We start from the raw sequence: 53309 nt of genomic DNA, 5'->3' as shown, positions 1-53309 counted from the left end.
CCGTCAGCCGGTCGATGGATTTCTCGTCGATCCGGCCATCGTCATGAAATGGCGTTGGCGCGATCGCGAAGGTACCTTTGGCTTCGTGGGTGAGTTTTGTCATTGTTGCCTTCTTCCTTTTTCGTCAAGTCCGCCGCGCCGATTTCTTGATCTCCTGCTCGGAGAAGAAAATCTCGCCTGCATGCGTCACGATATCCTCGGCCTTCCAGCCGGTGAACGGCGGCTTCCAGCCTTCCATTTCCATCATCCGCATCTCGCGCACGCCACGCGGGCCCGAAACGCCAAGCACCTTGCCGGTCTGGTCGCCCGAGAGGTCGCTGACCATGTATAGCACGGCCGGCGCGATGCCGTCCGGCCCCAGCGCCATGCCGGGGTTCTCTTTATAGCGTGGCAGATCCTCGGTCATGCGCGTCAACGCGCCCGGCGCCAGCGTCCAGACCCGGATGTTGTATTTGCGGCCCTCGATTGCGAGCACGTTGGAAAGCGCCCAAATCCCGCCTTTGGCGGCGCCGTAATTATATTGGCCGAAATTGCCGATCAGGCCCGAGGTCGAGGACGTATTGACGATCACGCCCCCGCCATTCTCCCGCATCCACCGAAACACCGGCTGCGTGGTGCAGAAGGTGCCTTTGAGATGCACCTTGAGCACCTTGTCGAAGGCAGCCTCGGTGGCCTTCGCAAAGGTCTGGTCGAGCAGGATGCCGGCATTGTTGACGAGAATATCGGCGCGGCCGAAATGCTTGATCGCGTCGTCGAACACCGCTTGGCCGCCGGCCATGGTCGAGATATCGGCGCCGTTGGCGACCGCCCGGCCGCCCTCGGCCTTGATCGCCGCGACCACCTTCTCGGCCATCGACAGATCGGAGCCGGAGCCGTCGCGCGGACCGCCGAGATCGTTGACCACAACGGCTGCGCCCTCGCGCGCAAACAGTTTGGCATAGGCTTCGCCCAGGCCGCCGCCCGCGCCGGTGATCAGCGCCACCTTGCCGTCGAGGTGTCCCATGGTGTTTGCTCCCTATTCTTCCTCTGTCATTCCGGGGCAGCCCGCAGGGCTGAACCCGGAATCCATCTCACCCAGGAATGTTGCGGCCCCATGGATTCCGGGTTCGCTCGCGACGCGAGCGCCCCGGAATGACCGCTCACCCCAACACCGTCTTGCCGCTGCGGATGACGACCGCCTCGCGCGCCTTCACCCGCGCCTCGAATGAAATGACATTGCCGTCCTTCCACAGATCGAGCGTCACGGTCTCGCCTGGATAGACCGGCGAGGAAAACCGCGCGGCGTGCTGCTTAAAGGCGCTCGCGTCGTAGTCGGCATAGGTTTGCAGGATGCCGCGGCAGGTGATGCCAAAGGTACACATGCCGTGCAGGATCGGCCGCGAGAAGCCGGCGCGCCGGGCAAATTCAGGATCGGAATGCAGCGGGTTGCGGTCGCCGCACAGCCGATAGATCAGCGCTTGATCGGGCCGCGTCGAAATGTCGACGGAGCTGTCGGGCGCGCGCGAAGGCACCTTGTGCGGCTCGGGTTGACCGTCGGAAGAGCCACCGAAGCCGCCGTCGCCGCGAGCAAAACGCGAGGCGATCAATGTGGCGAGCTCCTCGCCCTTCTCATTCTTGAGCACGGTCTGATGCCGGATCACCGCGCCTTTGTCCTTGCCCTTGTCGAACACGGCGAGCACGCGTGAATCGACCAACAGCTTTTCCGCGACCCGCAGCGGACGGTGAAAGGTGATGTCGCGTTCGCCATCGACCACCATCACGCGGTTGAGATTCATCTCGCCGGGGCTGGCGCCCCAGGCGGCGACGGATGCAAAGGTCGGCACGACCTTGAGCGGACGCGGGACGGCGGCGGCTTCGTTGACGAAGGCCAGTTCTTTTTCGTCCATCGGATCGGCGCCCATGCCGATGCCGTAGGCATAGAGCATCACCTCGCGGTCGCCATAGGCGTAATGCTGATCGAGATTCTTCAGCGCCATCAGCTCATCGTACTTGATCGGCATTATCGTTCTCTCTCGAACTCTTGATCCTCATGGTGAGGAGGCGCGTTTTGCGCCGTCTCGAACCATGAGACCACGACCTCTTATTTCACGTCCTCATCCTTCGAGACGCGCGCTTCCTTTGCACCATTCGCAACGGCCTCGCTACCACTCGGCCGGCTCGGGTGAAGCGCGCTCCTCAGGATGAGGGCTCAAACCGGCGTAAAAAACGGCAACGGCGCGCCATCGGTTGGCTTGAACACGACCTTCACCTTCTGGCCGATCTTCAGCTTCTCCATGTCGCAATCGACAAAGTTGGTCAGGAGCGATGGCCCCTCTTTCAGGGTCACGTAACCGATCGCGTACGGGCCGGAAGCCGACTTGCGCATCAGGCTGAAGGTGTAGATCTCGGCGTCGCCCGAACTCTCCTCCCACACGGTCTTGTCGGAGAAACAGAACGGGCAGATCGAGCGCGGAAAATAATGCGCCTCACCACACGCAGTGCAGCGCTTGATCATCAGCTTGCCCTTGGCGGTCTGTTCCCAGAAATGCGCGGTCTCGGGATTGGTCACCGGCTTCGGATATTTCACAGCATCAGCCATCACACGCGCTCCAGAATGCAGGTTGAGGCGGCATGGCGCACGCCGAGCAGGCCGCCGGTGCCGTGCGCGATGGCGAGATCGCAATTCGGCACCTGCACTTTCGGATGCGCCTCACCCCGCAACTGCCGCACCGCTTCGAGGATCTTGGTCATGCCACCACGATTGACCGGATGATTGCTGCACAGGCCGCCGCCGTCGGTATTGAACGGCAGCTTGCCGACGCCGGAGATGAGATTGCCGTCCGCGACGAACTTGCCACCCTCGCCCTTCTTGCAGAAGCCGAGGTCTTCGAGCTGCATCAACACCGTGATGGTGAAGCTGTCATAAATCGAGGCGTATTTGATATCCTTCGGCGTGACGCCAGCTTCTTCGAATGCGCGCGGCCCCGACCACACACCGGCGGAATAGGTCAAATCGAGCTTCTGGCCGCCGCGCGGACCCTTCAGCGCCTCGCCATGACCGATCATCCGCACCAATGGTTTCTTGAGGGTCTTCGCAATTGCTTCCGAGGTCACGATGAAACCGCCGCCGCCATCGGTGACGACGCAGCAATCCATCCGATGTAACGGGTCGGCAATCATCGGCGAATTGAGCACGTCCTCGACCGTCACGACGTCGGGCAGCATCGCATGCGGATTATATTGTGCGTGGTGGGAGGCCGCGACCTTGATCCAGGCCAGTTGTTCGCTGGTGGTACCAAATTCATGCATGTGGCGCAGGGCGCACATGCCGTAGATATTATGTGTGGTGGCGCCATAAGCAGCCTCGAAATCGGCCTCCGCACCGCTCGCGCGAGGCGGCATCGGCCCGGTGCGCGGCTTGCCGGCGAGCGTTACCAGCGCGATAGAGCACTTGCCGACGGCGATCGCTTCAGCGGCGTGGCCGAGATGAACCAGATAGGAACAGCCGCCGGTATCGGTGGAATCGAAATGGCGGACTTTCAGGCCGAGATAATCGACCATCGCCATAACCCCGCCCGGCGCGTCGCCGGCGCAGAAATAACCGTCGATATCAGCCTTGGTCAGGCCCGCGTCCTCGATCGCGCCCTTGGCGATTTCGGCATGAAGCTGGGCGGTGGATTTGTCGGGGGCGTGCCGGGTCGGATGTTCGTAAATACCGGCGATATAGGCCTTGCCCTTGATGCTCAAGTTGCTCTCCGCTGGCGTTTCTTTTCCCGTAATTTCTTGGCCTGCCGGGGCGGCCTTGGCAAGCGGCGAATATTCCGACGCGGTGAGGCGATATCGCATGGCGGATCAGGCTCTTTTGCTTCTGTTGTCATCGCCCGGCTTGACCGGGCGATCCAGTATTCCAGAGACGCCGGAGTTCAAGCCGAGAAGCCGCGGGTTGCTGGATGCCCCGCGTGAAGCGGGGCATGACATCGGAGAGGACAAGCGAACTCCTTCTCGCGGCATGTTCTGCCCGGGTTTGCCTCATCATGTCCCTCATCAGAAACGGAGGGCGCAGGGAATGCCGGGCACGTCAGGCGCACCCGCAGCCTCGTATGCAATAAAGAAAGCATACGAGTGTAGTCACCACAGGTTCACCGGAACGAGCCGGCATTCCCTGCGCGAATGGTTTTAACGGCTTGCTTCGTGCTCGCCCCGGAGACCGGGCTTTGTTGTCTCCGTCACCAGCGAGAATATCTCACCAGCTTGATATCAGCATCGGGACATCAGGCCCACACGACTTCGCCGTCCGCTTCCGGCGCATTCGTCTCTTGCGCCGCAAACGTCCACCGCATCCCGCACCCAACGTCCGTGACGATCGCGATACGCCCCTTATGAGGGCAGGACGGCGCTGATTCTGCCGGTGATTTGCGGGTCCGATCAACGCTTGCCCGCTGCGGCGAATTGGCACGACGGGCAAATCAGGCGGTGATTCACATTCCGAATTGCACCGCAAGCCCTTAAAAAAAGGGGTCTCCAACAAAAAAACGTCAAAAACCCCGAGAAAAACAGAGAAAAACTGTGTAGAAGCCTCTTCCCCGGCGCTAGGAACGTTATTATCACCACGGTCCGAATCAGAGGAGACACAATGGCCACCCAAATGTCGAAGTCACAACTGGTCGAGAAAATTGCGACCACCACCGAACTCTCCAAGCGTGACGTCAAGAACGTCATGGATACGCTGACTGACGTCGGCCACAAGGAACTGAAGAAAGCCGGCGTATTCCTGCTGCCGGGCTGGGCGAAGTTCGTCGTGGTCAAGAAGCCTGCGACCAAGGCTCGCAAGGGCACCAACCCGTTCACGGGCGAAGAGATGATGTTCAAGGCCAAGCCGGCCCGCAAGATCGTCCGCGCCAGGCCCGTCAAGGCCGCCAAGGACGCGGTCTAAGAAAGACACGGACCTTGAAGTTAAAGGCCCCCGCAACGGGGGCCTTTATTTTTTGGGCCAGGACTCATGAACCGTGAGCAAGAGGCCTGCATGGATGAGCCGCCCCTGATCCGCCACGGACCGGGCAAAATGGGTTGGAGAGGCCGGAATTTAAGCCATTTTTAGAATCCTAATGCGAGAGTTCGAAGCTTGGGACATTTTGACGGGTTACGGATCTCCGCCACGCTTGAACGAAGCTTTAGGGGCCTGGTGGTTTTTTCCTTCATCATCACCGGCCTTGCATTCACGTGTGCGGCCGTGTGCCTTTCCTCCCTGACGGTTCTCTCGATCACTCTCAAGGTTGGCGGCCGCCACGACGCGGAATCCCGTCTTGCAAGCGCGCAACTGCCGCCGCGGATCGACTTCCGCAAAGGCACGACCGCCGGTCTTGCGAACGTCGGCGAAAGGCAGCAGCAAGGCGTTCAATTCGTCAGTTTTGAATCCCGGTTCTCGAGCGCGCTACCGCTGTTGCTGCGCGACCTCCGGGACAGCTCGACCGCCGGTCTTGCGAGCGTCTCCAATGGGCTTCAGCAAGGCATTCAACTCATCAGGTTTGACGCGCCAACCCTGGCGTCCGATGGCATTCACGCAGTTCTGCTCGAAATACCCGAGCGACTTCAAGTCGGGGCGGCTGTTACTCGAGGGCGACCGGATCGAGTTGAACGATATGCACCGGTCAGAGCTTGAGACCATCAATCGCACGGTCAATTCATCGATCCGTCCGGAGCGAAATGAAGATGGCCTCGCTGGTGAGAAATGGTTGCTGAGCCCCCTTCGCGGCGATTGCAACGATTACGCCGTAACAAAGCGTCACCAATTGATCGCCAGAGGTTGGCCTGCCCGCACCGTTTTGTTGAGCGAGGTTGTGACCCTCTCGGGCGAGCATCACCTTGTTACTGTTGTCCGTACCAACAGCGGCGATCTGGTGCTCGACAATCTAACCGACCAAATCAAACCCTGGTCCCGCACGCGCTATCGATGGCTGCGCATCCAGACGCCCAAAAACCCGAACTACTGAGCATCGATTTCCGAACGAAACGCTTGACGAAGCACAGCACGAAGGCAGGTGTTGTCATGGTCTCGATAAGATTCTGCGATTAAGCTCGCGGCTCTGAATGACGGCCGCAGGTACCCTACTCCGCCGCGATCTGCCGCGGCGCGCTCGGCGGGTTGGCGAGATCGGCCGCCAGTTGGGCGTAGCGCGCTTTGGCGTCCTTCACCGCCTTCTCCTTGACCGGCCCGTAACCGCGAATGCGATCCGGCAGCGAGAGGATTTCGATCGCCGTCTCCAGCGTCAGCGGCGAGAGCACCGACAGGATATGCGCAACGTCCTTCTCGTAACCCGCGATCAGATCGCGCTCGAGCCTGCGGTCGGCGCTATAGCCGAACATGTCGAACGCCGTGCCACGCAGGCCTTTCATCTTGGCGAGCATCCGGAACACCGGCAACATCCAGGCACCGAAGGCGCGCTTCTTCGGCCGCCCCAGCGCGTCCTTGGCTCCGCCAAGCAAGGGCGGAGCTAGATTGAAGCTGATCTTGAAGTCGCCGTCAAACTGATCGCGAAGCTGCGCGTCGAAATGGCCGTCGGTAAAGAGCCGTGCCACTTCATACTCATCCTTGTAGGCAAGCAGCTTGGCGTAGTTGATGGCAACCGCGCGCGGCAACTCTTCACCGAAGCCGCGGTCGCGCGCCGCATCGCGAACCTTCGTCACCAATGCCTGATACCGCTCGGTGAGTTTTTCGTTCTGATAGCCGGTCAGATGTGCGCTGCGATGCGCAATGATCTCGTCCAGCGACATCGCATCAAGCGCTTTCGGCGCGCTTTCCTCATCGTGTCCCTTCATCATCGCCGACATCCGCGAGGGGTCGGCGGCCGCGAGACGTCCGAGCCGGAAGGCTTGGGTATTCATCTTGATGGCGACGCCGTTGACCTCGATCGCCTGCTCGATCGCTTCCGCCGACAGCGGTAAAAAGCCCCTCTGATAGGCGTAGCCCATCATCAACATGTTGGTGGCGATGGCATCGCCCAGCAGCGTCTCCGCCGGCTTGGTGAAATCGAGGAACGCGGAATCCTTGCGAAGCGCGGTTTCCAGCACGTGATTGACCTTGCGGGTCTGGAAATTGAAATCGCGGTTGAGGACAAAATCGGCGGTCGGAATGATGTGGCTGTTGATGATGCCGGCGGTACGGCCACTCTCGCACAGCGTCATGGTTTCCTTCGAGGCCGCCACGACTTCATCGGCCGCGATCACGAGATCGGCGGTACCGGTGACGATGCGCGAGCAGGTGACGTCGGCCGTGTGTTCCGAAAGGCGAACGTGGCTCAGCACCGCGCCACCCTTTTGTGCCAGGCCCGACATGTCGAGGATCATGCTGGCCTTGCCCTCGATATGGGCGGCCATGCCGAGCAGCGCGCCGATGGTCAGCACACCAGTGCCGCCGACGCCGCCGACCGCGACGTTATAGGGCCGTTCCAGCGTGGGCTTTGAGACAGGCTCTGGCAGTTCGCCGATATCGGCGAGGGCCGCCGGCGCACGGCGGCGCAACGCCCCGCCATCGACGGTGACGAAAGACGGGCAAAAGCCCTTCAGGCAGGAATAGTCCTTGTTGCAGGCCGATTGATTGATTGTGCGCTTGCGCCCGAACTCGGTCTCCAGCGGTTCGACCGAGATGCAGTTCGACTGCACCGAGCAATCGCCGCAGCCTTCGCAGACGGCCGGATTGATAAGCACGCGCCGCGCCGGATCTTCCATCGTTCCGCGCTTGCGGCGGCGGCGCTTTTCGGCGGCGCAGGTCTGCACGAAGACAATGGCCGAGGCGCCCTTGACCTCGCGGCACGCTCTCATCACCGCATCGAGTTCGTCGCGATGGGCGAGCTTGACGCCGGGTGCAATCTCGGAGGCAGAGTAAGCGTCGGGATTTTCCGAGACCAGGTAGATCTGGCGGATGCCTTCGGCGTGAAGCTGGAAGGTGATTTGCTGGGGCGACAGATCGCCGTCATGGCGCTGGCCGCCGGTCATGGCGACCGCATCGTTATAAAGAATCTTGTAGGTGATGTTCGCCTTCGAGGCGATCGCCTGCCGGATCGCCAGGCTGCCGGAATGGAAATAGGTGCCGTCGCCGAGATTGGCGAAGATGTGCGCCTCGCTGGTAAAGGGAGCGGTGCCGACCCACGGCACGCCCTCGCCGCCCATATGGGTGAAGGTTTCGGTCGAGCGGTCCATCCACAGCGCCATGAAGTGACAGCCGATGCCGGCCATCGCGCGGCTGCCTTCCGGCACCTTGGTCGAGGTATTGTGCGGACAGCCCGAGCAGAAATACGGCGTGCGGGTGACCGGCGAGACCGCCTGCATCTGGGTTGCCTGCCGGCCGTTGAACCAGTCGGCCTTGGCGCGCAGCATCTCGGCGATTTCCGGATTGAGATTGAGCCGCAGCAGACGCTCGGTGAGCGAACTTGCGAGCGAAGCGACGCTCAATTCCTCGGCAAAGGGCAGGAAGCGCTTGTCGTGTTCGTCCATCTTGCCGACGATGCGCGGGCGAACGTCGTCACGCCAGTTGAACAGTTCCTGCTTGACTTGATTCTCGACGATCTCGCGGCGTTCTTCGATAATGAAGATCTCTTCAAGCCCGACCGCGAATTCCCGCACGCCCTGCGGCTCCAGTGGCCAGGGCATCCCTATCTTGTAGAGTCTAAGCCCTATCTTGGCGGCGACTTCCGGCGTGATGCCGAGCTCGCGCAGGGCCTGGCGGATATCCTCGTAACTCTTGCCGGAGGCCATGATGCCGAAGCGCGCGTTCGGCGAATCCATGGTGATGCGGTTGACCTTGTTGGCGCGGGCAAAGGCGATCGCCGCAAAGCCCTTGTAGTCCTGCAAGCGGCGGTCCTGATCGAAGCGATCGTCGGGCCAGCGCAGATTAAGGCCGCCCGGCGGCATTTCGAAATCGGGCGGGATGATGAACGGCTTCATCTCGTCGGTGAGATCGATCTCGGCGGTGGTTTCCACAGTCTCCGTGATCACCTTCATGCCGACCCAGCAGCCGGAATACCGGGACATCGCGATCCCGAGCAGCCCCATCTCGATCATTTCATGGATGCTGGAGGGGTAAAGATAAGGCATCAGCGCCGAGATAAAGGCGTGGTCCGACTGATGCGGCACGGTGGAGGATTTCGCGCCGTGGTCGTCACCGGCGAGACACAAAACGCCGCCATTTTTCGCAGAGCCTGCGGCATTGCCGTGGCGGAACACGTCGCCGCAGCGGTCGACGCCGGGGCCCTTGCCATACCAGATGCCGACGACGCCGTCATAATTGGCGCCCTTGGAGAGATTGAGCTGCTGCGATCCCCAGATCGCGGTGGCGGCGAGATCTTCGTTCACGCCGGGCTGGAATTTGATGTTGTATTGCTCGAGGTGTTCTCGGGCGGCGAACAGCTGCTGATCGTAGCCGCCGAGCGGCGAGCCACGGTAGCCGCTGATGAAACCGGCTGTGTTGAGGCCGTGGGCGCGGTCGCGCCGGATCTGGGCCATCGGCAGGCGGACCAGCGCCTGAATACCTGTCAGGAAGACATGGCCCGAGCCTTGCGTGTACTTCTGATCGAGACTGATCGGACCCTGGTTTATTCCCATTCCACCCTCATCAAGCCGACGCGTCGCAGCTTCTTTTAGCTATTCATACCGTCGGCAAACGCCAGTCTATGTCGGAATTTAAGCCTGCCGCACCACAAATCTGTCTGACAAGGCGCCGATCACGCAAAACGCAATTTCGTACCCGGGTGCCATCTCGCTTTTTGCAGATGTGTCGTAGAAAAATGCTGCAACGAAACGACGTAACGCCGGCTTTTGCCGCTATACTACCAAAGACGGGAGATCGATCGATGCGCAGACAACGATGGGACGGGCCGGCGATTCTCGTCACCCTGCTTTTGTGCACCGCATCCAGCCCGGTTGCGGCCGCCGAGCCGTCGCCGGAAATGATCGCCAAGGGCAAGGCGCTGACGGAAACCGGCGATTGCGGCAGCTGTCACACCGCCGATCCGGCAAAACCGTTTGCCGGGGGAAAGCGGATCGCCACGCCCTTCGGCGGCATCTATTCCGCCAACCTGACCCCGGATCGTAATACCGGGCTTGGCCTCTGGAGCGATGAAGACTTCCGGCGCGCGATGCGCTTTGGCGTGCGGCCCGATGGGGCGAACTATTACCCGGCCTTCCCCTACCCGCATTTCAGCAAGCTGACCCGCGACGACATCTTTGCGATCCGCGCCTATCTCGCCACGCTCGCGCCGGTCGCAAATACGCCGCCTGCCTCGGAGCTGCGCTGGCCGCTGAATTATCGCGTCTTGATGCGGCTCTGGAATTTCGCCTTCTTCCGGCCGGGCATCTTTGAGCCCGACCAGAACAAGAGCGCGGAGTGGAATCGCGGCGGTTATCTGGTCGAAGGCATCGCGCATTGCGGCGCCTGCCATACGCCGAAAAACTTTCTCGGCGCCGACAAGCAAAACGCGCGATTTACCGGCAGCGTGGTCGAGGGCTGGTTTGCGCCGCGCCTCGACGGCACGGAGCGCGGCGGCTTGAAATCATGGAGCGTGGAGGATATCGCCGAATATCTCGGGAGCGGCCGCAACGGCCACAGCCATGCTGATGGGCCAATGGCGCAAGTGGTGCTCAATTCCACCTCGCACATGAGCGATGCCGATGTTCACGCCATTGCGGTTTACTTGAAGGAAATTCAGCCGGTGGCGACGGAGGCGGCCGTTACCGCGCCGTCATCAACGCAGATGGCGAGCGGCGAGAAACTTTATAAGGGAGCGTGCATCGCTTGCCACGAACTCGACGGCCGCGGCGCGCCGCGCATCTATCCACCGCTCCCCGGCAACGCCAACCTGCAATCGGAAAATCCCGCAAGCGCCATCAGAATCGTGCTCGACGGCGCCGAGACGATCACGACACCACGCGCACCGAACACCGGCTCGATGCCGCGTTACGCCGGCAAGATGTCGGATCAGGAGGTGGCCGATGTCGTCAGCTATATTCGCAACGCCTGGGGCAACGCTGCGCCCGCGGTGACCGCGGCGGAGGTCGCGAAGGCAAGGAAGTAAGCCCGCGGCGTCACTTCCGGTCCTCGTTGAACACGAATTTCGGCATTTCCCATTTGTAGCGGATCGCGAGCAGGCGAAACGTCAGGCCAAGCACGAAAGTTAACGCGGTCCAGAGTTCGTCGTTCAGCTTGAGCCCGAAGGCGGTGGCGTAGAACAATCCGGTGACGACGGAGACGCTGGCGTAAAGTTCGGAGCGAAACAAAAGCGGCACGTCGTTGCACAGCACGTCGCGCAACACGCCGCCGGCGCAGCCGGTGATCATGCCGGAAACGATGACGATCGAAAGCGGCTCGTTCATCTGCCAGGCCACATCGCATCCGGCCATGGTGAATACCACCAGCCCGATCGCATCCAGCACCAGAAAAGCAAGGTTAAGCCGGTGTACCGTGCGGGCGATCAGCACGGTCGCAAACGCCGCCACGGCCGTGAGTGCGAGATAGGACGGATTTTCCACCCACGGCAGCGGATAATGCCCGAGCACGACGTCGCGGATGGTGCCGCCGCCGAGCGCGGTGATGCAGCCGAGCAGGCAGACGCCGACCCAGTCCATGCTGCGCCGTCCCGCCGCCAGCGCGGCGGTCATCGCTTGCGCGGCCAACGCCACCAGCGACAGCAAATGCAACACCGTATCGCCGGGAGGCAGGCTCCACATCTCGCCCTCACGACTCACATCCGTTCGCAAGTTCCATTGTCGGCGATGTTGTCTCGTTCGGAAACCATGAAAGTTCCCGGAACTAGCGCCGGCGGCCGGCCGTTGTCGCCGAACACACCTGGAGGAATCCGGCCATGCCTACCGAACTCAATCCCAACGATCCCTATAACCGCGACCATCTCAGAGATCCGATCCGATCTGATATCGACGACCCGCGTTCGCCTGCCCAGTTCGACAATGATTTGCAGGTCGATCCGGAACTCGCCGAGGGTCGCGCCAGCAGTTCAAGGATTGCGCTGTTCGCGGTCGGGATCGCTGTCGTGCTCGGCTTGGTGTTTTACGGATTGAACAATTCGTCCACCAACCAGCAAAATGCCGCGACGGCGCCGGCGCCAGCCACGGCGCAGAATACGAACTCGTCGCCACCGCCCGCGCCTCCCGGCATGCGTGACGTAACTCCGCGCGCGCCCAACAGCGGGCGGGGCACGACCACGGGCGCGGCACCGGCTAATCCGCAAGCGCCGGTAAAACAATAATCAATAAGCGCCACGAGGCGGCCGCCTTATGTTGATATCGGCCGCCTCGCGTTGCTATCGCCACCGTCAGCGGAACATCTTGTTGAGCTCGACGCCGGGATAGCCCTTGGCGAGCTCGGTGAAGGTGCCCTGCTCGGCGATCTCCTTCGCGGCGCGCATGAAGCCCGCCCAGGCGGCGCGCGCCAGCGAGCCGCCGACACTGATCCGGCGCACGCCCAACTCAGCAACTTCCGCAACCGACAGGCCGGACGCTCCAATCAGGAGGTTGACGGATTTCGGCGCGACCGCCTTCACCACCGCCGCGATCTGCTCTCTGGTCTTGATGCCCGGCGCATAGAGGCATTCGGCGCCGGCGTCCGCATAGGCACAGAGCCGGTCGATCACCATCGCGAGGTCGTCCTGGCCGACCAGAAACCCCTCGCAACGGCCGGTCAGCATTACGCCACTGTTGTCGGCATCGATCGCGGCGCGCGCCGCTTTAATCCGCTCGATCGCATGATTGCGGTCATAGAGCGGCCTTGCGGCATCCCCGGTCGAATCCTCGATCGACAGGCCCGCCACGCCGGTCTTCGCGCCACGCGTGACGTTGGCCGCGACCTTCTCCGGCTCATGCGCAAAACCATTCTCGAAATCGGCATTGACGGGAACATCCACCGCCGCGCAAAGCTCCGTGAGATGCGTGCAGACCTCATCGACGGTGACGCGGTTGTCGGCCTTGCCGATGGTCCAGGCAAAGCCCGCGCTCGTCGAAGCCAGCGCCTTGAAACCCATCTGCGCCAGCGCCTTCGCCGAGCCGACGTCAAAGGGATTGGGAATCGGAAAGCAGCCGCTCCCATGCAGCTTGCGGAATGTCGCGCGTTTATCGGCCAATGAAATCGGCATCGGCGTCTCTCCTGTTTGCTTTTTGTTAGTAGCTCCAGCCTGCCGCGAGACTATCCCTCTGCGGCAGGCTGCGCCAGCGAATGCGTCATCACTCTATTTTTTGAGCATGATCTCCGCGCAAAACGCTCGCGTTTGTCGCTGGGGAAAACCGGTACCCACTTTTCCGGATCATGCTCGCTCACGCCTTCACCTGACGCAGGAACGTACGTTCCTCGGCGAGAATGAACTTGTGTTCCTCGGCAAGGCCGAAATTCTCCATGCCCTCTTTGTCGGTGCGAAGTCTCGCGCGATATTCCTCATAGGTCGCAAGGCTTGCGAAGGAAATCAAAGCGAACGCGATGTTGTTGGTGCCTTCATGCGGCATCCAGTAACCGATCAGGTCGCCGCCGCATCTCGGGATGATGGAAAGCCAGCGCCTGGAATACTGCTCGAACATTCCGCGCTTGAACGGATCAATCTGGTAACGGATGAAAACGGTGACGTTCATGGGAACCTCGGTCGCTGTCTGTCGGTTTTGACGGTTACGACACTACCCGCTTGATCAACGTCAATGCTTCGGCTAGCATCGAACAATGAAAGCAGGACCCGATATCGCCATGGTCGCCTCCCTCGTCGGCGACCCCGCCCGCTCCAACATGCTGACCGCGCTGATGAGCGGCCGCGCGCTCACGGCGACCGAATTGTCGCAGGAAGCCGGTATCACGCCGCAAACCGCCAGTTCCCATCTGTCGAAGTTAGAGGCCGGCGGACTGATCGAGCAGGAAAAGCAAGGGCGGCACCGTTACTATCGCCTCACGGACCCCGATGTCGCCGGCGTGCTGGAGGGCCTTGCCGCGCTGGCGGCGCGCGCCGGCCATTTGCGGGTGCGCACCGGTCCGAAGGACCCGGCGCTGCGCCACGCCCGGATCTGCTACGATCACCTCGCCGGCGACCTCGGCGTGCAGATGCTCGACAGCCTGCGGCAGCGAAAACTGATACGTCAGCACAAGCACGACATCGAATTGACGGCGGAGGGCGGACGCTTCCTCGAAAAAGCGCTGCAGATCGATGCGCAGTCCCTCGCCCACCCACGCCGCCCGGTCTGCAAGGCCTGCCTCGACTGGAGCGAGCGGCGCCATCATTTGGCGGGCACGCTGGGCGCGGCGTTGATGCGGCGTTTCACCGAATTGAATTGGGCCGCGCGGGATCGCGAGCCCGGCAGCCGGGTTGTCCAGTTCACCCGCCAGGGCGAGAAGCGGTTCGCGGCCCTGTTCGGCGATGCGAAGTAACTTTCGGAGAATTCCATGAAGCGTCTTGTCGTGGTGGCGGGGCTTGCCGCCCTCCTCGCTCTGTCTTTCACAGCCGTGCACGCTGCCGAGCGCGAGCCCGGCATCGCACAGCGCGAGCCGTACGGCATCGGCCTGGAAGGTTTTGCCTATCCCTACCCCGTGAGCCTGCTGCCACTCGTCAATGACGGCGAGCAACTGCGGATGGCCTATATGGACGTGGCGCCCGCGCAGGCCAACGGCCGCGTCGTGGTGTTGCTGCACGGGCGCAATTTTCCGGCGAGCTATTGGGCGCCGGAGATCAAGGTGCTGCTTGCTGCCGGTTATCGCGTGGTCGTGCCCGACCAAATCGGTTTCGGCAAATCCTCCAAACCGTCAGGCGAACTTCATTTCGACACTCTCGCGCGCAATACGATCGCCCTGCTCGATCATCTCGGGATCGCCAAGGCCGACGTCGTTGCGCACTCGCTCGGCGGCATGCTCGCGGTTCGGATCGCGCGCGCCTATCCCGACCGCGTCAATCATCTCCTGCTGGCCGCCCCGATCGGCCTTGAAGATTACCGGATGTATGTGCCGCCGACGCCGACCGAAAAGATCCTCGAAAACGAGGACAAGCTCACCGCCGACGGTTATCGCAAACAGCTTGAGACCAACTATTCACCGAAAATTCCGCCCGAGGCGATCACGCCCTTCATCGACGCCCGCTTCAACATTAAGGGCGCTGCGGACTACTCCCGCTGGCTGCGCGCCTTTGTCTCGTCCGGCCAGATGATCTACCGCGAACCGGTGGTACACGAGATTCCCCTGATCACGGTGCCGACCCTGTTCATCATGGGCGCCGACGATCACAACGCGCCGGGCAGGCCGAATGCGCCGGAGGCGCTGCGGCCGAAGATGGGACAGAACGCCGAACTGGCCAACGCGCTGGCCGCGAAGATGGCCCATGGCAGCGCGGAAGTGATCGAGAATGCCGGGCACCTGGTGTTCCTCGATGCACCCGACAAGTTCAACGCACTGATGCTGGTTTTTCTCGCGAAATGACCCTCGTCGCTCCATTCATAAAGGGTTCACACCGATGTCTGTAGGGTCCGACCGATAGGCTTGTAGCGTGTTCCAAACAGTGGCAATCCTAGCCCGTCGATTTGTTTATCGATCTCAAAAAGGTGCCGCATTGCGGCTTTAGAAAGGGAGACAACATGAAGATTCTTTTCGCAGCTGCACTACTGGTTGCAAGCACGGTCGCAGGCATCAGCAGCGCAAGCGCCGAAGGCGGTTGCGGCCCCGGTTTCCACCGCAACCCCTACGGCGAATGCCGGCCCAACCGTGGTCCAGTGGTGGTCGTCCCCGGTGCGGTTGTGGTCGAACGGCCGGTCGTGGTCGTTCCCGGCCGCGCCTGCCCGATAGGATTTGCCTGGCGCTATGGTCGCTGCCGTCCGATCTGATCGGAGCCGACTTACGGAAAACCCCGCCTGTTTGGGCGGGGTTTTTTGTTGAGCTCTCGCAACTGCTAAATTACCGAAAAAAAGGAGCGGGAAATTTCCCGCCCCTTGGTTTTTTCAGGTTACCAGTTGCGGAAGCAACGGCGGCCGAACGGTCCGGAATGCCAGCCGGGCGGGCAGTTATACATGGGACGACAACCACCGTAGGGCCCGCGGTGCCAGCCCAGTCCACAGCCACCAGCCACGGGAATGGTCGTGGCGCCGGCCGCTGCCGCCTGATCGAGCGGGGCCACCGGCATGGCCTGAGAGACCGACATCGACGCAAGGCCGAGGCCGATCGCGAACAAGGACACGGCAACGATTTTCATAGGCATTCCTTTCTATTTGGTGCGGATGAAAATGACTTAAGCCTAGACCACCCTCACCGATGATGGCGCCAGTGGTGGTGATGCCAGTGATGACGGTGCCAGCGGTGGTGACGCCAGTGGTGGTGGTGCCAGTGATGGTGATGCCAACGCACCTGCACCGGCTTCATCTGATCGACTTCGTTCTGCGAAACGACCGCCGGCTCAACGCTTGCGATAGCCAGCACGCTCGCTGCATGGCCCGAGATCGGCGGTACGGGAGCAGCCTGTGCACTCGCAGCCAGCAAGATCGTGCCTGCGACCAATCCAGCACTGAAATTCAAGAGATCCCCAAGTTTCATGACTTCAAGCCCCTTTTATGAGGTGAGAGAGAAGACATGCAGTCTCGCCGCCTCAAGATGAATGTTCGCTGAACTCAGTAACGGTTACGTCGGTCGACGCATCAAAAGGTTCAAACGTTCGCACTTCGGCAACTGCGCGATGAAAACCTTTTAAAAATTGGAGCAAGCGAAGTGGATTTGATATTCGCAACGCCATGCGAAATCCGGGAGTCGAACTTTCTAAACCCAGCCGCCGCGCGCCATAATCGCAGCGCACAACAGAATGATGACAACCGCAGCCAGCTCGGCATGAATAATCATCGCGACGCGCTTGCGGCGCGAACCCTCCCAGACCGGCACCTGCCCTGCCCGGATGGCGCCGCCCCAGGATAAAAATTCCCTGGTCGGAATGATCGACAGCAGACCGACAATGACGAACAGGCTGAACTTGGTCAGGAACGCATGGTTGTGCCAGTAATACGCCGCGCCCTTCTCAAAGAAGAACACCCGCAATAGTCCGATCACGACCAGCGCGCCGGCGGCGATCCCGAGCACTAGATCGGTGACCTGCAACCGCCGTGCGGACGAAACTGTCAATTCCTGCTTGATCAGCGTGAACTCGATCGCAAGCGCTGCGACGAGCGTGAAGGCGCAGACGTGATGGAGAAAGGCGAACAGTGTGGGCATGGCGCGGAAGTCCTCTTTCTTGAGAGACTACCAAACAAAACGGTCTCCGTCATGGCCGGGCTTGACCCGGCCATCCACGTCTTACTTGAAGATTTCCTGCACGATAAGACGTGTATGCCCGGCACGAGGCCGGGCATGATGGACAAACTTACACCGACGATTTCAAGCTGAAAACGCCCCGCGTCACATCAGCTTCGTCGGAGCGTCATGAACCAGCCGAAGACCCATTCCGCCGATCAGCTCCGAGCGCATGGCCTCGGCATCGCTAATGTCAGCCTCGGTCTCGCGCAACGTGCTTATATTGGATCCGAGGGACACGATCCCGCCCAACACGAGAGCAATCGATCCGAGCGCCGTCGACAGACCCGCCCCGAAAAGGCCGAGTATAACGACGAGCAGCAAGGCGAAACCGCCCGCGATCGCCAGCTTCGATGCCAGAATGAACTTCCGGCATCGCTCGGCAATCTCGGCCAACGCCTCGATACGCGCTTCGATGGCTGAAAAATCGTCGGTGTCTTCATCGTCGGTCATCGGGCGTAGGAGCGTCTCGCCAAATCCGTCACCACGATTCCGAGTTTGACCGGTCATTTGTCACAACGGCAGATTGTCGTGCTTCTTTACGGGCATCTCGACATGCTTGTTGCGCAGCATCGCGAGCGCGCGGGCGATCCGACGGCGGGTCGAATGCGGCATGATGACGTCGTCGATATAGCCGCGCTCCGCCGCGATAAACGGCGACAGGAAGCGATCCTCATATTCTTTGGTACGCTCGGCGATCTTGCTGGCGTCGTTCATGTCGGCGCGGAAAATGATTTCGACCGCGCCCTTGGCGCCCATCACCGCGATCTGCGCCGTCGGCCAGGCATAGTTCATGTCGGCGCCGATTTCCTTGGACGCCATGACGTCGAACGCGCCGCCATAGGCCTTGCGGGTGATCACTGTGACCAGCGGCACCGTGCATTGCGAATAGGCGAACAGCAATTTCGCGCCATGCTTGATCAGTCCGCCATATTCCTGCGCCGTACCCGGCAAGAATCCAGGTACGTCGACAAAGGTCACGATCGGGATGTTGAAGGCATCGCAAAACCGCACGAAGCGCGCGGCCTTCCGTGAGGCATCGCTGTCGAGCACGCCGGCCAACATCATCGGCTGATTGGCGACAAAGCCGACCGTGCGGCCGGCGATGCGGCCAAAACCGGTGACGATGTTTTTGGCGAACGCTTCCGAGATTTCGAAAAAATCGCCCTCGTCCACGATTTTGAGGATCAACTCCTTCATGTCGTAGGGCTTGTTCGGATTGTCGGGAATCAGCGTGTCGAGCGAGAGATCGACGCGCTCGATATCGTCAAAGCTCGGCCATTCCGGCACGCCGTCGGTATTGTTGGCCGGCAGGAAATCGATCAGCCGCCGCATCTGCAACAGCGTCTCGACGTCGTTCTCGAAGGCGCCGTCCGCAATCGAGGAGCGCGTGGCGTGCACCGACGCACCGCCGAGCTCTTCCGCCGTGACCACCTCGTTGGTCACGGTCTTCACCACGTCGGGACCGGTGACGAACATGTAGCTGGTGTTCTTGACCATGAAGATGAAGTCTGTCATCGCCGGCGAATAGACGTCGCCGCCCGCGCACGGGCCCATGATGACGGAGATCTGCGGGATCACGCCCGAGGCAATCACGTTGCGGCGGAACACATAGGAATAACCCGCGAGTGCCGCGACGCCTTCCTGGATGCGCGCGCCGCCGGCATCGTAAAGCCCGATGATCGGCGCTCGCGCCTTCATCGCCATGTCCTGAAGTTTTGTGATTTTCAGCGCGTGGGTTTCCGACAGCGAACCGCCGAACACGGTAAAGTCCTTGGCGAAGACGAAGGTCTTGCGGCCGTTGACGGTGCCCCAGCCGGTGACGACGCCATCGCCGGGGACCTTGTTCTTCTCCATGCCGAATTCGGTCGAGCGGTGTTCGACGAACATGTCGAACTCCTCGAAACTTCCCTTGTCGAGCAAAAGGTCGATCCGCTCTCGCGCGGTCAGCTTGCCGCGCGCGTGCTGCGCCGCGATGCGTTTCTCGCCACCGCCAAGCCTTGCGCCCGCGCGCCGTTCTTCAAGGGTGTCCAGAATGTCCTTCATGTCGTTTCCAGCCCGTCTTTGCAGCTCAATGTGACGGGTTTCTAACACGGGGCTTTGCCGGCGGGAAACGCCCCTTCCCGGCTTATCTCCGGCCATTCGGCCGGCTTATCGCGACCGATTGGCAACGCCACGCCGCTTCCGTAAATATCCCCCAGCAAAGGGGGCGACCGATGACGGACATCACAAGTATTGACGCGACCGGCAGCGTATCAGGCGGGCTGCGGACGGTCCTTCGCCTGGAAGGGCTGACGTTGTTGGCGGGAATGACGCTGCTGTATGCCTTCCGGGGCGGCCCGTGGTGGCTCTATGCCGTGCTGTTCCTGTCGCCCGATCTGAGCTTTGTGGCCTATCTGGCAGGGCCGAAAATCGGCGCGTGCGCCTATAACGCCGTGCACTCGACCATCATCCCCTTGGGCCTGTTGACGGTCGGGTTCGGCTTCGCGCCGCCGTTGGTGGTCTCGCTCGCTCTGATCTGGCTGGCGCATATCGGTTTCGACCGCGCGCTCGGCTATGGGCTGAAATATTCGGCCGGATTTGGCTTCACCCATCTCGGCCGACTTGGGCGGGGAGCTACGAAGGTTTGAGGCGCGTGCTGACGCCATTCTCTCCAGCTGGTCATCGCCCGGCTTGACCGGGCGATCCAGTATTCCAGAGAAGCCATATTTCGGAGAAGCTGCGGCGTACTGGATGCCCCGCTTTCGCGGGGCATGACAATGCGGAATAACTACTTGAACGGCGGCTCCTTGCCGGGCGGCACGGTCTCTTCCGCCATCGCCAGCACCATCGCGACCATCACGTAGTTGCCGGCGACCGCGGTCAGATCGACGATCTGCTGATCGTTGAACGCCTTCTTCGCCCGCGCATAGGTCTCGTCCGAGACCTTTTGCGTCGTGGTGAGTTCGTTGACGAAGTCGTAGACCACGGCCTCGTCCTCGGCCATTTTCGACGGCCGTTTGCCTTCCTTCAATTCGGCGATGATGTCGGCGGACAATCCCGCCTTGGCGGCGAGCGGCGCATGCGCGAACCACTCGACCTGCGAGCGCCACTGCCGTCCGATGATCAGGATCGCAAACTCATTGAGTTTGGTGGGGACCGAGGTTTCCCAGCGCAGATAGTGAAAGAGATCGAACAGGCGCTGGCCGAGCACCGGGCTTCGCATCAGGGGATTGTAGGGCCCGCCGATTCCGACGCTCGATATCTTCATGATCTGCTCGCCGAGCGGCTTCTGCGCCTCGCTGAGCTGATCCATGGTGAGAAGCGGAAAGCGCGGCTCCTTGCCGGTGGCAGGCGCGGGAAACATGGTCGCGGTAAGCCAGCCGCCGGCCGCAGCCAGCATCAGCGACGAAAGATAAATGGCAGATTTCATGATTCCTCCGGTTTGTTTTTATTGGTGGGCGCAAGTTTAGTTCAGCGCCACGCCGCAGACCAGAGCTTGGCGCCCCTCCCGTAAACCGCGCCAAAAACTCAGCGCCGGGTTATGGCGTGAGAACCGGCTTGGTGTTGGGTGGCAGCGCGTCTTCCTTCTCGGCCTCCTCGGGGAGGACGTCACCATGGACGGCAAGCGCAGGCCCGATCCAGATCGGATCTTCGAGATGATCCCGGCGCGGGCTCGTGGTGTTCGGATGAACCAGGATGCTCAGATGTCCGTGATTCAGCATGAGCCAGGGCACCAGCGTCGGAAACACCTCCGACGCAAACGCGACCTGATACATCGACCGATCGTGCGGTCCCACCTTGGCATCGTGCCAGCGGCCGAGCGTGACCGAGAAACGTTCGCCGATCCAGTTCCGCAGTTGCTCGGCTTCCGCGCGCGTCGCCGGCTCGTAATAGACGTGGGCATGAAAGCTTGCGATTTCGCTTAAGCGTCTCGGACCGGCGCTATCGCTTGAATCCATCATCCGCATATCCTCCTCCGTAATCTCGCATTCCGCCCGCCCGATCAGATCGCGCCAATCGCCGAAAGACAAGCCTGCGAAATCGCCATGCGGTCGGCGATATGGCGCGGTGCGCGAACGTCGAGGTTGAGCGCGAACACCGTGTTGGCACTACCCTTCTCGGCCCACCCGACCAGCCAGCCGAGCGACGGCTTGCCGATCTCGGCGCCCAAAAGTCCGGATTTGGCGCGAATGACCGCGTCGCCAACCTTGGTGACCGGCAGGATATCGCGCACGAGGTCCTCGGCACGCTTGGAGACAGGCAGTGCGCCACGCCGCAGCCGATCGACGAAATCGACCTGTTGCACGGGATCGATGCGCAGGTCGCCGGTGAGCCAGAACTGGCCGATGCCGCCGCCGATGTTGCGGTTGCCGTAGTCGAGCAGATCGACATATTTCTGCATCCGCTCTTCGCCGATCCGCCGCGCGATCTCCTGATAGACCGGCACGGCGGAAGCGGCGATTGCCGAGCGCAAGGTGTGATCCTTGTTCCAGGCCTCGATGCTGCGCGTGACGCCGTCCCATTTGAAAACGTCTTTATCCGGATCGCCGACCACGCCGGTCTCAAGCGCAATCAGCGAGTTCGGAATCTTGAAGGTCGAGGCCGGCAGCTTCGCTTCGCCCGAGCGATCGGAGTCGCTGGAGATGACGAGGTAGTCATCGACCTTGTAGCCGACGAAGGTCCCGGCGGTTTCGGCATCCGCAAAAAGCTTGGCGAGATCGCTGCGGATTTCGCCGCGCGGCGGCGCGTAATTGGCCAAAGCTTTCGTCGGCAAGACGGCGGCGCCGGCCAGGATTGCAACGGCGTGACGGCGGGTGATCGTGACGTTGTTCATGTGGCGACGATGCCGGCCATATCGTGGTGAAACGATGACGCGCTGGCGAACTAGCGCGCCCGGCCCGACAGCCGCAGTACAAAGATCAGGACTTCGGCGACCGCCTTGTAAAGCTCGGCCGGAATTTCCTCGCCGAGTTCCACATTGGACAATGCGCCCGCCAGCACTTCGTTTTCCTCAATCGGAATGTCGTTGGCCTTGGCGACCTCGATGATCTTCGCGCCGAGGCTGCCTTTGCCCTTGGCGACGACCCGCGGCGCGCCGGTGCGATCGTAATGAAGGGCTACCGCGAGCTGATTTCTCTTGCTCTCGCTCATGACGCCCGGTCCAGGAAATGCCCAGCGGGCGCTGCCGCCGGCTGCGGCGGCGCACCGTCGCGGACGATGATTTCGCCTGGCGTCAGTTCCGCGCGGCTCAAGGCTTGCGTCAGTTGGGAAACGCCTGCCCGCAATTGCGACGCGGTCGCGGGCCGCTCGGCCCACATCCGCACGGATGTGCGATCCCCGTTCAGCGACACCAGCGCGTGCACGGGGCCCGCGGGTTCGACGTTGAGCGAGAAACGCGCCCGCCAGACCGCTTTGGCGGCACTGGCCTCGCGGCCCCCGCCGTCGCGCGAAAGCTCGAACTGCGCCATCGCCGTGCCTTGCGGGGTTGTGAATGGAATTTCAAAATTCCAGCGCGGCGAGGAAGCATCGATGCGGGAGGCGGACGGATCGGCCTGCCCCGGCAGGGAAGCGATCTGCAACAAAGTCTGCCGCGCGATCGCGCCATCGGTGTCGTCCAGCAGCTGCTGCAGCGCCGCCTCGACCGGCGTGTGGGCGGACAGCGTCGCCGGCGCCACCGGCTGCGCGGCAGGCAGCGCGCCGTTGACCGGCGGCGGCGGCAGATTGGTGCGGGCGAAATCCGGATCGTCAATGGCTGGCGTACGCGCGCCGGTCACGACCGGCAGCAGCGCCAGCGCCTGACCGTTCTCCGTCAGAAGCCGCGACAGGTTTGCAGCCGCTAGCGGCGTCAACTGAACTGCTTCCTGCCAGAGATTCAGCGCCGCGCTGGTCGCCGCCGCGCGCGCGGCTGCGTCCGTGGGCACGGCCGTCGGTGCCAAGGTCGGGCTGCCGGCGGCGGCGAGTTCAATGATGTCCTGCGCGACGGCCGTTGCGGAGCCTGGTACGGGCGCCGTTGGCGCGGTCGTGGCGGTCGGCAGCGCGGTCAACGGAGCGCCTAAAAGAGCCTCCTGAGGCGCGAGTTCGGCCGCCGGCAAGGCGCTGGCTCCGGCGAGGAGTTCGCCCGCTTCTGCCAAAACGGCGGCGGCGAGTGCCGCTCCCTGCTGCGGCGTGCTTGCCGATGGCGATGCAGATGTAGATACTGGTGTCGCGATCGAGCCGGTCGTGGCGGGCTCTGACGGCGCGGCGGTCGATGATGGAGCCGCCTCCGTTGCCGCTGCGGCCAGCGATGCCGCGGGCTGGAGCGTGGATGCTGCCGGGGTGGCGGTGCCCGTCGTCGTGGTCCCTTCCGAAAGCGCCGAGGTCAGCGTCTGACGCAGCACTAGCAAGGCTGCCTTGAGATCGGGAATGCCGTTCGAGCCCAACGCCGATCCGGACGCCAGCGAGTTCTCCAGGAACAGGCCCGAGGACTGAAACGCCTGCTGGACGTCATCGGCGGTCAAATTCTGATCGAGAGGAATTTGCTGCGCCAGCACTTGGGCGACCGCCTGCTGGACCTGCGGCGGCAGGTTCGGCAATCCGGCGGCCACGCCCAAATCAGCAAAGAGCGGCGCAAGCGAGGTCTGCTGGGTCACTGCGGTTTGCGCCGCGACCGATACCGCCAACGTCTCGAGCGGGGTCAGTGGATTTGAAGGCGTTACCGCATCCGCCGTCAGGTTGGCGGCGAGGCTTGCCGCGAGCGACGGCGAAAGCGTGAGGACGGCGTTGGAGGTCGCGCCAGCACCCGCGCTCGTCTGGCCTGCCTGGCCTGTCGGCGTACTCGGCTGATTGACGATCGAAAACCCGATACCGCCTGGAGTCTGCGAGACCTGCAATTGAAGCGTCTGGCCTGCCTGAAGCGGCACCTGCGTTGCCGCCTCGATGGTCTGGTTGCCGATGGCTATCTGCACCTGGTCGTTGCCCAGGACCTGCAAGACCTCAGCCGTGATCACCTGCCCCGCTTGCAGCACGATTCCGCTCGCCGGCGTGCTTGGCGCCGACGCGGCCGAAGACTGAATATTCGACGTGATCGTGATGGCCATGATTCACCGGGACAAGCGCAAGCCGAGGCTAGTGTCCCGATTCCGAAGTTCGTAGCATTTTACGGAGCCACGTTTCGAACTTCGGAATCGATAGGACACAAGCAAACCTATTGATCTAGTGTGGCTTTGGTTCAGAAGTCCGCATAACGAGCGCGCGGCGATAATGATGCGGACTTCTGAACCGCCACACTAGCTCCCTGTCGTAAACCTGCCGTTAACCGAGACGATTCTGGTGAAGCTTCAGCCGCCTTGACGCAGCTCTTTAAGAGCGGCCGCGACCGCGTTGAAATCGACCAGTTTCGCAGCCTTTCGCGCCGCCACTTCGTCGTCCACGCCCCATTTCTCGCCGTTCCAGTCCTCATCGACATGGGCCGCGGCCCAGACCTGTTGAGGGTCGATCACGCCGTGGAACAGCGCCAGCGCCAACAGCGCCGATCCCGTCAGGCCCGTGATCACATGCAGTGCCGCGATGATCCAGGGATCGCCGGGCAGCGCGCCGCGCGCAGCGGCCATGGCGGCGTCGGGCTGGCGGACATGCATCACGCCTTCGGCCAGCATGAAGTGCGCGCCGAGTGCGTCCTTGGCCCAGAACAGGATCGGGTCCCAATGGGCGGCCTCGCGGGCCACCAGCCCCTCGGGATGGCCGGCGCGATAGAACAACAGGTCTGAGGCGAAATATTTCGCGACATCATCCCTCACCGCCTCCGACTGATCGACGACGCCCTGCACGACGCTGTTGGCAAAACGCGTCAGCGGCATGGTCAGCGGTTCAATGAATTCGCCTTGCGCACTCCATTCCGCCGCGATCATCTCGGCCAGCGCGCGCGCCGGGACGATGACTGTGCGGCCGGACGGCGTCTTGATCGGCTTGCCGTCGAGCGTGACGGTATGCCCCCCGTCGGCCTCGCTGACGCTCGCCTCAGCATAAAACCGCTTGCGCTGAACCGCACGGGACGAGCGCCGCGCGGACTCCATCGGGTTAATTTCGGATTGGCCCGCGATTTCGTCAAAGTGCTCGCGCATGGTCACTCGGCTTTTGTTGCGTGGTATATTTCCGGAAATTACGACAGGCATGGCCTTAATGAAAGCGAACAGGCGGAGAATGGCGACAACAGGAGTAAAGCCCGCCGTTCGGTTCCTCGGCCTATTGGGGCTGGTTTGCTTGTGTTCCAAGCCATCGGTCGCCGGATTCCGCTCACCGGAATCGCTGGTGCGCAATGTCTATGCCTATTACGGCGATCGTACTTCCGCCCTGTCCAGCGGACTGCCGCACGATGCCGAAACCATCCGGCAATTCTTCGATCCAAGCCTGTGGGACGCCTGGCGCGCGCCGACCAAGGCGCCTTACGACTTTCTGGTGCAAAGCACGAGCTGGAAACTCGGCGCGGTGTCGATTTCAATCCTGCGCAAGCAGTTTGACAAGACTTATGTCACCGCCATCTTCGACAACAAAGGCAAGCCGGTGACGATGAACTTCATCCTCGTCAATGGCGGCGACGGCTGGGTGATTTACGACGTCGAAAGCCCGCACGATTCCTTGCGCGATTTTCTGGCGCAGTACAGGAACTAACTCATTCTTCCGGTGCGTGCTCGATCGGGTCGAACCGGTCGTGCTCCAGGCCGAGCAGGTTCCAGGATTGCAGCATGTGCGGCGGCAGCGGCGCGGTCGCATCGATCACGCCGCCACGCGGATGCGGGATCACGATCCTGCGCGCGAGAAGATGAAGCCGGTTCTGTATACCGCCCGGCAGCTGCCAGTTTTCCTTGTTGAAATATTTGGGATCGCCGACGATGGCGTGATCGATATGGGCCATATGCGCGCGCAACTGATGCGTCCGCCCGGTCACCGGTTTCAACGAGACCCAGGCGAGCTTCTGGGCTGAGGTTTCCACGACCGCGTAATACGTGATGGCGTGGCTTGCACCCTCTTCGCCATGTTCGGCGATCCGCATGATCGAATCTTCCTCGCTCTCTTCTTTGGCGAGGTAAGTCGAGATGCGGCCCTGCTTGGGCTTCGGCACGCCGGCGACCAGCGCCCAATAGATCTTGCGCGCCGAGCGATGGCGAAACGATCCGGTCAGCGCGCTCGCGGCAAAGCGCGTTTTAGCAACCAGAAGACAGCCGGATGTTTCCTTGTCGAGCCGGTGCACCAGGCGCGGCTTCTGCCCTTTCGCGTCCCGCATCACTTCCAGCATCTGGTCGATGTGGCGCGTGGTGCCCGAGCCGCCCTGCACGGCGAGCCCTGCCGGCTTGTTCAGCACCAGCACATCGTCGTCCTCGTAGATCGTCATCTCTTTCAGCGCCGCGAGCGTCTTGGCGCCGGCTTCCGAAAGATGCGCGGTCGCGCGCGGCGTATCGAGCTTTAACGGCGGGATGCGAACGCTCTGGCCTTCCTCGAGACGATCCTTGCTGTCGGCGCGCTTGCCGTTGACGCGAAGCTCGCCCTTACGAACGATGCGCTGGATGTGGGAGAACGACAGGCCGGGAAAGCGCGCTTCCAGAAAGCGATCGACGCGCATGTTGTTCTCGTCCGCCGTCACGGTCACGGTCTGCACTTTAGTGGGCAGCAGCGCCGCCTTATCTTCAACGGGCGCCGCCACCACAGGTTTTGGCGCGCGAGCGGCCGGGGCTGCCAACCGCTTGGCGGGCTTTCCGCCCAGCCGGTGGCCCGGCGCCCGCTCGGCCTGCGAGCCCCGATAAGGCCGCGCGCCCTTCGGGCGATCGCCTGCATTGCGTTTGGGCAGGGGTTTTCGGGTACGGCGGCTCATGACGGTGGCAGCTCCAGGGGACAGCCTTGGGTAGCCCAAAAGCCGCGAATCGTCACGGCGAAATGAATACTAATAACGGGCAGGATCGGCCATGTTGCGCCGCTTGGAGACCAAGGGAGTATTCGAAGGTGCTGTTGCCGAGGTTTGCTTCACCAAAGGGTGTCTTTTCACCAAAGGGTGTCTTGCGAAAGGGTGCATTGGCTGTGGTTGCAGCTGTCGCCGCCCTGTCGGCATCGGCCGCCGACAGTCCGATGCCGCCGGACATCGCCAAGAAACTCGCCGAGCTTGGCCGTGTCATCGACCCGCAGGCCACCGCGAAGCTTTACGCGCCCTTGCAGCCGGCGGAGCCCTATTTCGGCGTTCGGATCGAACGCGACCTCAAATATGGCCTTACCGAGCGCAACCGGCTCGATATCTTCATGCCCCAGAACGTGACATCCGGCCGGCCCGTGCTGATCTTCGTCCACGGCGGCGCATTCATCGGCGGCAACAAACGGCGGACGGCTGATAGCCCGTTCTACGACAACATCATGCTGTGGGCCGTGAAGAACGGCTTCATCGGCGTCAACATGACCTATCGGCTTGCGCCGGGATCTCCCTGGCCCGCAGGCGCCGAGGATGTCGCTTCCGCGATTCAATGGGTTTCGGAACAAATCGGCGAACGCGGCGGCGATCCAGCGCGCATCTATCTGATGGGCCACTCGGCCGGCGCTATCCATGTCGCAAGCTACGTCTCGCATCCGGAATTCTACAAGGTGAAGAACGGCGGCCTCAAAGGCGCGATCATGGTGTCTGGCATTTACGACCTGACCGCAGCCCCGCTCACCGATCCCGAACGCGCCTATTTCGGCAGTGATGCTTCCCACTATGCCGACGAGTCCTCGCTGCCCGGTCTTCTGAAAGCGAATATGCCGCTGATGGCGGTGAGTTCGGAACTCGATCTGCCCGGTTTTGTAAGGCAGCTCGATCAATTCAAGGACGCCACCTGCAAGCGGACGAGCGGATGCGCCCGCACCGTGATGCTGCCCCAGCACAATCACATGTCGGAAGTGTATGCGATCAACACCGCGGATACGCGGCTGACCGATCAAATTCTCGATTTTGTCAAAGCGGGGAAATAATCCAGGCGTTGACAGCGCGGCATGTGCGAAGCATATTTTCACGGGGTGGATACGACCCGCTGCTTGCGCCCCTGTCGGGATGGTGAACGTATCAAGCCGCTTCAGGCCTCCTTTGCCAAAGCGAACGAGTCAGTAACGCAAGCGTCTGACCCTTCTCGTTCGCCAATGCAGAGGTTTTGCCATGCGCGATTTTCGCGATGCCAAGGTTATGGCGCAGACGCTGCGCGACGCCCTCAAAACCAAATCGGTCTCTATCACTCACAGCGAAAGTCTTGAGATCATTGCCAAGACTCTCGGACTCCACGATTGGAATGTGCTGGCGGCCGCCATTCAGGCGAGCCAGTCGATGCTTGCGCCGCCCCGAAAATCACCGACCTCCTCGCCCGGCAGCGGCATTCTCCTGCCCGTCGCTCCAATGCGCGATGTCGTTTTCTTCCCGCAGACGATTTCGCCGATCTGGGTCGGACGTGAAAAGACGCGACGCGCCGTCGAAGCCGCGTTATCGGGAGATGGGCGCCTGTTTGTCGTTACCCAGAAGCGGATGGATGACGATGATCCGGATTTCGACGCACTTTATCCGGTGGGCGTGAGGGCCGACATCCTTCACCATATGACCATGCCGAACGGAACGCTCCGCGTGAAGGTCTCCTGCGCGGAACGCGCCATCATTACTAAAGCAGGCGGCCACGACTTTCTGGCAGCCGAAGTCGAGCCGGTCCAGGACCTACATGAGTTTGACGCAACGGCATTCGCCCTCATGCGCGAGATTTTCGATGCATACCAGGCTTACACCCGGACTCCGCCGCCTTATGCCTTGCACCGCTATTCCAGAGAACCCGGCGTCTTCGCCAACGTCGTGGTTAATCTCATGGAGGTAGGTATCGGGAAGACCCAGCAAATCCTGGAGACGAACGACGTGATCGCAAGGCTCGAACTCATTCTCGCCTGGATGAAAGACGGGCCGCCTTCTTGAGGCGGGCGCGGGCGCATTCCGTCGACATGAGCGTCACCAGTTATTTCCGCTCGCGCCTGAGCTTTGCCCAATAGTCCAAGCGCTTGCGGATTTCGCGTTCGAAACCGCGATCGGGCGGATCGTAAAAAGTCTGTCGCCCCAACGCGTCAGGGAAATAATCCTGTCCGGAGAATGCGTCCGGCGCGTCGTGGTCGTAATCGTAACCCTCGCCGTAGCCTTCCTGTTTCATCAGTTTGGTCGGCGAATTCAAAATATGCTTTGGCGGCAACAGCGACCCGCCTTCCTTCGCGGCGCGCATCGCCGCGCCAAACGCCCTGTAGGCCGCGTTCGATTTCGGCGCGGTGGCGAGATAGATCACGGCTTGTGCGATCGCGAGTTCGCCTTCCGGCGAGCCCAGAAAGTCATAGGCGTCCTTGGCGGCGTTGCAGATCACGAGCGCCTGTGGATCGGCAAGGCCGATGTCTTCCACCGCCATCCGCACCACGCGCCGTGCGAGAAACAGCGGGTCTTCGCCGGCATCCATCATACGCGCGAGATAATAGAGCGCTGCGTCGGGATCGGAGCCGCGCACCGATTTGTGCAGCGCCGAGATCAGGTTGTAATGCCCGTCGGCCGATTTGTCGTAGATCGGCGCCCGGCGCTGCAGGATCGTTTGCAACTGTACCGCATCGAAGACTTCGCCGCCGCGCGCCGAACGCCAGACCTCTTCGGCCAAGGTCAGCGCAGCGCGGCCGTCGCCATCGGCCATGCGCACCAGCGCGGCGTGGGCGTCAGTATCGAGTGGCAACTGCCGCCCCTCGATTGTCTCGGCATGAACGAACAGTTTTTCAATCGCACTCGCGTCGAGCGAATGAAATACCAGCACGCGCGCGCGCGACAACAACGCCGCGTTGAGCTCGAACGACGGATTTTCGGTGGTGGCGCCGACCAGCACCACGGTGCCGTCTTCCATCACGGGAAGAAACGAATCCTGTTGCGCGCGGTTGAATCGGTGCACCTCGTCGACGAAAAGCAGCGTACCCTTGCCGGTCTCGCGCCGGGCGCGCGCCGCATCGAACACTTTCTTCAGATCCGCGACGCCGGAAAACACCGCGGATATCTGTTCGAAATGCAGTTCGGTCGCATCCGCCAAGAGCCGCGCCACGGTGGTCTTGCCGGTGCCGGGCGGTCCCCAGAAGATCAGCGAACCAAGCGTGCGGGTCTCCAGCATGCGCGTCAGCGCGCCATCCGGTCCCAGAATGTGATCCTGGCCAACGACGTCGGCGAGCGCGCGCGGACGCATCCGGTCAGGCAACGGATGCGGCGCATCCTGCGACAGCCCCGCGGCGGCGAACAGGCTCGTGCCTTCTTGTCTTGGTTTGCGGCTCATCCGCCGAGCGTGACGTTGATTTGCTGGCCGCCGCGCACGATCTGGATTCGCCAGAGCCGCGAACTATCGCGCGTCGCCTTCTCAAGATCGTTGGTCTTGACGATTTTCTGGCTGTTCACGGCAAGGATGATGTCACCCTTCTGAAAGCCGACATTGGCCGCCGTGCTGCCATCGGCAAGTTCCGTCACGACCACGCCTTCCGTATCCGCATCCAGGTGCATTTCGTCGGCGACTGCCGGCGAGATATTGGCGACCTTCGCCCCCTGGAACGGCGAGCGCGTCGTCAGCACGATCTCATTCCGTCCGACGTCGGGCGCGGTCTCGAGCGGAATCGTCAGTCTGACCGGCTTGCCGCCGCGCTGCACGTCGATCTCGGCCACCCCGCCGAGCGGGCGCGTGGCGAAGCGGTAGTCAAAGGCATTGGGATCATCGACCGCCTGCCCTTCGATGGCGACGATCAGATCGGACAGTTTGAGCCCGGCGCGCGCCGCCGGACTGCCGGGAACGATGTTGGCGACGAGCGCGCCGCTCGGACGGCGCAGCCCAATCGTCTCGGCGATCTCCGGCGTCACTGCCTGCAACCGCGCGCCGAGCCACGGCCGCTTCACGGCCTTGCCGCCGCTTCGGGCCGAGGCCACCACGACGCGCACCATATTGGCGGGGATTGCAAAGCCGATGCCTTGCGAGCCGCCGGAGCGCGAGAAGATCGCGGTGTTGATGCCCGCGAGCTTGCCGGTCATGTCGACCAGCGCGCCGCCGGAATTGCCGGGATTGATCGCTGCATCGGTCTGGATGAAGAACTGATAGTCGGTGATGCCGACTTGCGTCCGTGCCAGCGCCGAGATGATGCCGTGGGTGACGGTCTGGCCGACGCCGAAGGGATTGCCGATCGCAAGCACGACGTCGCCGACCTGCAACTCGTCGGAATTGGCAAAGTCGAGCGTCGGGAATTTCTCGTGGACATCCTTCAGGTGAAGCACCGCAAGGTCGCTTCGGGAGTCCTTGAGCACGATCTCGGCCTCGAACTCGCGTTTGTCCGAGAGCGAGACCTTGACCTGATCGGCGCCCTCGATGACGTGGTTGTTGGTCACGACCAGACCGGACGGATCGACCATCACGCCCGAACCGAGCGAGCGCTGCACCTGCTCAGGCATCTGGCCGGGCACGCCGAAGAAGCGGCGGAAAATCGGATCGTCGAGCAAGGGATTGCGGTCCTGCACCGTTTTGGCGGCGTAGACATTGACGACCGCCGGCTGCACCCGCTGCACGATCGGCGCGTAGGAGAGCCGCAACTCGGCCGCCGAAGACGGCACGCGCCGCTCCTGCGCCAGTGCAGGTGTGGCAGCGAGGTTGACTACGAACAGCGCCGCGAAGAACCGAACCGCAATCATGAAAGGTTTCCCTAGAGATTCAGAGGCCAAATATAGGGGCCTAAGCCCGCGATTAGAAGTAAATAGGCCCCTTTTTGCACGGCCACAGGAGCGGGCAATCTGACGTCAAAGAGACAGAAACGCCGCCTCCCGGCAAAGGCTTGCAATTGGCGCTTACCGCCGATTTTATGGGCGCGGCACCGTTAAGACTTGCACCCCTAAAAGGAGAACTGCCGGATGAGGGCCGTCGGATACAAAAAATCGCTTCCAGTCGAGGCCCTTGATGCCCTGATTGATTTCGAGGCCGCAAAGCCAGAACCGAAGGGCCGGGACATCCGCGTGGCCGTCAAGGCGATCTCCGCCAATCCCGTTGACTACAAGGTCCGCAAGCGCGCCGCACCTCCCGAAGGTGAATTCAAGATTTTGGGCTATGACGCGGCCGGTGTCGTCGATGCGGTCGGGCCCGAGGTGACGCTGTTCAAGCCGGGCGACGAGGTTTTTTACGCCGGTTCGATCCAGCGCCAAGGCACCAATTCGGAGTTTCATCTGGTCGATGAGCGGATCGTCGGGGCTAAGCCGAAGACGCTATCGTTTGCGCAAGCCGCCGCCCTGCCCCTGACTTCGCTCACCGCCTGGGAACTACTATTCGAACGGCTCGGTGCGGTGCCCGGAAAAAGCGTGGATCCCCGCACGCTGCTGGTCGTTGGCGGCGCCGGCGGCGTCGGCTCCATCATGATTCAACTCGCGCGACGCCTGACGGAATTGACGGTGGTCGCCACGGCGTCGCGGCCGGAATCGCAGAAGTGGTGCATCGACCTCGGCGCGCACGCGGTGATCGATCACGCGCAGCCGTTGAAAGTGCAAATCGAGAAGCTGAAATTCCCACCGCTGGCGTTGGTCGCAAGCCTCACCAACACCGATCAGTATTACAAGGCCTTGGCAGACATCATGGCGCCGCAGGGCCGCTATGGATTGATCGACGATCCCTCAGAATTCAACGTCAGCGTCTTCAAGGGCAAATCGATCTCCATTCATTGGGAGTCGATGTTCACGCGCTCGTCGTTCCAGACGCCGGACATGATCGGCCAGCACAACCTGCTCAACGACGTCGCCGACCTCGTCGACAAGGGGGTATTGAAAACCACGCTCGGTGAGAGCTTCGGGACGATCAATGCGGCCAACCTGAAGCGCGCGCATGCGCTTCTGGAAAGCGGAAAGTCGCGCGGCAAGATCGTGCTGGAGGGGTGGTAACGCGTCCTCCGTGGTCCCGGCGCACGCCGGGACCCATACCGCGTGATTTTTCAATAAGGCAGCCCGGTTGACGGCCTTCGAAAATCACTCTGTGGCTATGGGTCCCCGCTTTCGCGGGGACGACGAGAAAAACTTCTACTTCTTCGTGGCGGCCTGGATCGCTTTCCAGTCGAACTTTTCGGCGAGCGCCAGCGCTTCGTCCTCGGACAGTCCGTTATAGGAGAGGCTGAACATCGCCTCCTTGTCGAGCGCGACCAAAAGCGCGCCGGACTTCTGCGCCGTGGTGTAATTCTTCAGCACCTGCATGCCGTGCATGTTGCCTGAGAGCATATGGCCTTCGCTGGTCGTGATGTTCATCCCCGCCTGCATCGGCGCCAGCGCGCCGGCGGCAACCTGCCCAACCATCACCGAAGCGTTCACCCGCGCCGGGCCCTTCTGATATTCGCGGGTGGCGGTGGTCATGCTGCCGTTCGGCATCTCCATCGACATGCCGTCCGGCTTCTTGCCCTGCCATCCGTCGAGATCGACCAGCAGCGGCATCAGGCGCTGAAAGGCCTGATCGGCGTGCGCCGACGCCAGTGGCCACATCAACGACAGGATCGTCACAACGGAAAAGATCGCACGCCCCAGCCTGCTCATGTTCGCGTCCCGTGATTTCACGGGACGAGCCTAGCACAGCTTCTGCGAAAATCAGCCATTAGCCCCCTCAGGCAATGGTGTCGACGATACCGCCCTCGGCCCGAAGTGCTGCGCCGTTGGTCGCGGAGGCCTCTTCGGAAGAGACATAGACCACCATATTGGCGATTTCGTCGACGCTGGCAAAGCGCTGCAGCAGCGAACTCGGGCGGTGCTGTCTAACGAACTGACCGGCCGCTTCCGCCTCCGACTTGCCGTTCTGTTTGGCGAGGTCCTTCACGAAACCCTCGACGCCCTCCGACATGGTCGGGCCGGGCAAGACGGCATTGACGGTGACGCCGGTGCCGCGCGTGAGTTTGGCCAGTCCGCGCGAGATCGACAACTGCGCGGTCTTGGTCGTGCCGTAGTGGATCATCTCGGTCGGGATATTCAGCGCGGATTCGGAAGAAATGAAAACGATGCGGCCCCAGTTGCGCTTCAGCATGGCGGGCAAATAGGCGCGCGACAGCCGCACGCCCGACATCACATTGACCTCGAAGAAACGACTCCAGTCCTCATCGGGAATCTCGAAGAAGTTCTTCGGTTCGAAAATCCCGGCATTGTTGATGAGGATGTCCACTTCGGGAAGTGCTGCGACCAACTCGTTGCAGCCTGCCGCGGTCGAGACGTCTGCGGCAATGCCGCGGACCTTGCCGCCCGGCACCTCCTTGGCAAGCCTGGCCGCCGCCTCATCGACCCGCGGCTTGCCCCGCCCGTTGAGCACGACGGCGCTGCCGGCCGCCGCCAGCCCCTTGGCGACGGCGTAGCCGATGCCGGCGGTCGAGCCTGTGACCAGCGCTGTCTTTCCGGAAAGATCGATTTTCATGTGTCATCTCCATCTACTCGCGATGGAGATATCGTGTGCGTCGGCTGCAGCCGCAACTGGCACGGGATCACGTCCGGGATAGCGGCCGTCCCAAGCGCGCTGTCATCGTCCGGCTCGACCGGACGATCCAGTATTCCAGAGGCAGCGGAGTTCCAGGAGAAGCCTCTGGGATGCTGGATGCACCGCCGGAGCCTGTCATCGGGCGGCGCTTCGCGCCGACCCGGTGGCGGGGCATGACAGGGAGAGTTCGTCGGCTTCCAACAAAAAAGCGGCGCTCAAGGCGCCGCTTTGAACCAAATTCGCTTTCTTGAGGCGTTACGCCGCCTCGGCTTCCTTTTCCTGCACCGGGCCGGAATCCAGGCCCTTGGCGTCGACGTCGCGATCGACGAATTCGATCACCGCCATCGCCGCATTGTCGCCGTAGCGGAAGCCGGCCTTGATGATGCGGGTATAGCCGCCGTGACGGTCCTTGTAGCGGGGCGCCAGAACGTCGAACAGCTTCTTGACCTGATCGAGATCGCGCATCTCGGAGATCGCCTGGCGGCGCATCGAGAGGCCACCCTTCTTGCCGAGTGTCACGAGCTTCTCGACGATGGGGCGCAGTTCCTTGGCCTTCGGCAGCGTGGTGACGATCTGCTCATGCTTGATCAGAGAGGCGCACATATTGGCGAACATCGCGCGGCGATGCTCGGCGGTGCGGTTGAGTTTGCGGTGAACCTTGCCGTGACGCATGAAACTATTCCTCGTTTAAATTGTCGCGACGGTTCGTCCGACATTCCTCAGGTGGGCTGCCTGCGTTCGCCCATTGTAAAAGCGCGACCGTGAGATCGCGCTTTGTTTCGCTTAGTAGTGATCCTCGAAGCGCTTGGCGAGCTCGTCGATATTCTCCGGCGGCCAGCCCGGCACTTCCATGCCGAGGTGCAGACCCATCTGGGCCAGCACTTCCTTGATTTCGTTGAGCGACTTGCGGCCGAAGTTCGGGGTGCGGAGCATTTCGGCTTCCGACTTCTGCACGAGGTCGCCGATATAGACGATGTTGTCGTTCTTCAAGCAGTTGGCCGAACGCACCGACAGTTCGAGCTCGTCCACCTTCTTGAGGAAGGCCGGGTTGAAGGCGAGGTCCGGGATGATCTCCTGGGCGACTTCCTTGCGCGGCTCTTCGAAGTTGACGAATACGTTGAGCTGATCCTGCAGGATGCGCGCGGCATAGGCCACCGAGTCTTCCGGCGAGATCGCGCCGTTGGTTTCGATCGTCATGGTGAGCTTGTCGTAGTCGAGGATCTGGCCCTCGCGGGTGTTCTCGACCTTGTAGGAGACCTTGCGGACCGGAGAATAAAGGGCGTCGACCGGGATCAGGCCGATCGGCGCGTCTTCGGGGCGGTTGCGCTCGGCGGCGACATAGCCCTTGCCCGAGGAGACCGTGAACTCCATGCGGATCTCGGCGCCCTCGTCGAGCGTGCAGATCTGGAGATCGGGGTTGAGCACGGTGACGTCGCCGACGGTCTGGATGTCACCGGCGGTCACGACGCCCGGGCCCTGCTTCTTCACGACCATGCGCTTGGGGCCTTCGCCCTGCATCTTGATCGAGATGTCCTTGATGTTCAGCACGATGTCGGTGACGTCCTCGCGGACGCCTGCGATCGAGGAGAACTCGTGCAGCACGCCGTCGATGTGCACCGACTGCACGGCCGCGCCCTGCAGCGAGGAGAGCAGGATGCGGCGAAGCGCGTTGCCGAGCGTCTGGCCGAAACCACGCTCGAGCGGTTCGGCGACCAGCGTCGCAAAACGGGTCGCCTCATGGCCCGCAGTTACCTGGAGCTTGTTCGGCCGGATCAGTTCTTGCCAATTTTTCTGGATCGTCACTGTTTTTCACCCATGGGCCAGTCGACGGGGGGACGACGTCACTGGCGTTGGAGACATCGCGGGAAAAAGTCCCGCGGCTTTCAATCTTCTCAAAACTCCAAAAGCCGGCGGAGACCGCCGGCCACTTCAAAGCATCAAACCCGCCGGCGCTTGCGCGGACGGCAACCATTGTGCGGGATCGTCGTCACGTCGCGGATCGAGGTAACGGTGAAGCCCGCAGCCTGCAGCGCACGAAGCGCCGATTCACGGCCCGAGCCGGGGCCTGCAACTTCAACTTCCAGCGTGCGCATGCCGTGTTCCTGCGCCTTCTTGGAGACGTCTTCAGCGGCGACCTGCGCGGCATAGGGGGTCGACTTGCGCGAACCCTTGAAACCCATCGTGCCCGCCGACGACCAGGCAATGGTGTTGCCCTGCGCATCGGTGATCGTGATGGTGGTGTTGTTGAACGACGAATTCACATGCGCCACACCGGAAGCGATGTTCTTGCGCTCACGGCGGCGTACGCGGGTGGCATCCTTGCCCATTTAAAAAACCTTTCTAACGATCTCAAACGCCGCCGTAATGCCAGCGGCTACACCTCAATGGGCGAATAGTGAGTGGCAATAGCGAATAGAGTTTTTTGCCCTACCCGCGATTCGCCATTCGCAACTCGCCAATTATTTCTTCTTGCCGGCGATCGACTTGGCCGGGCCCTTGCGCGTGCGGGCGTTGGTATGGGTGCGCTGACCACGCACCGGCAACCCGCGGCGATGGCGCAGGCCGCGATAGCAGCCGAGGTCCATCAGACGCTTGATGTTCATGCCGACTTCGCGACGAAGATCGCCCTCGACCATATAGTCGCGGTCGATCACTTCGCGGATCTGCAGGACTTCCTGGTCGCTCAACTGGCTGACGCGACGGTCATCAGGAATCTTGACCTTCTCCATGATGTCGGCAGCATGCTTCTGACCGATGCCATGGATGTATTGGAGCGCGATCACCACGCGCTTGTTGGTCGGGATATTCACACCGGCAATACGGGCCACGAACTTCTCTCCTGTCGCCGATCCCTTGATCTCAAGGGAAAGCGGCCATGATCTTTTGCGCGATCGCGCTTTTGTCTTCGCTTGGGCATGATCGTTTAACGAAAACCGTCTTACGATTTTCCGCCGATCATGCTCCGTCTCGGGCAGGTGTCCACAAACGCGAACACGACGCCCTCCCCGCGATATCTTGGGGCCCGGCATCGTTTGAAACTATCCGACTTGGATGGCGCTTATTAAAGGATTGAAGCGGGTTTCGTCAACCGTCTCCAAGCCTTAAGCGCGCCGTTTCCCTGCCTTTTTCGGCGCCTTTCTGGCGGCCCTGTTTGCCCCCGCAGCCAGCCGTTTCCGCGCGCCTGAGGCGGCTCTGCCGGCCCGCTTCTTGACCTGCTTTTTGGCACTGGCCTTCTTGGGACCCTTTAGGCTCGCTTTGGCGGCCTTCCCGGCCCCGACCGAGGCTTTTTTTGTCGATTTGGAGGCTTTCTGGCTGACGGCCTTTGCCGCTGGTTTTTTGTGGACCTTCTGGGCCGTTTTGGGTTCCACAGCCCCGATGGCGGTCAGGATCCGGCCGATTTCGTGTGTGACGTGCTCGATGGTCATCATGCCATCGACCGTCAGCAACTTGCGGCGCTCGGAGTAGTAGTGAATCAGGGGCTCGGTCAGGGTCCGGTAGCTCGCCAGCCGCTTGACCAGCACTTCCGGGGTATCGTCGACCCGGACCACTTCGCCGCGTGCCCGTGTTTCAGCCGCCCGGGTTTCGACCCGCTGCAACAGTGCGCTTTCATTGACCCGCAGTTCGATGACGGCATCGAGCTTGAGGCGTTTTTTCTTCAGGAGATCGTCCAGCGCTTGGGCCTGCGGCACCGTGCGTGGAAAGCCGTCGAGGATGAAGCCGTTCGCGGCATCCGGCTGGTCCAGCCGGTCAGAGATAATACTGACCACGACCTCGTCCGGCACCAGGCCCCCGCCCGCCATGATGTCCTTGGCCCTCAGCCCCACGGGCGTCTGCGCCGCCACTGCGGCACGCAGCATCTCGCCGGTGGAGAGCTGAACGATCCCGTAGCGGTGAATCAGCCGCTGGGCCTGCGTTCCCTTGCCTGAGCCCGGGGGCCCGAGAAGAATCAGTCTCATTTTTCGTTCCGCCCCCACTGGAGCCTGACGGATTCCAGATGAATCGCGCGTCACGCCCCGTCTTGTTCGGACATGTTCCCGCCCGAACGTCTTCAGCCACTGTTGCAGGAAAATCCGGCGTGCGATTTGCGCCAACGCAAACCTTCAGCCCCGGATCATGCTTGCGGAGTGCATCACCGCACACCCGCGATTCAAAATCAATCAAATCGGCGGGCGTCTGTCGCGACGCAGCGCAAAAATTGCAGGCCGCCGACCAGCGTGACTAGCGGCGACGGCCGCGCAACTTCGACTTTCGGATGAGCCCCTCATATTGATGGGCGAGCAGATATCCCTGAACCTGCGCCACCGTATCCATGGTCACGCTGACCACGATCAGAAGCGAGGTACCGCCGAAATAGAACGGCACCGAAGCATAGGAAATCAGGATTTCGGGGATCAGACAGACGATCGCGAGGTAGATCGCACCCAGCACCGTGATTCGCGACAGCACATAGTCGATATATTCGGCGGTGCGCTCGCCCGGCCGGATGCCCGGAATGAAGCCGCCATGCTTCTTGAGGTTGTCGGCGGTCTCGGTCGGGTTGAACACGATCGCGGTGTAGAAGAACGCGAAGAACACGATCAGCGCGAGATAGAGAATCAGGAACAGCGGACGGCCGTGGCCGAGCTGCGTCGTGATCCATTGAAACCATTCCGGCCCGTGACCGGCATTGAAATTGGCAACTGTGGTCGGCAGCAACAACAGCGAAGAGGCGAAGATCGGAGGAATGACGCCCGATGTATTCAGCTTGAGCGGCAGATGCGAGGACTGGCCCTCGAACATCTTGTTGCCGACCTGACGCTTCGGATACTGGATCAGGAGCCGCCGCTGCGCGCGTTCCATGAACACGATGAAGGCGATCACGGCGACCGCCATCACGATCACGACCAGGATAAGACCGGTCGACAGCGCCCCTTGGCGGCCGAGTTCCAGCATGTTGGCGATGGCGGACGGCAATTCGGCGACGATGCCCGACAGAATGATCAGCGAGATGCCGTTGCCGATGCCGCGCGAGGTGATCTGCTCGCCGAGCCACATCAGGAACATGGTGCCGCCGGTCAGCGTGATCGCGGTCGAAAGGCGGAAGAACATTCCGGGGTCGCTGACCACATTGCCCGCACCCTCGAGCCCGACCGCAATGCCGTAGGACTGGAAGGCGGCGAGGATCACGGTGAGATAGCGCGTGTACTGGTTCAGCGTCTTGCGGCCCGCCTCGCCTTCCTTTTTCAAGGCTTCGAGCTGGGGCGACACGGTGGTCAGGAGCTGAATGATGATCGAGGCCGAGATATACGGCATGATGTTGAGCGCAAAGATCGCCATGCGGTGGATGCCACCGCCGGCGAACATATTGAACATCCCGAGAATGCCGCCTGCCTGGGAGCGGAAGACCTGTTCCCAGATGTTGGGATCGATGCCGGGCAGCGGAATGTAGGTGCCGAGGCGGTAGACCAGCAACGCGCCGAGCGTGAACCAGATACGCTTCTTCAGCTCATCGGCCTTGGCGAAGGCGCCGAAATTGATGTTGGCCGCTAATTGTTCTGCTGCTGAAACCATCTTTAAGGCTTTCTCCCGCCGCCCCTCGCCCGCGTCCGCCCTTACAAGGCCGGCTGCGCGGCATTATCTGGTGTTCCGCGGCGATAAGTCCATCGTTTGCCCGGCAATTTGGCCATGCCGGTTCAACCGATGACGCAGATGTTACGCCGCCTCGCCTTCGTCCTTGGCCACCGGCGCCAGGATTTTCACCGAGCCGCCGGCCTTCTCGACGGCCGCGATTGCGGGCTTGGAAGCGCCGTGAACCTCGATCGTGAGCTTGACCTTGAGTTCGCCGCGCCCGAGCAGCCGCACGCCGTCCCTGGAGCGCCGAACCACACCCGCCTTCACCAGCGATTCAGCCGTGACCGTTTCCTTGGCGTCGACCAGCTTGGAATCGACGGCCTCTTGAAGACGGTCGAGATTGATCTCGGCAAACTCGAGGCGGAAGATATTGTTGAAGCCACGCTTCGGCAGTCGCCGATGCAGCGGCATCTGACCGCCCTCAAAGCCCTTGATGCGCACGCCGGAACGCGCGGTCTGGCCCTTGCCGCCGCGGCCTGCGGTCTTGCCCTTGCCCGAGCCGATGCCACGGCCGACGCGCATCCGCTTCTTGCGGGAGCCGGCGTTGTCGGCGATATCGCTGAGCTTCATCGTAATCTTCCTTATCTCTTAGATATCATTACTCGCCGACGACACGGACGAGATGCTGAACCTTGGCGATCATGCCGCGAATGGCAGGCGTGTCATTGAGTTCGCTCACGCGGCCGATCTTGTTGAGATTTAACCCGATCAACGTCTCGCGCTGCGAATGGTGGCGGCGGATCGCGCTGCCGGTCTGCTCGACCTTGATCGTTTTTGCGGCCTTGGCCATCGTCTTGAACTCCGTAGCGCGCCGATAAAGCGCGGATGTTGTTATTCGGCGACCACTTCGGCGTCGCCGCCGATCCGGCGCGACTGCAGCGTCGACACCTTGATGTTGCGGCGAGCCGCAACCGAACGCGGCGAATCCTGATGCTTCAGCGCGTCGAACGTCGCGCGAACCATGTTGTAGGGGTTCGACGAGCCGATCGACTTCGCCACCACGTCCTGGATGCCCAGCGTCTCGAACACGGCGCGCATCGGGCCGCCGGCGATGATGCCGGTACCGGCCGGTGCCGCACGCAGGTAAACGCGGCCCGCACCGTGACGGCCGGCGATATCGTGATGCAGCGTGCGGCCTTCGCGCAGCGCCACCCGCGTTAGGTTGCGCTTGGCGGCATCCGTTGCTTTTCGGATCGCTTCGGGGACTTCGCGCGCCTTGCCGTGGCCGAACCCGACCCGGCCCTTCTGGTCGCCAATCACGACCAGCGCCGCAAAGCCGAAGCGCTTGCCGCCCTTGACCACCTTCGCCACACGGTTGATGTGGACGAGCTTGTCGACGAATTCGCTATCGCGCTCTTCGCGATTATTGCTTCGGTCGCGTCCGCCGCGTTCGCGTTCACCTGCCATGGTGTTTTCCAATCCTTGAGAGGCTTAAAGGCCCCGTGTCCGTAAAAACCTTAAATCCTAGAAGCTCAGTCCGCTTTCGCGCGCGGCATCCGCGAGCGCCTTGACGCGGCCGTGATAGAGATACCCGCCGCGGTCGAACACCACTTCGGTCACGCCGTTCTTCACGGCGCGCTCTGCCAAGAGCTTGCCGACCGCTTTCGCCGCATCGATGTTGGCGCCGGTCTTGCCGCCGTCGCGCATCGTCTTTTCCAAAGATGAGGCCGAAGCCAGCGTCTCACCCTTCAGGTCGTCGATGACCTGGGCGTAGATGTGCTTCGACGAACGAAACACCGACAGGCGCGGCCGGCCGTTCGCCGAACGGCGCAGCGCAAGCCTCACGCGTTGCGTGCGCCGGGCATTCGTAGCTTTCAATCTCGACATGACCGGCTCCGTTACTTCTTCTTGCCTTCCTTGCGGAAGATAAATTCATCGGAATACTTCACGCCCTTGCCCTTGTAGGGCTCCGGCGGACGGTAGCTGCGGATTTCCGCTGCGACCTGGCCGACGCGCTGGCTGTCGTTGCCGACAATGACGATCTCGGTCGGCTTCGGCACGGTGATCGCGATGCCTTCCGGGATCGCGTAGACCACGTCGTGGCTGTAGCCGAGCGCGAGCTGCAGGTTCTTGCCCTGCAACGCCGCACGATAGCCGACGCCGTTGATTTCGAGCTTCTTCTCGAAACCCTTGGTGACGCCGGCAACGAGGTTCGCCACCTGCGCGCGCGCAGTGCCGTACATGGCCTGTGCGCGGTTGGTCTTGACGCGGGGCGCAACCGTCACCACGCCCTTGTCGAACTTCACCTCGACGTCGTCGTGCACGATGAAGGAAAGCTGGCCCTTCGGCCCCTTCATCTTCACGGTCTGTCCCTCGACGGTCGCGGTAACGCCCGAGGGGATCGTCACAGGCCTTTTGCCGATACGTGACATCGTTCTAGCTCCTAACCTAGCATTTTCCGGCGAAGTGGACGCCGGTTCGCCGCAGAAAATGCGTCGATTTAAAAGTTTGTGCGCATTCTTGTCGCAAAACCGGTCTCCACTTTTGCGGAATGCGCACTAGAACACCGTAAAGAGAATTTCGCCGCCCACATTCGCGTCGCGCGCGTCGTGGTCAGCCATGATTCCCTTCGGCGTCGACAACACCGAAATGCCGAGCCCGTTGTTGATGCGCGGCAGGTTCTTCACCGAAGCGTAAACACGACGCCCGGGCTTGGATACCCGCTCGATCTCGCGGATCACGGGCTCGCCGTCGAAATATTTCAGCTCGATCTCGAGCTCGCTGCGGCCCGAGGCGTGTTCCACGCTGGCGTAGCCGCGAATATAGCCTTCCGCCTTGAGCACTTCGAGCACATTGGCGCGCATCTTCGAGCCCGGGGTCGAAACCTTGGGCTTGGCACGCATCTGCGCATTGCGGATGCGGGTGATGAGATCGCTGATTGGATCGTGCGTTGACATGGACCGACCCTCCTTACCAGCTCGACTTCACGAGCCCGGGAACCAGGCCCTTGGAGCCGAGTTCGCGCAGCGCGATACGGGAAAGCTTGTTCTTGCGATAAACCGAGCGCGGACGTCCGGTCAGTTCGCAACGGTTGCGAATCCGGGTCGGCGACGAATTGCGCGGCATCTCGGCGAGCTTCAGCGTCGCCGCAAACCGCTCTTCCATCGGCTTCGTCTTGTCGGCGATGATGGCCTTCAGCTTCGCGCGCTGGGGAGCGGCGTTCTTGGACATCCGCTTGCGCCGGTTGTTCTTCTCGACTGAACTCTTCTTTGCCATGCCTGGCTCCTTATGGTTCCGCGTTTGAGAGGCGTTTTGTCTCGCGTCTCACTGCCGGAACGGGAAATTGAATGCGGTCAACAATGCTCTTGCTTCTTCGTCGCTAGCCGCAGTGGTGCACACCGTGATGTCCATGCCCCACGCCTCGCCCGACTTCTCGAAGTCGATTTCGGGGAAAATGATGTGCTCCTTGATGCCGAGCGAATAGTTGCCGCGGCCATCGAAGCTCTTCGGATTGAGGCCGCGGAAGTCGCGCACGCGGGGCAGCGCAACGGTCACCAGGCGGTCGATGAACTCGTACATCTTGGCCTTGCGCAGCGTGACCTTGCAGCCGATCGGCTGGTTCTCGCGCAGCTTGAAGGTCGAAATCGCGACGCGCGAATAGGTCACGAGAGCTTTCTGGCCGGCGATCAACGACAGGTCGGCGGCTGCTACTTCCGCCTTCTTGCGGTCGTTGACGGCTTCGCCGACGCCCATGTTGAGCACGACCTTGTCGAGACGCGGCACCTGCATGATGTTGGCATAGCCGAACTGCTCGGTCAGCTTGCCGCGAATGCTCTTGTCATATTCCGCGCGCAGGCGCGGGGTGTATGCGGTCTCAGCCATCGATCTCTGCTCCCGAGCGTTTGGCGATGCGTACCTTGGCGCCATCCGCCTGAATCTTGAAACCTACGCGGGTCGGCTTGCCGTCCTTGCCGACGATCGCGATGTTGGACAGGTGGATTGGCGCCTCTTTCGAGATGATGCCGCCCTCCTGGTTCTGGGTCTGCTTCTGGTGGCGCTTGACGAGGTTGACACCGCGCACCAGCGCCTTGCTGTCGGCGGGACGCACCTCGAACACTTCTCCAGTGCGACCCTTGTCGCGGCCCGACAGCACGATGACCTTGTCACCTTTCCGGATCTTGGCAGCCATCACAGCACCTCCGGAGCGAGCGAAATGATCTTCATGTGGTTCTTGGCGCGCAGCTCGCGCGGCACGGGCCCGAAGATACGGGTGCCGACCGGCTCGGCCTGGTTGTTGATCAGAACGGCGGCGTTGCGGTCGAAGCGGATGACCGAGCCGTCGGGACGGCGGATGTCCTTGCGGACCCGCACCACCACGGCCTTCATCACGTCGCCCTTCTTCACCTTGCCGCGCGGAATTGCTTCCTTGATCGACACCACAATGATGTCGCCCACGGTGGCGTAACGGCGCTTGGAACCCCCGAGCACCTTGATACACATGACACGGCGTGCGCCTGAATTATCGGCCACGTCGAGGTTGGTCTGCATCTGAATCATTGATGCACCTCGTCCTCTTCTGCTTGCGCAAAGTCGCGCTTAAAAAATTTCCATTTGACCGGATCGGCTTAAAGCCGAACCGACCTTAAGCCGTCTTCTGATGTTCACCCCGGACCACGGTCCAGCGCTTCAACTTCGAGATCGGCTTGCTTTCCTCGATCCACACGGTGTCACCCGGCTTGAACGAGTTGTCCTCGTCGTGCGCGTGATAGTTCTTCGACCGGCGGATCGTCTTCTTGTAGATCGGGTGGGTGAAGCGGCGATCGACGCGCACCACAACCGTCTTGGCTTGCTTGTCGCTGACGACCACGCCTTGAAGCGTACGTTTCGGCATTGGCCTATCCTCTACTTCTTCTTCGTGCGCGCTTGCGCGGCTACGGTCTTGATACGGGCGATGTCGCGGCGGGCTTCACGCAGCCGCGAGGTATTTTCCAGCTGCCCGGTGGCGCGCTGGAAGCGCAGGTTGAAGCGCTCCTTCTTCAGATTGACGACCGCGTCGTCCATCTGATCGGGGCTCATCGCGCGGATATCGGCAGTTTTCATCTGGGCCATGGCCGTTTCCCTATTCCGCAATGCGCTCGACAAAGCGCGTCTTGATCGGCAGCTTGGCGGCGGCGAGCGAAAGCGCTTCCTTGGCGGTCTGCACCGTCACGCCGTCGATTTCGAACAGAACGCGGCCGGGCTTGACCCGCGCCACCCACAATTCGGGCGTACCCTTGCCAGAGCCCATGCGTACTTCGGCGGGCTTCTTCGACACCGGAACGTCCGGGAATACGCGGATCCAGACGCGGCCGGCGCGCTTCATGTGACGGGTCAGCGCGCGGCGGGCGGCCTCGATCTGACGCGCGGTGACGCGCTCGGGCGCCATCGCCTTCAGACCGTACTGACCGAACGACAACGTCGCGCCTGAAGTCGCGGTGCCGTGGATACGGCCCTTATGCGCCTTCCGGAACTTCGTTTTCTTGGGTTGCATCATGGCGTTAAGCCCTCAAACCTTCTCTGTTCTCTTCAAGCCGCTGCGTTGTCGCGGCGGGGCGGCCGTCCGCTGTCGCCTTCGGCCATTTTCTTGTCCTGGGCCATCGGATCGTGCTCGAGGATTTCACCCTTGAAGATCCAGACCTTGACGCCGCAAGTGCCGAACGTCGTGAACGCGGTGGCCACACCGTAGTCGATGTCGGCGCGCAGCGTGTGCAGCGGCACGCGGCCTTCGCGATACCACTCCATGCGCGCGATTTCGGCGCCGCCGAGACGGCCCGAGCAGTTGATGCGGATGCCCTCGGCGCCCAGACGCATCGCCGACTGCACCGCGCGCTTCATGGCGCGGCGGAATGCGACGCGGCGCTCAAGCTGCTGCGCGATCGATTCGGCGACCAGGGTCGCATCGAGTTCGGGCTTGCGAATTTCAACGATGTTGATGACGACGTCTGAAGCGGTGATGTCGGCCACGCGCTTGCGCAGCTTGTCGATGTCGGCGCCCTTCTTGCCGATCACGACGCCCGGACGCGCCGAGTGGATGGTCACGCGGCACTTCTTGTGCGGCCGCTCTATCACGATCTTGGCGACAGCCGCCTGCTTGAGCTCCTTGTGCAGGATCTCGCGGATCTTGACGTCCTCGTGCAACAGCTTGCCGTACTCGTTCTTGCCGGCGAACCAACGGGAATCCCAGGTCCGGTTGATGCCGAGACGCAGCCCGATCGGATTGATCTTCTGACCCATTTTATTCTCCCGCGCCTGTTTAAGCGCTCGCCTCGACCTGACGAACGACGATTGTCAGTTGCGAGAACGGTTTGAAAACCCGACCCGAACGGCCACGGCCGCGCGGGGCAAAACGCTTCATCACGATGCCGTTGCCGACATGGGCCTCGGCGACGACGAGATCGTCGACATCGAGGTCGTGGTTGTTTTCGGCGTTCGCGATCGCCGATTCCAGGCACTTCTTGACATCGACCGCGATCCGCTTGCGCGAGAATTGCAGGTCCGCAAGCGCCGCCGCTGCCTTCCTGCCGCGAATCAACTGCGCAACAAGATTGAGCTTCTGCGGGCTGACCCGCAGCATCCTGGCGATCGCCTTGGCCTCGTTATCGGGGAGGCTCCGTTCGCGCTTTGGTTTGCTCATCGCTTAATCCTCAAGCCTTCTTGGCTTTCTTGTCGCCCGAATGGCCGTGGAAGGTCCGCGTCGGCGAAAACTCGCCGAACTTGTGACCGACCATTTCCTCGTTCACCGAGACCGGCACGTGCTTCTGGCCGTTGTAGACGCCGAACACCAGGCCGACGAATTGCGGCAGGATGGTCGAGCGGCGGCTCCAGATCTTGATCACGTCATGACGACCGGACGCACGCGCGGTGTCCGCCTTCTTGAGCAGCGATCCCTCGACAAACGGGCCTTTCCAGACTGAACGAACCATGGTCCGGCGTTCCTTACTTCTTCCGCTTGTGGCGGCTAATGAGAATGAATCGGTTGGTCGACTTGTTCGACCGCGTCTTCTTGCCCTTGGTCGGCTTGCCCCACGGCGTCACCGGGTGACGACCGCCCGAGGTACGGCCTTCGCCGCCGCCGTGCGGATGGTCGATCGGGTTCATCGAAACGCCGCGGTTATGCGGCTTGCGGCCAAGCCAACGGTTGCGGCCGGCCTTGCCGATCGAAATGTTCATGTGATCGGGGTTCGACACTGCGCCGATGGTGCCGGTGCAGCGGCCGTGAACCAAACGCTGTTCGCCCGAGTTCAGGCGGACGATCACGTAGTCCTGGTCGCGACCGACGACCTGGGCGTAGGTGCCGGCCGAGCGCGCGAGCTGGCCGCCCTTGCCGATCTTGAGTTCGACATTGTGGACGATGGTGCCGACCGGCATGTTGCCGAGCGGCATCACATTGCCCGGCTTGACGTCGACATAGTTGCCGGCGACGACCGTATCGCCAACCGCGAGCCGCTGCGGCGCCAGGATATAGGCCTGGGTGCCGTCGGTGTACTTCACCAGCGCAATGAAGGCGGTGCGGTTCGGATCGTATTCCAGCCGCTCGACGGTCGCGGGCATGTCGACCTTGGTGCGCTTGAAGTCGACGACGCGGTAAGCCTGCTTGTGGCCGCCGCCGCGGAAACGCACGGTGATGCGGCCGGTCGCATTGCGTCCGCCCGAGGAATGCTTGCCCTCGGTGAGCGTCTTGACCGGCTTGCCCTTGTAGAGGCTCGAACGATCGACCATCACCAGCTGGCGCTGGCCCGGCGTCGTGGGATTGAATGTTTTAAGTGCCATCGCTGTGCCGCCTTATAGTCCGGTAGTGACGTCGATGCGGTGGCCCTCTTCGAGGGTCACCACCGCCCGCTTCACATCCGACTGCGAACCGAAACTGCCGCGGAAAACCTTGGTCTTGCCCTTGCGCACCAGCGTGTTGACGCGCTTGACCTTGACGTCAAACAGCTTCTCGACGGCTTCCTTGATCTGCGGCTTGGTAGCCTTGCTCGCGACCCTGAACACCACCTTGTTGTGTTCGGAGGCCATCGTCGCCTTTTCGGTGACGACGGGAGAGACGATGATGTCGTAATGGCGCGGATCGATAGTCTTCATTTGAAGCGCGCCTCCAACGCATCGAGCGCCGCTTTGGTCAGCACCAGCTTCTCGCGGCGGAGAATGTCGTAGACGTTGATACCCTGGATCGGCAGCACGTCGATATTGGGAATGTTGCGCGCAGCGGTCGCAAAACCGGTGTGCAGCTCGGCGCCGTCGATGATCAGCGCGTTGGTGACGCCCAATCCGGAGAAGTGCCCGATCAGCGCCTTGGTCTTGGCGGCTTCGAGAGCTGCCTTATCAATGACGATCAGGCTGCCGTCCTTGACCTTGGCCGAGAGCGCATGTCGAAGCGCGAGCGCGCGGACCTTCTTCGGCAGATCGGTCGCATGCGAGCGCACGACGGGACCGAACGCACGGCCACCGCCGCGGAACTGCGGCACGCGGGCCGAGCCGTGACGGGCGCCACCGGTGCCCTTCTGCTTGTACATCTTCTTGCCGGTGCGCCAGATCTCGGCGCGGCCCTTGGCCTTGTGGGTACCGGCCTGACGCTTGTTGAGCTGCCACTGTATGCAGCGCTGGATGATATCCTTGCGCGGCTCCAGACCGAAGATGCCTTCGGAGAGCTCGACCGAACCGGCCGCTTTGCCTTCAAGGGTCGTGACTTTCAGTTCCATTTATGCGCCCTCCCCTTGGGCCGGCGCTTCAGCCGCGGGCTCAGCGCCATTGGCGACCTTGAACTTGCCGGGCTTCGGAGCTTCCTTCGGCAGCGGCTTCTTGACGGCATCGCGCACCGCGATCCATCCGCCCTTGGAGCCGGGAACGGCGCCTTCGACCAGGATCAGTCCGCGCTCGACATCGGTCTGGACGACGCGAAGGTTGAGCGTGGTGATGCGATCGACGCCCATGTGGCCGGGCATCTTCTTGTTCTTGAAGGTCTTGCCGGGGTCCTGACGACCGCCGGTCGAACCGATCGAACGGTGCGAGACCGACACGCCGTGGGTGGCGCGCAGACCGCCGAAATTCCAGCGCTTCATGCCGCCGGCAAAACCCTTACCGACCGAAGTACCAGTGACGTCGACGAACTGGCCAACGACGAAGTGGTCGGCCTGGATTTCCGCGCCGACCGGGATCAGCGCGTCTTCCGACACGCGGAACTCGGTCACCTTGCGCTTGGGCTCGACCTTGGCCACCGCGAACTGCGCGCGTTCGGCCTTCGGCATATAGACGGTCTTGCGCGAGCCCGAACCGAGCTGAAGCGCAACATACCCGTTCTTCTCGGTCGTGCGGTGACCGATCACCTGGCAATTGCCCAGCTTCAGCACGGTCACGGGGATATGTTCGCCGGCCTCCGTAAAGACCCGCGTCATCCCGACCTTTTGTGCGATCACTCCGGAGCGCATCGGCGTGCTTCCTGTTCTTTCTGTCCGCCGAGAGAAGCGGACGGCTTAAAGGGTTAGAGCTTGATTTCGACGTCGACGCCGGCCGCCAGATCGAGCTTCATCAGCGCGTCCACGGTCTGCGGTGTCGGGTCGACAATGTCGAGAAGGCGCTTATGCGTGCGCATCTCGAATTGCTCGCGGCTCTTCTTGTCAACATGCGGCGAACGGTTGACCGTGAACTTCTCCAGGCGCGTCGGCAGCGGAATGGGTCCGCGAACCTGGGCGCCGGTCCGTTTCGCCGTATTCACGATCTCACGCGTCGACGAATCGAGAATTCGATGGTCGAACGCCTTGAGGCGGATGCGGATATTCTGGCCGTTCATGCCGTTGTCTTTCTTTGCGTAGAGTGGCGAGTAGCGAACAGCGAATGGATTTCGATCCGCCCGCTACTCGCCATTCCTATTCGCTGCTTACTCGATGATGCTTGCGACGACGCCGGCGCCGACGGTGCGGCCACCTTCACGGATCGCGAAGCGGAGCTTTTCTTCCATCGCGATCGGCACGATCAGGTGCACTTCCATCGCGATGTTGTCGCCCGGCATCACCATTTCGGTGCCTTCGGGCAGATGCACGACGCCGGTCACGTCGGTGGTGCGGAAGTAGAACTGCGGCCGATAGTTGGTGAAGAACGGGGTATGACGTCCGCCCTCTTCCTTGGTGAGGATGTAGGCCTCGGCCTTGAACTTGGTGTGCGGCTTGACCGAACCCGGCTTGCACAGCACCTGGCCGCGCTCGACTTCCTCGCGCTTGGTGCCGCGAAGCAGCGCGCCGATGTTGTCGCCCGCCTGGCCTTGATCGAGCAGCTTGCGGAACATTTCAACGCCGGTGACGATGGTCTTCTGCGTCGCGCGCAAGCCCACGATCTCGATTTCCTCGCCAACCTTGACGATGCCGCGTTCGACACGGCCGGTGACCACGGTGCCGCGGCCCGAGATCGAGAACACGTCTTCCACCGGCATCAGGAACGGCTGGTCGATCGGACGCTCCGGCTGCGGGATGTAGGAATCGACATGCTTCATCAGCTCGAGGATGGCGTCGTGGCCAAGCGCCTTGTCCTTGTCTTCGAGGGCGGCGAGAGCCGAGCCCTTGATGATCGGGATCTTGTCGCCCGGGAAGTCGTACTTCGAGAGCAGTTCGCGAACTTCGAGCTCGACGAGCTCGAGCAGTTCCGGATCGTCGACCATGTCGCACTTGTTGAGGAACACGACCATGGCGGGCACGCCGACCTGCTTGGCGAGCAGGATGTGTTCGCGGGTCTGCGGCATCGGGCCGTCAGCAGCCGACACGACCAGGATCGCGCCGTCCATCTGGGCAGCGCCGGTGATCATATTCTTCACATAGTCGGCGTGGCCGGGGCAGTCGACGTGGGCGTAGTGGCGGTTCGCAGTCTCGTACTCGACGTGAGCGGTCGAGATCGTGATGCCGCGCGCCTTTTCTTCCGGCGCCTTGTCGATCTGGTCGTACGCCGTGAACGTCGCACCGCCGGTTTCGGCCAGGATCTTGGTGATCGCCGCCGTCAGCGACGTCTTGCCGTGGTCGACGTGACCGATGGTTCCAATGTTGCAGTGCGGTTTATTACGTTCAAATTTTGCTTTGGCCATTTTGACTCTCCGTTCAGTCGTTAGCTCCCGCTAGCGACAATCAGGCAAACTTCTTCTGGACTTCTGCCGACACGTTCGCAGGTGCTTCCGCGTAGTGGTCGAACTGCATCGTAAAGGTGGCACGACCCTGGCTCATCGAGCGCAGGTTATTCACGTAACCGAACATGTTCATGAGCGGCACCATCGCGTTGATGACGTTGGCATTGCCGCGCATGTCTTGACCCTGGATCTGGCCGCGCCGCGAGTTCAGGTCGCCGATGACGGAGCCGGTGTAGTCTTCCGGCGTCACCACTTCGACCTTCATGATCGGCTCGAGCAGGACCGACTTGCCCTTCTGCAGCGCTTCGCGGAAGCAGGCGCGGGTCGCGATTTCGAAGGCCAGTGCCGAGGAGTCGACGTCGTGATACTTGCCGTCGATCAGCTGCACCTTGACGTCGACCACGGGGAAGCCCGCGACCACGCCGGAGGACAAAACGCTCTCCAGACCCTTTTCGACGCCGGGGATATATTCCTTCGGCACCGCGCCGCCAACGACCTTGGACTCGAATTCGTAGCCCTTGCCGGGTTCGTTCGGCTCGACCACGATCGTGATCGCGGCGAACTGACCGGTACCGCCGGTCTGCTTCTTGTGGGTGTAGCTGTGTTCGACGCGCTGGGTGACCCGTTCGCGGAACGCCACCTGCGGCGCGCCGATATTGGCGTCGACCTTGTAGGTACGCCTGAGGATATCGACCTTGATGTCGAGATGGAGTTCACCCATGCCCTTGAGGATGGTCTGGCCGGACTCCTGATCGGTCGACACGCGGAATGACGGATCTTCCGCGGCAAGCTTCGCCAGCGCCACGCCCAGCTTTTCCTGGTCGGCCTTCGACTTCGGCTCGATCGCGATCTCGATGACCGGATCGGGGAATTCCATCTTTTCCAGAATCACCGGCTTGCTCGGATCGCACAGCGTGTCACCGGTGCGCGCTTCCTTCAGGCCCGCCAACGCGACGATGTCGCCGGCATAGGCTTCCTTGATGTCTTCGCGGTTGTTGGCATGCATCAGCAACATGCGGCCGATACGTTCCTTGCGGTCGCGCGTCGAGTTGACGACGCCGGTGCCCGATATCAGCGTGCCGGAATAGATACGGCAGAACGTGATGGTGCCCACGAACGGATCGTCCATGATCTTGAACGCGAGCAGCGCGAGCGGCTCCTTGTCGTCGGCCTTGCGAATGATTTCATTGCCGTCCTCATCGGTGCCCTTGATCGCGGGCACGTCGATTGGTGACGGCAGATAGTCGACCACGGCGTCGAGCAGCGGCTGCACGCCCTTGTTCTTGAAGGCCGAGCCGCACAGCACGGGATAGAAGGCGCCGGTCAGCACCGCCTTGCGGATCAGCCGCTTCAGCGTCGCCTCATCCGGCTCATTGCCGTCAAGGAAGGCCGCCAAGGCGTCGTCGTCGAGCTCGACGGCGGCTTCCACCATCTTCTCGCGGTATTCCTTGGCCTGATCGAGGAGGTCTTCGGGAATGTCGACATAGTCGAACTTCGCGCCGAGCGATTCGTCGTTCCAGATGATGCCCTTCATCTTCACGAGGTCGATGAGACCCTTGAAGTTGTTCTCGGCGCCGATCGGAAGCTGGATCGCGATCGGCTTGGCACCGAGGCGATCGACGATGTCGGAAAGGCACTTGAAGAAGTCGGCGCCGGTCTTGTCCATCTTGTTGGCGAAGACGATACGCGGAACCTTGTACTTGTCGCCCTGGCGCCACACGGTCTCGGTCTGGGGCTCCACGCCCTGGTTCGAATCGAGCACGCATACCGCGCCGTCGAGGACGCGCAGCGAACGCTCGACCTCGATCGTGAAATCGACGTGGCCGGGGGTGTCGATGATGTTCAGACGCTTGCCGTCCCAGAACGCAGTCGTGGC

At 61.9% G+C, this 53309-nt stretch carries 67 protein-coding genes (1 of these 67 running past the window's edge); 12 read left to right on the top strand and 55 right to left on the bottom strand.

Going from position 1 to position 53309, the window contains the following annotated elements; genetic code table 11:
* The 5 genes from ABSE61_RS21130 to ABSE61_RS21110 all read right to left on the bottom strand — a co-directional run.
* Positions 1-103 carry the start of a dihydrodipicolinate synthase family protein gene (locus ABSE61_RS21130; RefSeq protein ID WP_423873079.1) on the bottom strand. The gene continues 854 nt to the left of window position 1, outside the view, so the window shows 103 of its 957 coding nt (coding positions 1-103); the start codon lies at positions 101-103; its stop codon lies off the left edge, out of view.
* A 21-nt stretch (positions 104-124) separates the two neighbouring features.
* Positions 125-1003 carry an SDR family oxidoreductase gene (locus ABSE61_RS21125; RefSeq protein ID WP_423873078.1) on the bottom strand — a complete coding sequence of 293 codons (879 nt, stop codon included), beginning with the start codon at positions 1001-1003 and terminating at the stop codon, positions 125-127.
* Positions 1004-1139: 136 nt separating this feature from the next.
* A complete protein-coding gene (locus ABSE61_RS21120; RefSeq protein WP_423873077.1) occupies positions 1140-2000 on the bottom strand; it encodes a MaoC family dehydratase in 861 nt (286 codons plus the stop codon).
* Positions 2001-2188: 188 nt separating this feature from the next.
* Positions 2189-2578 carry a Zn-ribbon domain-containing OB-fold protein gene (locus ABSE61_RS21115; protein ID WP_423873076.1) on the bottom strand — a complete coding sequence of 130 codons (390 nt, stop codon included), beginning with the start codon at positions 2576-2578 and terminating at the stop codon, positions 2189-2191.
* Entirely contained in the window at positions 2578-3726 is a 1149-nt protein-coding gene (locus ABSE61_RS21110; RefSeq protein WP_423873075.1) for a thiolase family protein, read from the bottom strand. Before ABSE61_RS21110 ends, ABSE61_RS21115 begins: the two co-directional genes overlap by 1 nt.
* A gap of 886 nt (positions 3727-4612) precedes the next feature.
* Between ABSE61_RS21110 and ABSE61_RS21105 the strand changes: the two genes are divergently transcribed.
* Positions 4613-4912, top strand: a complete 300-nt coding sequence (locus ABSE61_RS21105) for an HU family DNA-binding protein (protein ID WP_423873074.1) — start codon at positions 4613-4615, stop codon at positions 4910-4912.
* Positions 4913-5119: 207 nt separating this feature from the next.
* Here the strand turns inward: ABSE61_RS21105 and ABSE61_RS21100 are convergent, their stop codons facing one another.
* Positions 5120-5368 (bottom strand): hypothetical protein, encoded by a 249-nt coding sequence (locus ABSE61_RS21100; protein ID WP_423873073.1) that lies wholly within the window; start codon positions 5366-5368, stop codon positions 5120-5122.
* 103 nt (positions 5369-5471) lie between these two features.
* Here ABSE61_RS21100 and ABSE61_RS21095 point away from each other — a divergent pair, with 103 nt between their 5' ends.
* Complete coding sequence (locus ABSE61_RS21095; RefSeq protein WP_423873072.1) at positions 5472-5969, top strand: transglutaminase-like cysteine peptidase; 498 nt, start codon at positions 5472-5474, stop codon at positions 5967-5969.
* A gap of 115 nt (positions 5970-6084) precedes the next feature.
* Here the strand turns inward: ABSE61_RS21095 and ABSE61_RS21090 are convergent, their stop codons facing one another.
* The gene (locus tag ABSE61_RS21090; protein ID WP_423873071.1) at positions 6085-9576 is read right to left on the bottom strand and encodes an indolepyruvate ferredoxin oxidoreductase family protein; all 3492 of its coding nucleotides are present in this window, start codon (positions 9574-9576) and stop codon (positions 6085-6087) included.
* A 248-nt stretch (positions 9577-9824) separates the two neighbouring features.
* Between ABSE61_RS21090 and ABSE61_RS21085 the strand changes: the two genes are divergently transcribed.
* Positions 9825-11045: a c-type cytochrome gene (locus ABSE61_RS21085; RefSeq protein WP_423873070.1), complete on the top strand. Its 1221-nt coding sequence runs from the start codon at positions 9825-9827 to the stop codon at positions 11043-11045.
* A 10-nt stretch (positions 11046-11055) separates the two neighbouring features.
* Here the strand turns inward: ABSE61_RS21085 and ABSE61_RS21080 are convergent, their stop codons facing one another.
* A complete protein-coding gene (locus ABSE61_RS21080) occupies positions 11056-11697 on the bottom strand; it encodes a trimeric intracellular cation channel family protein (protein ID WP_423873069.1) in 642 nt (213 codons plus the stop codon).
* A gap of 134 nt (positions 11698-11831) precedes the next feature.
* Between ABSE61_RS21080 and ABSE61_RS21075 the strand changes: the two genes are divergently transcribed.
* On the top strand, positions 11832-12233 hold the full coding sequence (locus ABSE61_RS21075; RefSeq protein ID WP_423873068.1) for a hypothetical protein: 402 nt from the start codon (positions 11832-11834) through the stop codon (positions 12231-12233).
* A 66-nt stretch (positions 12234-12299) separates the two neighbouring features.
* On the opposite strand, the gene ABSE61_RS21070 is transcribed toward ABSE61_RS21075, so the two are convergent.
* Both ABSE61_RS21070 and ABSE61_RS21065 read right to left on the bottom strand, forming a co-directional pair.
* Complete coding sequence (locus tag ABSE61_RS21070; RefSeq protein WP_423873067.1) at positions 12300-13115, bottom strand: isocitrate lyase/PEP mutase family protein; 816 nt, start codon at positions 13113-13115, stop codon at positions 12300-12302.
* A 178-nt stretch (positions 13116-13293) separates the two neighbouring features.
* A complete protein-coding gene (locus tag ABSE61_RS21065) occupies positions 13294-13602 on the bottom strand; it encodes an NIPSNAP family protein (protein ID WP_423873066.1) in 309 nt (102 codons plus the stop codon).
* A gap of 85 nt (positions 13603-13687) precedes the next feature.
* Between ABSE61_RS21065 and ABSE61_RS21060 the strand changes: the two genes are divergently transcribed.
* The 3 genes from ABSE61_RS21060 (at position 13688) to ABSE61_RS21050 (ending at position 15822) form a co-directional block, all read left to right on the top strand.
* Positions 13688-14383, top strand: a complete 696-nt coding sequence (locus tag ABSE61_RS21060; protein WP_423873065.1) for an ArsR/SmtB family transcription factor — start codon at positions 13688-13690, stop codon at positions 14381-14383.
* Between the two features lie 15 nt (positions 14384-14398).
* Positions 14399-15421 carry an alpha/beta fold hydrolase gene (locus ABSE61_RS21055; protein WP_423873064.1) on the top strand — a complete coding sequence of 341 codons (1023 nt, stop codon included), beginning with the start codon at positions 14399-14401 and terminating at the stop codon, positions 15419-15421.
* A gap of 155 nt (positions 15422-15576) precedes the next feature.
* Positions 15577-15822: a GCG_CRPN prefix-to-repeats domain-containing protein gene (locus ABSE61_RS21050; protein WP_423873063.1), complete on the top strand. Its 246-nt coding sequence runs from the start codon at positions 15577-15579 to the stop codon at positions 15820-15822.
* Positions 15823-15941: 119 nt separating this feature from the next.
* Here the strand turns inward: ABSE61_RS21050 and ABSE61_RS21045 are convergent, their stop codons facing one another.
* The 5 genes from ABSE61_RS21045 to ABSE61_RS21025 form a co-directional block, all read right to left on the bottom strand.
* Positions 15942-16187, bottom strand: a complete 246-nt coding sequence (locus tag ABSE61_RS21045; protein ID WP_423873062.1) for a GCG_CRPN prefix-to-repeats domain-containing protein — start codon at positions 16185-16187, stop codon at positions 15942-15944.
* Positions 16188-16240: 53 nt separating this feature from the next.
* The gene (locus ABSE61_RS21040; protein ID WP_423873061.1) at positions 16241-16525 is read right to left on the bottom strand and encodes a twin-arginine translocation (Tat); all 285 of its coding nucleotides are present in this window, start codon (positions 16523-16525) and stop codon (positions 16241-16243) included.
* A 219-nt stretch (positions 16526-16744) separates the two neighbouring features.
* Positions 16745-17191 carry a DUF2214 family protein gene (locus tag ABSE61_RS21035; RefSeq protein ID WP_423873060.1) on the bottom strand — a complete coding sequence of 149 codons (447 nt, stop codon included), beginning with the start codon at positions 17189-17191 and terminating at the stop codon, positions 16745-16747.
* 183 nt (positions 17192-17374) lie between these two features.
* A complete protein-coding gene (locus ABSE61_RS21030; protein ID WP_423873059.1) occupies positions 17375-17722 on the bottom strand; it encodes a hypothetical protein in 348 nt (115 codons plus the stop codon).
* Between the two features lie 60 nt (positions 17723-17782).
* Complete coding sequence (locus tag ABSE61_RS21025) at positions 17783-19315, bottom strand: acyl-CoA carboxylase subunit beta (RefSeq protein ID WP_423873058.1); 1533 nt, start codon at positions 19313-19315, stop codon at positions 17783-17785.
* Between the two features lie 170 nt (positions 19316-19485).
* Between ABSE61_RS21025 and ABSE61_RS21020 the strand changes: the two genes are divergently transcribed.
* Positions 19486-19899, top strand: a complete 414-nt coding sequence (locus ABSE61_RS21020; protein ID WP_423873057.1) for a DUF4260 domain-containing protein — start codon at positions 19486-19488, stop codon at positions 19897-19899.
* 140 nt (positions 19900-20039) lie between these two features.
* Here ABSE61_RS21020 and ABSE61_RS21015 read toward each other — a convergent pair whose 3' ends face one another.
* The 6 genes from ABSE61_RS21015 to ABSE61_RS20990 all read right to left on the bottom strand — a co-directional run bounded on the left by ABSE61_RS21015 (position 20040) and on the right by ABSE61_RS20990 (position 25350).
* The gene (locus tag ABSE61_RS21015; RefSeq protein ID WP_423873056.1) at positions 20040-20681 is read right to left on the bottom strand and encodes a carboxymuconolactone decarboxylase family protein; all 642 of its coding nucleotides are present in this window, start codon (positions 20679-20681) and stop codon (positions 20040-20042) included.
* A 109-nt stretch (positions 20682-20790) separates the two neighbouring features.
* Positions 20791-21213 (bottom strand): DOPA 4,5-dioxygenase family protein, encoded by a 423-nt coding sequence (locus ABSE61_RS21010; protein WP_423873055.1) that lies wholly within the window; start codon positions 21211-21213, stop codon positions 20791-20793.
* Between the two features lie 41 nt (positions 21214-21254).
* Entirely contained in the window at positions 21255-22085 is an 831-nt protein-coding gene (gene blaOXA, locus ABSE61_RS21005; protein ID WP_423873054.1) for a class D beta-lactamase, read from the bottom strand.
* 50 nt (positions 22086-22135) lie between these two features.
* A complete protein-coding gene (locus ABSE61_RS21000) occupies positions 22136-22402 on the bottom strand; it encodes an EscU/YscU/HrcU family type III secretion system export apparatus switch protein (protein ID WP_423873053.1) in 267 nt (88 codons plus the stop codon).
* The gene (fliK, locus tag ABSE61_RS20995) at positions 22399-24327 is read right to left on the bottom strand and encodes a flagellar hook-length control protein FliK (RefSeq protein WP_423873052.1); all 1929 of its coding nucleotides are present in this window, start codon (positions 24325-24327) and stop codon (positions 22399-22401) included. The genes ABSE61_RS21000 and fliK overlap by 4 nt, the downstream gene beginning before the upstream one ends.
* 240 nt (positions 24328-24567) lie before the next feature.
* Entirely contained in the window at positions 24568-25350 is a 783-nt protein-coding gene (locus ABSE61_RS20990; protein ID WP_423873051.1) for an ATP12 family chaperone protein, read from the bottom strand.
* Positions 25351-25489: 139 nt separating this feature from the next.
* On the opposite strand from ABSE61_RS20990, the gene ABSE61_RS20985 reads away from it, so the two are divergent.
* Complete coding sequence (locus ABSE61_RS20985) at positions 25490-25897, top strand: hypothetical protein (protein WP_423873050.1); 408 nt, start codon at positions 25490-25492, stop codon at positions 25895-25897.
* A 1-nt stretch (position 25898) separates the two neighbouring features.
* On the opposite strand, the gene ABSE61_RS20980 is transcribed toward ABSE61_RS20985, so the two are convergent.
* Positions 25899-27095 carry an RluA family pseudouridine synthase gene (locus ABSE61_RS20980; RefSeq protein WP_423873049.1) on the bottom strand — a complete coding sequence of 399 codons (1197 nt, stop codon included), beginning with the start codon at positions 27093-27095 and terminating at the stop codon, positions 25899-25901.
* Positions 27096-27298: 203 nt separating this feature from the next.
* Between ABSE61_RS20980 and ABSE61_RS20975 the strand changes: the two genes are divergently transcribed.
* Together ABSE61_RS20975 and ABSE61_RS20970 are read left to right on the top strand one after the other, a co-directional pair.
* A complete protein-coding gene (locus tag ABSE61_RS20975) occupies positions 27299-28216 on the top strand; it encodes an alpha/beta hydrolase (RefSeq protein ID WP_423873048.1) in 918 nt (305 codons plus the stop codon).
* 181 nt (positions 28217-28397) lie between these two features.
* Positions 28398-29189: an LON peptidase substrate-binding domain-containing protein gene (locus ABSE61_RS20970; RefSeq protein WP_423873047.1), complete on the top strand. Its 792-nt coding sequence runs from the start codon at positions 28398-28400 to the stop codon at positions 29187-29189.
* Between the two features lie 40 nt (positions 29190-29229).
* Here the strand turns inward: ABSE61_RS20970 and ABSE61_RS20965 are convergent, their stop codons facing one another.
* Together ABSE61_RS20965 and ABSE61_RS20960 are read right to left on the bottom strand one after the other, a co-directional pair.
* On the bottom strand, positions 29230-30558 hold the full coding sequence (locus ABSE61_RS20965) for a replication-associated recombination protein A (protein WP_423873046.1): 1329 nt from the start codon (positions 30556-30558) through the stop codon (positions 29230-29232).
* Positions 30555-31949: a DegQ family serine endoprotease gene (locus ABSE61_RS20960; protein WP_423873045.1), complete on the bottom strand. Its 1395-nt coding sequence runs from the start codon at positions 31947-31949 to the stop codon at positions 30555-30557. The genes ABSE61_RS20965 and ABSE61_RS20960 overlap by 4 nt, the downstream gene beginning before the upstream one ends.
* 216 nt (positions 31950-32165) lie before the next feature.
* Here ABSE61_RS20960 and ABSE61_RS20955 point away from each other — a divergent pair, with 216 nt between their 5' ends.
* Positions 32166-33179 carry a zinc-binding alcohol dehydrogenase family protein gene (locus tag ABSE61_RS20955; RefSeq protein ID WP_423873044.1) on the top strand — a complete coding sequence of 338 codons (1014 nt, stop codon included), beginning with the start codon at positions 32166-32168 and terminating at the stop codon, positions 33177-33179.
* A gap of 135 nt (positions 33180-33314) precedes the next feature.
* On the opposite strand, the gene ABSE61_RS20950 is transcribed toward ABSE61_RS20955, so the two are convergent.
* From ABSE61_RS20950 to fusA, 31 genes are all read right to left on the bottom strand, one after another.
* A complete protein-coding gene (locus ABSE61_RS20950) occupies positions 33315-33818 on the bottom strand; it encodes a hypothetical protein (RefSeq protein WP_423873043.1) in 504 nt (167 codons plus the stop codon).
* A gap of 67 nt (positions 33819-33885) precedes the next feature.
* Positions 33886-34680: an SDR family NAD(P)-dependent oxidoreductase gene (locus ABSE61_RS20945; RefSeq protein WP_423873042.1), complete on the bottom strand. Its 795-nt coding sequence runs from the start codon at positions 34678-34680 to the stop codon at positions 33886-33888.
* Positions 34681-34995: 315 nt separating this feature from the next.
* A complete protein-coding gene (gene rplQ, locus ABSE61_RS20940; RefSeq protein WP_423873041.1) occupies positions 34996-35412 on the bottom strand; it encodes a 50S ribosomal protein L17 in 417 nt (138 codons plus the stop codon).
* A gap of 111 nt (positions 35413-35523) precedes the next feature.
* On the bottom strand, positions 35524-36543 hold the full coding sequence (locus tag ABSE61_RS20935) for a DNA-directed RNA polymerase subunit alpha (protein WP_423873040.1): 1020 nt from the start codon (positions 36541-36543) through the stop codon (positions 35524-35526).
* 134 nt (positions 36544-36677) lie between these two features.
* Positions 36678-37067 carry a 30S ribosomal protein S11 gene (rpsK, locus tag ABSE61_RS20930; RefSeq protein WP_072823637.1) on the bottom strand — a complete coding sequence of 130 codons (390 nt, stop codon included), beginning with the start codon at positions 37065-37067 and terminating at the stop codon, positions 36678-36680.
* A 132-nt stretch (positions 37068-37199) separates the two neighbouring features.
* Positions 37200-37568 (bottom strand): 30S ribosomal protein S13, encoded by a 369-nt coding sequence (gene rpsM / locus ABSE61_RS20925; RefSeq protein ID WP_423873039.1) that lies wholly within the window; start codon positions 37566-37568, stop codon positions 37200-37202.
* 273 nt (positions 37569-37841) lie between these two features.
* Positions 37842-38696, bottom strand: a complete 855-nt coding sequence (locus ABSE61_RS20920; protein ID WP_423873103.1) for an adenylate kinase — start codon at positions 38694-38696, stop codon at positions 37842-37844.
* A gap of 262 nt (positions 38697-38958) precedes the next feature.
* The gene (secY, locus tag ABSE61_RS20915; RefSeq protein ID WP_423873038.1) at positions 38959-40290 is read right to left on the bottom strand and encodes a preprotein translocase subunit SecY; all 1332 of its coding nucleotides are present in this window, start codon (positions 40288-40290) and stop codon (positions 38959-38961) included.
* A 141-nt stretch (positions 40291-40431) separates the two neighbouring features.
* Positions 40432-40920: a 50S ribosomal protein L15 gene (gene rplO / locus ABSE61_RS20910; RefSeq protein WP_423873037.1), complete on the bottom strand. Its 489-nt coding sequence runs from the start codon at positions 40918-40920 to the stop codon at positions 40432-40434.
* 28 nt (positions 40921-40948) lie between these two features.
* On the bottom strand, positions 40949-41140 hold the full coding sequence (rpmD, locus tag ABSE61_RS20905; RefSeq protein ID WP_423873036.1) for a 50S ribosomal protein L30: 192 nt from the start codon (positions 41138-41140) through the stop codon (positions 40949-40951).
* 41 nt (positions 41141-41181) lie between these two features.
* A complete protein-coding gene (gene rpsE / locus ABSE61_RS20900) occupies positions 41182-41757 on the bottom strand; it encodes a 30S ribosomal protein S5 (RefSeq protein WP_423873035.1) in 576 nt (191 codons plus the stop codon).
* Positions 41758-41814: 57 nt separating this feature from the next.
* Positions 41815-42177 (bottom strand): 50S ribosomal protein L18, encoded by a 363-nt coding sequence (gene rplR / locus ABSE61_RS20895; RefSeq protein ID WP_423873034.1) that lies wholly within the window; start codon positions 42175-42177, stop codon positions 41815-41817.
* A gap of 11 nt (positions 42178-42188) precedes the next feature.
* A complete protein-coding gene (rplF, locus tag ABSE61_RS20890) occupies positions 42189-42722 on the bottom strand; it encodes a 50S ribosomal protein L6 (protein WP_423873033.1) in 534 nt (177 codons plus the stop codon).
* Between the two features lie 126 nt (positions 42723-42848).
* A complete protein-coding gene (gene rpsH / locus ABSE61_RS20885; protein ID WP_423873032.1) occupies positions 42849-43247 on the bottom strand; it encodes a 30S ribosomal protein S8 in 399 nt (132 codons plus the stop codon).
* A gap of 13 nt (positions 43248-43260) precedes the next feature.
* Positions 43261-43566: a 30S ribosomal protein S14 gene (rpsN, locus tag ABSE61_RS20880; RefSeq protein ID WP_423873031.1), complete on the bottom strand. Its 306-nt coding sequence runs from the start codon at positions 43564-43566 to the stop codon at positions 43261-43263.
* A gap of 48 nt (positions 43567-43614) precedes the next feature.
* A complete protein-coding gene (gene rplE / locus ABSE61_RS20875) occupies positions 43615-44172 on the bottom strand; it encodes a 50S ribosomal protein L5 (protein WP_423873030.1) in 558 nt (185 codons plus the stop codon).
* Complete coding sequence (rplX, locus tag ABSE61_RS20870; protein WP_423873029.1) at positions 44165-44479, bottom strand: 50S ribosomal protein L24; 315 nt, start codon at positions 44477-44479, stop codon at positions 44165-44167. Before rplX ends, rplE begins: the two co-directional genes overlap by 8 nt.
* Positions 44479-44847, bottom strand: a complete 369-nt coding sequence (gene rplN, locus ABSE61_RS20865; protein WP_072823614.1) for a 50S ribosomal protein L14 — start codon at positions 44845-44847, stop codon at positions 44479-44481. The genes rplX and rplN overlap by 1 nt, the downstream gene beginning before the upstream one ends.
* Positions 44848-44932: 85 nt before the next feature.
* A complete protein-coding gene (rpsQ, locus tag ABSE61_RS20860) occupies positions 44933-45181 on the bottom strand; it encodes a 30S ribosomal protein S17 (RefSeq protein WP_423873028.1) in 249 nt (82 codons plus the stop codon).
* An 11-nt stretch (positions 45182-45192) separates the two neighbouring features.
* A complete protein-coding gene (gene rpmC / locus ABSE61_RS20855) occupies positions 45193-45399 on the bottom strand; it encodes a 50S ribosomal protein L29 (RefSeq protein WP_423873027.1) in 207 nt (68 codons plus the stop codon).
* 10 nt (positions 45400-45409) lie between these two features.
* Complete coding sequence (rplP, locus tag ABSE61_RS20850) at positions 45410-45823, bottom strand: 50S ribosomal protein L16 (RefSeq protein WP_423873026.1); 414 nt, start codon at positions 45821-45823, stop codon at positions 45410-45412.
* Positions 45824-45855: 32 nt separating this feature from the next.
* The gene (gene rpsC / locus ABSE61_RS20845; RefSeq protein WP_423873025.1) at positions 45856-46563 is read right to left on the bottom strand and encodes a 30S ribosomal protein S3; all 708 of its coding nucleotides are present in this window, start codon (positions 46561-46563) and stop codon (positions 45856-45858) included.
* Positions 46564-46582: 19 nt separating this feature from the next.
* Complete coding sequence (gene rplV / locus ABSE61_RS20840; RefSeq protein ID WP_423873024.1) at positions 46583-46963, bottom strand: 50S ribosomal protein L22; 381 nt, start codon at positions 46961-46963, stop codon at positions 46583-46585.
* 10 nt (positions 46964-46973) lie between these two features.
* The gene (gene rpsS, locus ABSE61_RS20835) at positions 46974-47252 is read right to left on the bottom strand and encodes a 30S ribosomal protein S19 (RefSeq protein ID WP_159006278.1); all 279 of its coding nucleotides are present in this window, start codon (positions 47250-47252) and stop codon (positions 46974-46976) included.
* A gap of 13 nt (positions 47253-47265) precedes the next feature.
* The gene (rplB, locus tag ABSE61_RS20830) at positions 47266-48099 is read right to left on the bottom strand and encodes a 50S ribosomal protein L2 (protein ID WP_423873023.1); all 834 of its coding nucleotides are present in this window, start codon (positions 48097-48099) and stop codon (positions 47266-47268) included.
* Positions 48100-48111: 12 nt separating this feature from the next.
* On the bottom strand, positions 48112-48411 hold the full coding sequence (locus tag ABSE61_RS20825) for a 50S ribosomal protein L23 (protein ID WP_423873022.1): 300 nt from the start codon (positions 48409-48411) through the stop codon (positions 48112-48114).
* Positions 48408-49028, bottom strand: a complete 621-nt coding sequence (gene rplD / locus ABSE61_RS20820) for a 50S ribosomal protein L4 (RefSeq protein WP_423873021.1) — start codon at positions 49026-49028, stop codon at positions 48408-48410. Before rplD ends, ABSE61_RS20825 begins: the two co-directional genes overlap by 4 nt.
* On the bottom strand, positions 49029-49754 hold the full coding sequence (gene rplC / locus ABSE61_RS20815) for a 50S ribosomal protein L3 (RefSeq protein WP_423873020.1): 726 nt from the start codon (positions 49752-49754) through the stop codon (positions 49029-49031). It lies immediately after the preceding gene.
* Between the two features lie 53 nt (positions 49755-49807).
* Entirely contained in the window at positions 49808-50116 is a 309-nt protein-coding gene (gene rpsJ / locus ABSE61_RS20810) for a 30S ribosomal protein S10 (RefSeq protein ID WP_422257210.1), read from the bottom strand.
* A gap of 87 nt (positions 50117-50203) precedes the next feature.
* A complete protein-coding gene (gene tuf, locus ABSE61_RS20805; protein WP_423873019.1) occupies positions 50204-51394 on the bottom strand; it encodes an elongation factor Tu in 1191 nt (396 codons plus the stop codon).
* 40 nt (positions 51395-51434) lie between these two features.
* A partial coding sequence (fusA, locus tag ABSE61_RS20800; RefSeq protein ID WP_423873018.1) for an elongation factor G occupies positions 51435-53309 on the bottom strand: 1875 nt, incomplete at its 5' end.

This window comes from Bradyrhizobium sp., from assembly GCF_049519115.1.
In the GTDB taxonomy this organism is placed as follows: Bacteria; Pseudomonadota; Alphaproteobacteria; order Rhizobiales; family Xanthobacteraceae; genus Bradyrhizobium.
Note: the sequence above shows the minus strand (reverse complement) of the source record. Positions and strands in the feature narration are given on the sequence as shown.

Coding starts and splice junctions, on each gene's coding strand:
- ABSE61_RS21030 (WP_423873059.1), bottom strand. CDS start 17,722: ATGACCGACGATGAAGACACCGACGATTTTTCAGCCATCGAAGCGCGT.
- ABSE61_RS21080 (WP_423873069.1), bottom strand. CDS start 11,697: ATGTGGAGCCTGCCTCCCGGCGATACGGTGTTGCATTTGCTGTCGCTG.
- rpsN (WP_423873031.1), bottom strand. CDS start 43,566: ATGGCAAAGAAGAGTTCAGTCGAGAAGAACAACCGGCGCAAGCGGATG.
- ABSE61_RS20950 (WP_423873043.1), bottom strand. CDS start 33,818: ATGAGCAGGCTGGGGCGTGCGATCTTTTCCGTTGTGACGATCCTGTCG.
- rplD (WP_423873021.1), bottom strand. CDS start 49,028: ATGGAACTGAAAGTCACGACCCTTGAAGGCAAAGCGGCCGGTTCGGTC.
- ABSE61_RS20945 (WP_423873042.1), bottom strand. CDS start 34,680: ATGAAAATCGATCTTTCCGGAAAGACAGCGCTGGTCACAGGCTCGACC.
- rplX (WP_423873029.1), bottom strand. CDS start 44,479: ATGGCTGCCAAGATCCGGAAAGGTGACAAGGTCATCGTGCTGTCGGGC.
- rplQ (WP_423873041.1), bottom strand. CDS start 35,412: ATGCGTCACGGCAAGGTTCACCGCAAACTCAACCGCACCGCCGAGCAT.
- ABSE61_RS21045 (WP_423873062.1), bottom strand. CDS start 16,187: ATGAAAATCGTTGCCGTGTCCTTGTTCGCGATCGGCCTCGGCCTTGCG.
- tuf (WP_423873019.1), bottom strand. CDS start 51,394: ATGGCCAAAGCAAAATTTGAACGTAATAAACCGCACTGCAACATTGGA.
- rplR (WP_423873034.1), bottom strand. CDS start 42,177: ATGTCGAGATTGAAAGCTACGAATGCCCGGCGCACGCAACGCGTGAGG.
- rpmD (WP_423873036.1), bottom strand. CDS start 41,140: ATGGCCAAGGCCGCAAAAACGATCAAGGTCGAGCAGACCGGCAGCGCG.
- ABSE61_RS21050 (WP_423873063.1), top strand. CDS start 15,577: ATGAAGATTCTTTTCGCAGCTGCACTACTGGTTGCAAGCACGGTCGCA.
- ABSE61_RS20965 (WP_423873046.1), bottom strand. CDS start 30,558: ATGAGCCGCAAACCAAGACAAGAAGGCACGAGCCTGTTCGCCGCCGCG.
- rplO (WP_423873037.1), bottom strand. CDS start 40,920: ATGAAGCTCAGCGATATCGCCGACAACGCCGGCTCCCGCAAGAAGCGG.
- rplV (WP_423873024.1), bottom strand. CDS start 46,963: ATGAGCAAACCAAAGCGCGAACGGAGCCTCCCCGATAACGAGGCCAAG.
- ABSE61_RS21075 (WP_423873068.1), top strand. CDS start 11,832: ATGCCTACCGAACTCAATCCCAACGATCCCTATAACCGCGACCATCTC.
- ABSE61_RS20960 (WP_423873045.1), bottom strand. CDS start 31,949: ATGATTGCGGTTCGGTTCTTCGCGGCGCTGTTCGTAGTCAACCTCGCT.
- rpsC (WP_423873025.1), bottom strand. CDS start 46,563: ATGGGTCAGAAGATCAATCCGATCGGGCTGCGTCTCGGCATCAACCGG.
- ABSE61_RS20825 (WP_423873022.1), bottom strand. CDS start 48,411: ATGAAGACTATCGATCCGCGCCATTACGACATCATCGTCTCTCCCGTC.
- ABSE61_RS21070 (WP_423873067.1), bottom strand. CDS start 13,115: ATGCCGATTTCATTGGCCGATAAACGCGCGACATTCCGCAAGCTGCAT.
- rpsH (WP_423873032.1), bottom strand. CDS start 43,247: ATGTCAACGCACGATCCAATCAGCGATCTCATCACCCGCATCCGCAAT.
- ABSE61_RS21025 (WP_423873058.1), bottom strand. CDS start 19,315: ATGAAGGACATTCTGGACACCCTTGAAGAACGGCGCGCGGGCGCAAGG.
- ABSE61_RS20970 (WP_423873047.1), top strand. CDS start 28,398: ATGCGCGATTTTCGCGATGCCAAGGTTATGGCGCAGACGCTGCGCGAC.
- ABSE61_RS21125 (WP_423873078.1), bottom strand. CDS start 1,003: ATGGGACACCTCGACGGCAAGGTGGCGCTGATCACCGGCGCGGGCGGC.
- ABSE61_RS21095 (WP_423873072.1), top strand. CDS start 5,472: ATGGGCTTCAGCAAGGCATTCAACTCATCAGGTTTGACGCGCCAACCC.
- rpsQ (WP_423873028.1), bottom strand. CDS start 45,181: ATGCCGAAACGTACGCTTCAAGGCGTGGTCGTCAGCGACAAGCAAGCC.
- rplF (WP_423873033.1), bottom strand. CDS start 42,722: ATGTCACGTATCGGCAAAAGGCCTGTGACGATCCCCTCGGGCGTTACC.
- ABSE61_RS20980 (WP_423873049.1), bottom strand. CDS start 27,095: ATGAGCCGCCGTACCCGAAAACCCCTGCCCAAACGCAATGCAGGCGAT.
- ABSE61_RS21010 (WP_423873055.1), bottom strand. CDS start 21,213: ATGATGGATTCAAGCGATAGCGCCGGTCCGAGACGCTTAAGCGAAATC.
- rpsK (WP_072823637.1), bottom strand. CDS start 37,067: ATGGGCAAGGATGCCACCCGCGTACGCCGCCGTGAGCGCAAGAACATC.
- ABSE61_RS21040 (WP_423873061.1), bottom strand. CDS start 16,525: ATGAAACTTGGGGATCTCTTGAATTTCAGTGCTGGATTGGTCGCAGGC.
- ABSE61_RS21000 (WP_423873053.1), bottom strand. CDS start 22,402: ATGAGCGAGAGCAAGAGAAATCAGCTCGCGGTAGCCCTTCATTACGAT.
- ABSE61_RS21035 (WP_423873060.1), bottom strand. CDS start 17,191: ATGCCCACACTGTTCGCCTTTCTCCATCACGTCTGCGCCTTCACGCTC.
- rpmC (WP_423873027.1), bottom strand. CDS start 45,399: ATGGCCCAGATGAAAACTGCCGATATCCGCGCGATGAGCCCCGATCAG.
- ABSE61_RS21055 (WP_423873064.1), top strand. CDS start 14,399: ATGAAGCGTCTTGTCGTGGTGGCGGGGCTTGCCGCCCTCCTCGCTCTG.
- rpsJ (WP_422257210.1), bottom strand. CDS start 50,116: ATGAACGGCCAGAATATCCGCATCCGCCTCAAGGCGTTCGACCATCGA.
- ABSE61_RS21120 (WP_423873077.1), bottom strand. CDS start 2,000: ATGCCGATCAAGTACGATGAGCTGATGGCGCTGAAGAATCTCGATCAG.
- ABSE61_RS20920 (WP_423873103.1), bottom strand. CDS start 38,696: ATGAGACTGATTCTTCTCGGGCCCCCGGGCTCAGGCAAGGGAACGCAG.
- ABSE61_RS21020 (WP_423873057.1), top strand. CDS start 19,486: ATGACGGACATCACAAGTATTGACGCGACCGGCAGCGTATCAGGCGGG.
- fliK (WP_423873052.1), bottom strand. CDS start 24,327: ATGGCCATCACGATCACGTCGAATATTCAGTCTTCGGCCGCGTCGGCG.
- rplN (WP_072823614.1), bottom strand. CDS start 44,847: ATGATTCAGATGCAGACCAACCTCGACGTGGCCGATAATTCAGGCGCA.
- rplC (WP_423873020.1), bottom strand. CDS start 49,754: ATGCGCTCCGGAGTGATCGCACAAAAGGTCGGGATGACGCGGGTCTTT.
- blaOXA (WP_423873054.1), bottom strand. CDS start 22,085: ATGAACAACGTCACGATCACCCGCCGTCACGCCGTTGCAATCCTGGCC.
- rpsE (WP_423873035.1), bottom strand. CDS start 41,757: ATGGCAGGTGAACGCGAACGCGGCGGACGCGACCGAAGCAATAATCGC.
- ABSE61_RS21085 (WP_423873070.1), top strand. CDS start 9,825: ATGCGCAGACAACGATGGGACGGGCCGGCGATTCTCGTCACCCTGCTT.
- ABSE61_RS21015 (WP_423873056.1), bottom strand. CDS start 20,681: ATGAAATCTGCCATTTATCTTTCGTCGCTGATGCTGGCTGCGGCCGGC.
- ABSE61_RS20955 (WP_423873044.1), top strand. CDS start 32,166: ATGAGGGCCGTCGGATACAAAAAATCGCTTCCAGTCGAGGCCCTTGAT.
- rplP (WP_423873026.1), bottom strand. CDS start 45,823: ATGATGCAACCCAAGAAAACGAAGTTCCGGAAGGCGCATAAGGGCCGT.
- secY (WP_423873038.1), bottom strand. CDS start 40,290: ATGGTTTCAGCAGCAGAACAATTAGCGGCCAACATCAATTTCGGCGCC.
- ABSE61_RS21115 (WP_423873076.1), bottom strand. CDS start 2,578: ATGGCTGATGCTGTGAAATATCCGAAGCCGGTGACCAATCCCGAGACC.
- ABSE61_RS20990 (WP_423873051.1), bottom strand. CDS start 25,350: ATGCGCGAGCACTTTGACGAAATCGCGGGCCAATCCGAAATTAACCCG.
- rplB (WP_423873023.1), bottom strand. CDS start 48,099: ATGGCACTTAAAACATTCAATCCCACGACGCCGGGCCAGCGCCAGCTG.
- rpsS (WP_159006278.1), bottom strand. CDS start 47,252: ATGGTTCGTTCAGTCTGGAAAGGCCCGTTTGTCGAGGGATCGCTGCTC.
- ABSE61_RS21090 (WP_423873071.1), bottom strand. CDS start 9,576: ATGGGAATAAACCAGGGTCCGATCAGTCTCGATCAGAAGTACACGCAA.
- ABSE61_RS21065 (WP_423873066.1), bottom strand. CDS start 13,602: ATGAACGTCACCGTTTTCATCCGTTACCAGATTGATCCGTTCAAGCGC.
- ABSE61_RS21105 (WP_423873074.1), top strand. CDS start 4,613: ATGGCCACCCAAATGTCGAAGTCACAACTGGTCGAGAAAATTGCGACC.
- rplE (WP_423873030.1), bottom strand. CDS start 44,172: ATGGCTGAGACCGCATACACCCCGCGCCTGCGCGCGGAATATGACAAG.
- ABSE61_RS21060 (WP_423873065.1), top strand. CDS start 13,688: ATGAAAGCAGGACCCGATATCGCCATGGTCGCCTCCCTCGTCGGCGAC.